We start from the raw sequence: 57,423 nt of genomic DNA on the forward strand, positions 1-57,423 counted from the left end.
AGAAGATGGCCGTGGTGGCCCGTGTGATGTCCACGGGCGCAGCAGCCTCATCCAGCAGCGGCGTGATGCTGGCCGAGATCTTGTCCACCAGCGCCACCTCGACAAAGATCAGCGGCTCGTTGGGCAGGCGCGGGTGGAAGAAGCCATAGCAGCGGCGGTCGCTGTCCAGCCGGTTCTTCAGGTCGGCCCAGCTGCGGATGTCGTGCACGGCCTCGTACTTGATGAGCTTTTCGAGCAGCGAGGCGGGCGAGTCCCACGACAGCCGGCGCAGCTCCAGAAAGGCCACGTCGAACCAGGTCGAAAACAGGTGCTCCAGCTCGGCATCGAGCGGCAGCAGGCGCTTGTCGGCCTTGAGCAGCGGCAGGATTTCTGCGCGCATGTCCACCAGAAAACGCATGCCCTCGGGGAACGCCGAAAACCGCTGCAGCAGCCGCGTGCGGGGCGATACCAGCGCACGGCGCAGGCTGATCTCAGCCTGCCCTTCTTCGGCCGTGCCCGCCGCCGCTTCGTAACGCTGGCGGGCCGACTTGAAGCGCGTGGCATCCGGTGCGAACTGCTCGCACATCAGCAGCCACATGTCGCGCCTTTCCTCGGGCTCGGCCTTCGCATACCAGTCGGCCACGGCCTGGGCGCGGCGGCCGCCTTCGATCTCGCTCACCTGGGGCGCCACCACCTCCTGCAGGTCGGCCAGCAGACGGCGCAATGCGCGGGGCGACAACGCCTCCTGGCCGCGCCGCAGGGTGGCCTGCAGACGCTCGTTGGTAGAACGCGGCACCGCGACCTTGGCGACCACATCGGTCACGGTTTTGTCGAGTGAGGCCTTGGCAGACTTGTCGGCGGTCTTGTCCCCCGCCTTGTCGGCGGCAGGCGCGGCAGTGCGCAGGCGTGACACGCTGCGGGTGATCCATTCGGGAGTGCTGTTGATCATGGGGTCAACCTCGATTGCTGGTTGCGGGCTACATCGCGCAGCGCATCGCGCTGGCGCAACAGATGGGTGCGCATTGCCTCCTCGGCCGCGTCGCAGTCGCGCGCCTTGAGCGCGGCAAACACGGCCAGATGCTCTGCCAGGCTTTGCTGCATGCGCCCGGGGGCATGCAGCGTCTTGTGGCGTGCCAGCCGCAGGATCTTGCGCAGGTCGCCAATCACCTGGGCCAGCCAGCGGTTGTCCGCCAGCGTGATGAAGGCCTCGTGGATGGCGTAGTTGGCTTCGTAGTAGTCGGTCATGCGCCCATCGGCCGCGCACTGTTGCAGGCGCTCGTGCAGCAGCTCCAGCGCGGCAATGTCGGCCGCCACGGCCTTGCGCGTGGCCTCGTGTGCGGCACGCCCCTCCAGCAAAGCGATGACGGGAAAGATGTTGTCCAGATCGCTCTCGGTGACCTCGGCCACAAAACAACCCCGGCGCGGCTCATGGCGCAGCAGCCCTTCGGCCACCAGCACCTTGAGCGCTTCGCGCAGCGGGGTGCGCGAGATCTCCAGCCGCTCGCACAAGGCAGCCTCGTCCAGAAAGCTGCCGGGCGGCAAGGCGCCCGCAAAAATCTGCTCCCGCAGCCGGGAGGCGACTTCGTCGTGCAGTGAATTCGGGACAGGACGCATGTACAACAAGGCTCCAGGGCACCAACCCGCGAGGCATCGGCTGTCAGCGGCAGAAACACGGTGCAGGCCGAATGCCTGCAACACATCACTAACAGCTGACAACAGAGGCGATTGCCTCGCCATGTGTGTAATTTCTCATAATTACGCAAAATGACAAGGTGTAAACCCTGATTTGCAGACTTTGGTTACACAAAAGACGGCGACTGCGGTGGTTGCGCAACGCTGCGTGCCAAATAGCAGCAAGGGTGGCGAACTTTGCTGCTGGTCCCAAGGCACCGTCATTGGGTGATCAGCCCCGGGCCAGATGAGCGGCCGAGGGCGCAACACCCGCTGCGCCCTCCGCACGGTCGCCCTGCCCTCGCGCCCCTCCCCCGCTTCACTCCACGCCCGCAAAACCTTCCACCAAGTGGTCGATCCACACCCGCAGCTTGGCCGGCAGAAACCGGTGGGACGGGTACAGCACCCAGGCCGTGCCCGCGTACGAGGTCTTGTGCTCCCAGTCGGGCAACACGGTCACCAGGTCACCCCGCGCCAACGCAGCGCGCGCAGTAAAGCCCGGCAGGCTGGCAATACCCAGGTGGCTCAGCGCGGCCTCCAGCCGCACCTCACTGTGGTTGGCCACATAGCGCCCGCGCACAGCCACCGTGGCGGATTCGCCTGCGCGCTCGAAGCGCCAGTGCCGGTCGCGCTCGTCCTCGCCCAGGGTGATGCAGGCGTGGTGCTCCAGGTCGCGCGGGTGCTGGGGGTGGCCCCGCTCAGCCAGGTAATGCGGGCTGGCGCAGGTCAGGTGGCGCAGGGTCGCCAGCGGCCGCCCGGCCAGGCCCGGGGGTGGCGTGTCGGTCACGCGCAGGGCCAGGTCGATGGGTTCCTCGAACAGGTCCACCGTGCGGTCGGTGATGAGCAGTTGCACATCGACCTCGGGGTATTTCTGCAAAAACGGCAGCACCAGGGGGTGAACGAGTTGGCGCCCCACCGCCTTGGCCATGCTCATGCGCACCATCCCCGATGGCGCGGCAGAGTGGGTGTCGCTCAGCGCCCACACCTCGCGCGCGGCAGACACCATGTCCTGGCAGCGGCTGTAGACCGCCGTGCCCGCATCGGTCAGCCGCAGCTTGCGGGTGGTGCGCTCCAGCAGGCGCACGCGCAGCGCCCCTTCCAGGCGAGCCACCTGGCGGCTGACCGCCGACGGGGTGATGCCCAGCTGCCGCGCGGCGGCCGAGAAGCTGCCCGCATCCACCACACGCGCAAACACCGCCATGTCGGGGAGGCTGTCCAGGGGTTGATTGATGTGCATGGGGAACAAGTGCAGTTCTTTGACGGCGATTATCAATGCATGGACGCAAATTGATAATTTCCCCAGCCCATCGTCGCCACGCGCGGCGCCCCCCTGCCTCCCCCCCAATCTGCGTCCCATGTCACACACCCTGCCCCTGTCCGCCCCTTCCCCGCTGGCCCCGCGCCTTTCTGACCTGGCCTTGTTGCTGGTCGCCGTGGTGTGGGGCACCAGCTATGGCGTGGCCAAGGGGGCCCTGGTGTTCTACCCGGTGCTGGGTTTTTTGGCCGTGCGCTTCCTCCTGACCTTTGTGGTGCTGCTCCCGGCCCTGCTGCGCGCCACTGCGCCCGAGCGGCGCGATGCGTTGGTGGCCGGCCTGCCGCTGGGTGGGCTGATGCTGAGCATCTTTCTGTGCGAGACCTTTGGCCTGGCGCTCACGCAGGCCAGCAATGCAGCGTTTTTGATCAGCCTGTGCGTGGTGTTCACACCGTTTGCCGAGTGGTGGCTGCTGCGCCAGCGGCCCGAGCGTACGATGTTTGGTTTTGCCGCCGTCTCGCTGCTCGGCGCAGCCCTGCTCAGCGGGGGGTACACCGGCCAATGGGGTTGGGGCGACGCCCTGATGCTGGCGGCCGCCGTGCTGCGTGCCATCACCGTGTGCCAGACCACGCGGCTCACCCGTCGCCGCAACGCACCCGTGCTGGCCCTCACGGCGGTGCAGTCGGGCGTGATCGGGGTGGGCTGCCTGCTGCTGGCGCTGGCTTTGCCGGGCAAGCTGCCCCCGCTGCCGTCGCTCACCCAAGCCAGCGCTTTCTGGTGGGCCTGCGTCTACCTGGTGGCGGGCTGCACGGTGTTTGCCTTTGTGGCCCAGAACTGGGCACTGCGCCACAGCTCGCCCACGCGGGTGGGATTGCTGACCAGCAGCGAGCCCGCCTTTGGCGCACTGTTTGCGGTGTTCTGGCTGGGCGAGCAGCTCAGCGTCACGGGCTGGGTGGGCGGTGCGCTCATCGTGGGGGCCGCCCTGTGGACGATGGCGCGGCGGGGTGATGCGCGGCATTGACCGCCTGCTTACCCGCCACTCGATCCAATCACTACCAATTTGATAGCTGCTCGGGCATGAAACACCGGCGCTATCGCCCGTTTTACCTTGAAACCAACGCCCCCACCGGCTGCCGCTGCGCCCAGAGCCACATCGCTGCGCCACCCACAATCATGGGCACACACAGCCACTGTCCCATGCTCATGCCCAGCGACAGGATGCCCAGGAAGGCGTCGGGCTCGCGGAAGTATTCGGCAATGAAGCGGAACACGCCGTAGCCGAACAGGAAGGCGGCCGCCACCTGGCCAGGGCGACGCTCCTTGCGGGCATACAGCCACAGCAGGATGAACAGCAGCAATCCTTCCATCAGGAACTGGTAGACCTGCGACGGATGGCGCGGCTGCATGGAGCCGCTGTGCGCAAACACCATGCCCCAGGGCAGGTCGGGGCTGGCAAAGCGGCCCCACAGTTCGCCGTTGATGAAGTTGCCCACACGCCCTGCCGCCAACCCCGTGGGCACGCAGGGCGCCACAAAGTCGGCCACCTGCAGCCAGGGGCGCTGACGCGAATGGGCAAACCACAGCATCGAAACCACCACCCCCAGCAGCCCGCCATGGAAGGCCATGCCGCCCTGCCACACGGCAAAAATCTCCAGCGGGTGGCTCAGGTAGTAGCCCGGCTTGTAGAACAGGCAGTAGCCCAGCCGCCCGCCAATGACCACGCCAGCTACCCCCAGAAAGAGGATGTCTTCCACATCCTTGCGCGTCCAGGCACCAGGCCCCGTGATGGAGGCAAAGGGCGGGTGCCGCAGGCGCCGGATGCCCAGCAACATGAACAGGCCAAAGGCCGCAAGATAGGTCAGGCCATACCAGTGCACAGCCAGTGGGCCGATCTGCAGGGCGACGGGGTCGATGTGGGGATAGGTCAACATGGTGGCGGGTATTGTGCCCGCGCTGGCGATGACCCCGCACGCAGGGTCGCCTGCCCCGGGCAGGACCACCGGGCGACCGCAGCCGCGCCAGGGCGATCCGCTGGAGCTATACGCCACGTTTCTGAGAAAAAAGCCGAGCAAGCGCTAGTCCGTCATGCGCCGACAGCTATCAAAAGTGGAGCAAAAACAAAAAAGCCGCGCCCTCCAGGCGCGGCTTCGGTACGGCGGCAGGGCTATTGGCCCTGCAAAGCAGCTCGTCAGTCGTCCAGCAGCGACAAATCGCGCACGGCGCCCTTGTCGGCAGACATCACCAGCTTGGCATAGGCCTTGAGCGCGGCCGACACCTTGCGTGGGCGTGGCTGCGCAGGCTTCCAGCCCTTGGCGTTCTGCGCTTCGCGGCGGCGGGCCAGCTCTTCATCGCTCACCAGCACGTTGATCGTGCGGTTGGGGATGTCGATGCGGATGCGGTCACCGTTCTGCACCAGTCCGATGGCACCGCCCGCAGCGGCTTCCGGCGAGCAGTGGCCAATCGACAGGCCCGACGTGCCGCCCGAGAAGCGGCCGTCCGTCAGCAGCGCGCAGGCCTTGCCCAGGCCCTTGGACTTGATGTAGCTGGTGGGGTAGAGCATTTCCTGCATGCCGGGGCCGCCCTTGGGGCCCTCATAGCGCACGATGACCACGTCACCGGCCTTGACCTTGTCGGCCAGGATGTTGGCCACGGCTTCGTCCTGCGACTCGGTCACGTGGGCCGTGCCCTCGAACACCAGAATGCTTTCGTCCACACCGGCCGACTTGACCACACAGCCGTCCACCGCGATGTTGCCGGTCAGCACGGCCAGGCCGCCCTCTTTGCTGAAAGCGTGGTCGTACGAGCGGATGCAGCCCTCGGCGCGGTCCAGGTCCAGGCTGGGCCAGCGCGTGTTCTGGCTGAACGCCACCTGGGTGGGGATGCCTGCGGGGCCCGCCATGTAGAAGGTGCGCACGGCGTCGTCCTGCGTGCGCACGATGTCCCACTGGTCCAGCGCCTCCTTCAGCGTGGCGGTGTGCACGGTGGGCACATCGGTGTGCAGCTTGCCCGCACGGTCCAGCTCGCCCAGGATGGCCATGATGCCGCCGGCGCGGTGCACGTCTTCGATGTGGTACTTGTTGGTGTTGGGCGCCACCTTGCACAGCTGCGGCACCACGCGCGAGAGGCGGTCGATGTCGGCCATGGTGAAGGGGATCTCGGCCTCTTTGGCAATCGCCAGCAGGTGCAGGATGGTGTTGGTGGAGCCGCCCATGGCGATGTCCAGCGTCATGGCGTTTTCAAACGCCTTGAAGCCCACCGAGCGGGGCAGCACACGTTCGTCGTCCTGCTCGTAGTACTGCTTGGCCAGGTCCACGATACGGCGACCTGCGCGCTTGAAGAGCTGTTCGCGATCGGCGTGGGTGGCCACCACCGTGCCATTGCCGGGCAGCGACAGGCCCAGCGCCTCAGTCAGGCAGTTCATGGAGTTGGCGGTGAACATGCCCGAGCACGAACCGCAGGTGGGGCAGGCCGAGCGCTCGACCTCGGCCACATCGGCGTCGGAGTAGTTGGTGTCGGCGGCAATCACCATCGCGTCCACCAGGTCGAGCTTCTTGAACTCCATGACCTTGGTGACCGGGTTGGCCAAGCGGGTCTTGCCCGCTTCCATGGGGCCACCCGAGACGAAGATCACCGGGATGTTCAGGCGCATGGCGGCCATCAGCATGCCGGGGGTGATCTTGTCGCAGTTGGAGATGCAGACCATGGCGTCGGCGCAGTGCGCGTTGACCATGTACTCGACCGAGTCGGCAATGATGTCGCGGCTGGGCAGCGAATACAGCATGCCGTCGTGGCCCATGGCAATGCCGTCGTCCACGGCAATGGTGTTGAACTCCTTGGCCACGCCGCCCGCGGCTTCGATCTCGCGGGCCACCAGCTGGCCCAGGTCCTTCAGGTGCACGTGGCCGGGCACGAACTGGGTGAACGAATTGACCACCGCGATGATCGGCTTGCTGAAGTCATCGTCTTTCATGCCGGTGGCGCGCCACAGGGAGCGCGCGCCTGCCATGTTGCGACCGGCGGTGGAGGTTTTGGAACGGTAGATGGGCATCGTGCTGGCTTCTGAAAAATCGCTGGAAGGGAAGCGGGCCGGACTCATAAAGGCCCCTCGCGCGCCCGTGCAGACAACCTCTTGAGCCGTGCCGGGGGCAAACCCATCAATTATCGCCCAGCCCTTTAGGCCCGTACGGGGTGGCGTCGCTGGGGATTGCGGGGGCAGACCGCACGGCGCGCGACGGCGCTGGCAGAATGATCCATTCCGCTCCAGCCCCCAACCCCGAGACCAGGACGCCCCACGATGACCGACTCCAGCAAGCCCTCCGCCCCCATCAACCGCCGAAGCGCCAACATCACCCAGGGCAAGTCGCGCGCACCCAACCGCTCCATGTACTACGCCATGGGCTACGAGGAAGGCGACTTCGTCAAACCCATGGTGGGCGTGGCCAACGGCCACAGCACCATCACGCCCTGCAACAGCGGCCTGCAGAAGCTGGCAGACGCGGCCATCGCGGGCATCGAGGAAGCCGGCGGCAACGCCCAGGTATTCGGCACCCCCACCATCAGCGACGGCATGGCCATGGGCACCGAAGGCATGAAGTACAGCCTGGTGAGCCGCGAAGTCATCAGCGACTGCATCGAAACCTGCGTGGGCGGCCAGTGGATGGACGGCGTGCTGGTGGTGGGCGGCTGCGACAAGAACATGCCCGGCGGCCTGATGGGCATGCTGCGCGCCAACGTGCCCGCCATCTATGTCTATGGCGGCACCATCCTGCCCGGCCACTACCAGGGCAAGGACCTGAACATCGTGAGCGTGTTCGAGGCCGTGGGCGAGAACGCAGCGGGCAAGCTGAGCGACTTTGACCTGAAAGAAATCGAGAAACGCGCCATCCCGGGCACGGGCTCGTGCGGCGGCATGTACACCGCCAACACCATGAGCAGCGCGTTCGAGGCCCTGGGCATCAGCCTGCCCTATTCGTCCACCATGGCTAACCCGCACGACGAGAAGATGAACTCGGCCAAGGAGTCGGCCAAGGTGCTGATCGAGGCCATCAAGAAGGACATCAAGCCGCGCGACATCGTGACCCGTAAATCCATCGAGAACGCCGTGGCTGTGATCATGGCCACGGGCGGCTCGACCAACGCGGTGCTGCACTTCCTGGCGATTGCCCATGCGGCAGGCGTGGAGTGGAGCATCGACGACTTCGAGCGCGTGCGCGTGAAGACGCCTGTGTTGTGCGACCTCAAGCCCAGCGGCAAGTACCTGGCGGTGGATCTGCACCGCGCAGGGGGCATCCCTCAGGTCATGAAGATCTTGCTCAATGCGGGCCTGCTGCATGGCGACTGCCTCACCATCGAAGGCAAGACGATTGCCGAGGTGCTCAAGGACGTGCCGGACGAGCCCCGCGCCGACCAGGACGTGATTCGTCCTATCGACAAGCCTATCTACGCGCAAGGCCACCTGGCCATCCTCAAAGGCAACCTGAGCCCCGAAGGCGCAGTGGCCAAGATCACGGGCTTGAAGAACCCCGTCATCACAGGCCCGGCCCGCGTGTTTGACGACGAACAATCGGCACTGGAAGCCATCCTGGCGGGCAAGATCAAGGCCGGTGACGTGATGGTGCTGCGGTACCTGGGCCCCAAGGGCGGCCCCGGCATGCCAGAAATGCTGGCACCCACCGGTGCGCTGATCGGCGCCGGCTTGGGTGAGAGCGTGGGCCTGATTACCGATGGCCGCTTCTCCGGCGGCACCTGGGGCATGGTGGTCGGCCACGTGGCGCCCGAGGCCGCAGCCGGAGGCACGATTGCTTTCGTCAACGAGGGCGACAGCATCACCATCGACGCACGCCAGCTGCTGCTGGAGCTGAACGTGCCCGAGGCAGAAATCGCCAAGCGCCGCGCCGCCTGGACCGCCCCTTCCCCACGCTATACCCGTGGTGTGCAGGCCAAGTTTGCGTTCAACGCATCCAGCGCCAGCAAGGGAGCGGTGCTGGACGCCTATTGAAGAGGCTGCGGTGGGTCTTGCAGCAGGGAGAGGGGAGCGAGCCCAGATCCCCCTGCTGCGCTCCAGGCAACAAAAAACGCCCGTAAGCAAGGCTCAGGGCGTTTTTTGTCGGTGGGCGGGCCAACAACACCAGCGCTGCATCCAGCGCGCCAGCTGTTCAGCGCGGCTTGCGCGGCTGAATGCCCAGTGCTTCCTTGTGTTTGTTGATGCGGTCTTTCTTGCGCTGATCCATCTTTTCCATGGCCTTGCGCTTGGTGTAGCCGGTGGAATCAGCCCAGGCCCACCACAGCGCTGTGGCCGCGAAGGGCGCCAGCACCCACCACCACGACCACGTGGCCACGGGGCCGATCTCGAAATATTTCAATGCCAGCATGAGAAGGGACAGACCCAGCAGATACATCGCTCTCTCCAAAGAATTCCGCGAAAAGCGGGATTGACCAGGGACAACTGCGTGTCAACCCAAGTCACTACAATCGCATTAAAAGCACTGTAACTCAACCACAGGAATTCCCACCATGAAGCGTTCCCTGATCACACTCGCCTTGACGCTGTCGGTTGCGGCACCCGCGATGGCCGACTTGGCCTTGGCCACCTCCAAGAACTGCATGGCTTGCCACGCAGTGGACAAGAAACTGGTGGGGCCTGCCTACAAGGACGTAGCAGCCAAATACGCTGGCCAGAAGGACGCCGTGGACAAGCTGGCCGCCAAGATCGTCAAGGGTGGCTCTGGCGTGTGGGGTCCAGTACCCATGCCCGCCAATGCGCAAGTGAATGACGCCGAAGCGAAGAAGCTGGCGGCCTGGGTACTGACGCAAAAGTAATTTGCCGCCCTTGTGGTGGCCGCGGGTTCTACCGCCCCGGCCCCAGCAAAAAGCCGCGCACGATCAGTGACGCGGCTTTTTTAATGCCTGCAGACGACGCCCGTTTGACCCCTGAGTTCGCAGACCGTACCTGCGCCTTCCAGGACATCACCCACAGGATAGGCCCTACACGATGGGGGTCACCAGCGAATTGCGGGAGCGCAGCTGCTGCTCCAGCTGGCCCACATAGGCCGCGGTGGTGTTGTCAGACTCCTCGGCCCGGGCAGCCAGGCGGGCCTCCAGGTGGTCCAGCCGCGCCAGAACCGCTGCATGGGCCTGACTGTGCTGGATTTCAAGGAATGTACGCAGCTCCGTGAAGCGGGACGCCTCGGCCTTGTCAGCCAGATCGCGCTGTGCCTGCATCTCTTTGGTGTGGCGGCGGGTTTCGAGCAGTACTGAGCCCTGCAGCGACAACACGTAGGCCACGAAGAAGATGCCCAACAAGGCGGTAAGCGCCAGCATGAGCAACCCGAGCGGCGCTTCAAATGACACCACCCCCAGCGATACCAGGGAAGGGGCGGCCAGCGCAGGCCAGTTCAATGCAGCCAGTGCGGCAATCACCAGCACCGTCAACAGCAAAACGATGGAACGCAAGTGCATGGGAAATCTCCGGTCAGCAGCGCCCGGCCAGGGTGGCCGGTCACGCCATGCTGCCGTTGTAACGCATGCACGGGCAATTGCTGCCGGCGCAGGACTGATTTGAGATCACGTCCTACAAAGCGCGCTGCAGGCCCACCGTGTGAGCGGGCCTGCAGCTTCGATCACGTACCGGGGTGATCAACGAGTTTTGTGGCCACATCACATCGCTACGCGATATGAGTGTCCCCGAATCCGGCAAGCACTGCGCGCTGGCGCCCTTGCACGGCGCCTTCTGGATCAGTTGGTCTGGGCCAACTGATCCAGAATTGCCGGGTTCTCCAGCGTGCTGGTGTCCTGGGTGATGGCCTCGCCCTTCGCGATGCTGCGCAGCAGGCGGCGCATGATCTTGCCGCTGCGGGTCTTGGGCAGGTTGTCGCCAAAGCGGATGTCCTTGGGCTTGGCAATGGGGCCGATTTCCTTGGCCACCCAGTTGCGCAGCTCGTTGGCGATCTGCTTGGCTTCCTCGCCGGTGGGGCGCGAGCGCTTGAGCACCACAAACGCACAAATGGCTTCACCGGTCACGTCGTCAGGGCGGCCCACCACGGCGGCCTCGGCCACCAGATCGGTCTTGGCGACCAGGGCGGATTCGATCTCCATCGTGCCCATGCGGTGACCGGACACGTTCAGCACGTCGTCAATGCGGCCGGTGATGCGGAAGTAGCCCCGGTCGGCACTGCGCACCGCGCCGTCACCGGCCAGGTAGTAGCCCTTGAGTTCTTCGGGGAAGTAGCTTTTCTTGAAACGCTCGGGGTCGTTCCAGATGGTGCGGATCATGCTGGGCCAGGGGCGCTTGATGACCAGGATGCCACCGGCGCCGTTGGGTACGTCGTTGCCCATTTCGTCCACGATGGCCGCGGTGATGCCGGGCAAAGGCAGCGTGCAGCTGCCGGGCACCAGCGGTGTGGCGCCGGGCAGCGGGGTGATGACATGGCCTCCGGTTTCGGTCTGCCAGAAGGTGTCCACGATGGGGCAGCGTTCGCCGCCCACGTTCTTGTGGTACCACATCCAGGCTTCGGGGTTGATGGGCTCGCCCACGCTGCCCAGGATGCGCAGGCTCGACAGGTCAGAGCGCGCGGGGTGCACCGCCTCGTCCGCCTCGGCAGCCTTGATGAGCGAGCGGATGGCGGTGGGGGCGGTGTAGAAGATCGTGCACTTGTGGCGCTCGATCATCTGCCAGAAGCGGCCCGCGTTCGGGAAGGTGGGGATGCCTTCAAAAATGATCTGTGTGGCGCCTGCCGCCAGCGGGCCGTAGGCGACGTAGGTATGGCCCGTGATCCAGCCGATGTCGGCCGTGCACCAGAACACATCATCGGCGCGCAGGTCGAACGTCCAGTCCATGGTCATCTTGGCCCACAGCAGGTAGCCGCCGGTGCTGTGCTGCACTCCCTTGGGCTTGCCGGTGGAGCCGCTGGTGTAGAGGATGAACAAAGGGTGCTCCGCGCCCACGGCCACGGGCGCGCATTCGGTGCTTTGCCCCGCCAGTGCCTCGGCAAAGGTCTTGTCGCGCCCGGCCACCATGTTGCAGGCCGTGGCCGTGCGCTGGTAGACAAACACATTGCGGAGGGTGTCGCAGCCGCCCATGGCCAGGGCTTCGTCAATGATGGCCTTGAGCGGCAGCTCTTTGCCGCCCCGCATCTGGTAATTGGCGGTGATCACGGCCACGGCACCCGCGTCAATGATGCGCTCGTGCACCGCCTTGGCGCTGAAGCCGCCAAACACCACGCTGTGCGTGGCGCCAATGCGGGCACAGGCCTGCATAGCCACCACACCTTCGATGGTCATCGGCATATAGATCAGCACCCGGTCGCCCTTGCTCACGCCATGGGCCTTCAGGGCGTTGGCAAACTGGCTCACACGGGCCAGCAACTCTTTGTAGGTGATCTTGGTGACCGTGCCATCGTCGGCCTCAAAGAGGATGGCGGTCTTGTTCTCGGTGGGCGTGCCGATGTGGCGGTCCAGGCAGTTGGCCGAGGCATTGAGTTCGCCATCGGCGAACCACTGGAAGAACGGCGCGTTGGACTCGTCCAGCGTGCGGGTGAAAGGCTTGGTCCACTGCAGATTGCCGCGTGCCTGGCGCGCCCAGAAGCCCTCGAAGTCCTTTTCGGCCTCGGCACACAGTGCGTCATACCCAGCCATGCCGGACACGCGCGCGGCTTTGACGATGGCGTCCGAGGGTGGGAACACGCGGTTCTCAACCAGCACGGACTCGATGGCGGATGTGGGCGCACTCATGGTGTTGTCTCCTGAATCTAATGGGAATTGGAATTGGGCGGTACTGTCGGGCGCGGCACTTACAGGCCACTGACTGGCGCGAAGCTTACAGAGTACGCCATTGCGGCGCGCCTGTCGCCAAGGGCCGGGCCACCGGCTTCGCAGACCCACCTGCCACCGCAGGGACATGCTGCCCCCCTAAAATCGCGCCTCCTGCAACCCTTTGCGAGTGCCATGTCCTCTCCCCAACACAAGCCCCCAGCGCCGCTGCGCCCCCTGCCTTCCATGATCTTCGCCAGCCGGTGGCTGCAACTGCCCCTGTATCTGGGCCTGATCCTGGCGCAGGCGGTGTATGTGTTCCATTTCTGGGTGGAACTGGTGCACCTGATCGAAGCCGCGTTTGGGAACACGGCGGCCCTGCAGAGCCTGGTGTCCAGCATTGGCTACAAGAGTGATTTCCAGGTCACCGCGCTCAACGAGACCATCATCATGCTGGTGGTGCTGGCGCTGATCGACGTGGTCATGATCTCCAACCTGCTGATCATGGTGATCGTCGGCGGCTACGAGACCTTTGTCTCGCGCCTGCACCTGGAAGACCACCCCGACCAGCCCGAGTGGCTGAGCCATGTGAACGCCTCGGTGCTCAAGGTCAAGCTGGCCACCGCCATCATCGGCATCAGCTCCATCCACCTGCTCAAGACCTTCATCAACGCCGCCAACTACGACCTCAAGGTGCTGATGTGGCAAACCATCATCCATGTGGTGTTCCTGCTCAGCGCCCTGGCCATTGCACTGACCGACCGGCTGATGTCGCACTCGTCGGACCGCCACTGAGTACGGCGACGGTCCCCAGGCTCTCCGGCAACGCCGGGGGAGCCCTCGGGACCAGAATATCAGTCAAAAGTGCCGGTAGCGCCGGTCGCATATGCGCTGGCAGCTATCAAATTTGAAGTAAGCACCCTTCGGTATTCAGCGCCCTAGGCGCTCCCAGATTTCTCCTCAATCGGTAGGCACAGTGCGGTGCAGACCCAACCGAAGGAGAAATCCATGCCCCCTCTGTCCTCTCTCTCCCCGACCGCAGCCGCGGCGCAAGCACCCGCTGCGGCAGCCTCCCCGTCCACACACACCGCCACCAGCCGCCGCCTGGCATTGAGCGCGCTCGGCTCGCTGGGCGTCGCCTCCCTGTGGGGCTGCGGCGGCGGCAGTGACAGCACCAGCACCGACTCTGGCAGCAGCACGGACTCCGGGTCAGGCACCGGCAGCGGTACCGGATCGGGCACTGGCACCGGAACAGGCACCGGCACAACCACCACCTGCTCCGTCGTCCCCGAGGAAACCGCAGGGCCCTACCCTGCCGACGGCTCCACGGCCAGCAACAACACCTACAACGTGCTCGCGCTCAGCGGCATCGTGCGCTCGGACATCCGCACTTCAGTGGGATCGTCCACCCAGGTCAGCGGCGTGCCGCTGTCCATCACCATCACGCTGACGAACACCAGCGCCAGCTGCGCGGCGTTGTCGGGCTACGCCATCTACCTGTGGCACTGCACGCAAGACGGCAACTACTCGGTCTACACCTCCAACAACATCGCCGACAACTACCTGCGCGGCGTGCAGGCCACGGACGCCAACGGCACCGTGACCTTCACCACCATCGTTCCGGGCTGCTATGCGGGCCGCATGCCGCACATGCACCTGGAGATCTACCCCACGCTGGCATCGGCCACCAAGGCCGCGAACAAGATCAAGACCACGCAACTGGCGTTCCCCACCGCACTGCTCAGCAGCATCTACAGCAGCAATTCGGGCTACAGCGCCAGCGTGCGCAACCTGGCCTCCATGTCGTTTGCCACGGATAACGTCTTCAGCGATGGCACCACGCTGGAGATGACCACCATGCAGGCCAACACCGGTGGCGGCTACTCGGCCAGCATCACGATTTCGATCGCGGTCTGAGCCCCTCGTTGCTTCCATTCACCCTGTTGTTTCGATCTCCAGAAAGACGCCCGATGTTCAAGATCCACACCCTTTTTGCCGCACTGGCCCTGGCATCCATCGCCGCAGCGTTCCCCAGCCACGCCCAGCCATCCCGCGGCACGCCGCCCGCCCCGCCACCCGAGGCCTACGCCGCCTGCAAGGGCAAGACCGAAGGCGCCTCCGTCACGCTGACCATGCCCGACGGCAAGAGCCTCGCAGGCACTTGCCGCACAATGGACGGCACCCTGGTGGCCATGCCCGCTGGCGGGCCTGGTGGCCCCGGCGCAGGTGGCCCGCCCCCCGCCCGCTGACCCACCATGCCGCCCCTGCGCTCCCTCGTCCCCGTGCCCCATCTGACGCTGCACCGCAAAGCCTTCATCGCCCTGGCCGCCCTGCTGCTGGCGTTGTTGCTGATCTTTGTGGGGTTCTCGCGCCTGGGCCTGCAGCGGGGCCTGGGGCCGTATGTGGCCGAGATCGAGCTGGCCCGCATGGACTGGCTGGCCGAGCGCCTGCAGGCCCACCACACACAGGCAGGCGGCTGGGACAGCCTGCGCGGGCAGTCGTCCCTGTGGGGACGGCTGACCCACCCGGGCGGCGGTCCACGCGGGCCGGGTGGCGCCCGCCCCCCCAGCGGCTCGCCGCCCGACCTCCCGTCGGAGCCTCCTGGCACGGCCCCCCCCCCTCCTTCCAATGCCAGTGACAGTGGCCGTGGCGCTGACCTTGGCAACAGCCCGCCCCCACCCGGCGACCTGCGGCCCCTGGACCGGGGCCCAGCGCCACCCCAGCGCCACCCGGATGACATCTACCCCCGCCTGGGCCTGCTCGATGCACAAGATCAGCTGGTCGCAGGCACACCGCCCCAGCCGGGGGGCGCACGCCTGGCGTTGCGTGGCGCCGGCGGCCAGACCATCGGGCACCTGGTGCTGGCGCCCCCGCAGGGCGTGCGCAGCGAGGCCGACCAGGCCTTTCTGGCCCAGCACCTGGGCTTTGTGGCGTGGACGGGCCTGGTCGGCCTGGCGCTGGCGCTGGTCCTGTCGGGCTGGCTGGCACGGCGCTGGCTGGCGCCGGTCGAGGCCCTGGCCACCGGCGCACGCGGCGTTGCGCAGGGTCACCTGCACACCCGCGTGCCCGTGCACGGCAATGACGAACTGGCCCAGCTGGCCCGCACCTTCAACACCATGGCCGAACAACTGGGCAGCATCGAAGCCAGCCGCCGCCAATGGCTGGGCGACGTGGCCCACGAGCTGCGCACCCCCCTGGCCGCCATGCGCGCCGAGATCGAGGCTGTGCAGGATGGCATCCGCTCCTTTGACGACAAGACCGCGCTGCGCCTGCACCGGCAGGTGATGCGCCTGATCCAGCTGGTGGGCGACCTGCGCGCCAGCCTGGATGCAGTCGGCACCAGCGCACCCTCGGCCCAGGTGCCCGTGCACCCGCTGTCGCTGCTGAACGAAGCGCTGACCTCCATGCGCCCCCGCCTGGCGCAGGCGGGCATCGATGTGGACACCAGCGGCCTGGACGCCCTGGCCGCACCAAGCGCCGCCCAGCCAGCCCCCCTGGTGCGCGGCGACGCGCAGCAGCTGCACCAGGTGTTTTTGAACCTGCTGGAAAACAGCCTGCGCTACACCGACGCGGGCGGCCTGCTGCGCATTGCGGCGCGCCTGCTGCCACCGGCCGATGGAGCCTCCCAGCTGCAGGTGCAGCTGGACGACAGCGCGCCCGGCGTGCCCGCGCACGAGCTGCCCCGTATCTTTGAGCGCCTGTACCGCGCTGAAACCTCGCGCAACCGCGACCACGGCGGATCAGGTCTGGGCCTGGCGATCTGCCGCGCCATCGCGCTTGCCCACGGCGGCACGCTGACGGCCGAGGCATCGCCCCTGGGCGGGCTGCGCATCACACTGAACTTGCCCCTTCTGGACAACCCGGCACCATGAGCCCACGCATCCTTGTCGTCGAAGACGAACCCGACATCGCCGCCATCGTGGTGGATTACCTGCGCCACGCGGGCTATGCGGTGGAGCACCAGGCCGAGGGCCGCGCGGCGCTGGCGAGCATGCTCACCACGCCGCCCGACCTCACGCTGCTGGACATCATGCTGCCCGGCATGGACGGTCTGGAGATATTGCGCCAGGCGCGGCGCCACACGCAGCACCCCATCATCATGCTCACGGCCAGGGTGGAAGAGGTGGACCGCCTCATCGGGCTGGAGCTGGGCGCCGACGACTACATCTGCAAGCCGTTTTCACCGCGCGAGGTGGTGGCCCGCGTCAAGGCCGTGCTGCGCCGCACCGCTGCAGCGCAGGAGGTTTCCTCCGCCAGCACACCACTTGCCGCATTGATGCTGGACGAGTCGCACTGGCAGGCCACGCTGCATGGCACGCCGCTGGGCCTCACGCGGCGCGAGTTCAAATTGCTGCACGTGCTGGCGCGCCAGAAGGGGCGCATCTTCTCGCGGGCCCAGCTGCTGGACCAGGCCTACGACGACACGCTGGACGTGAACGAGCGCGCCATCGACAGCCACATCAAGAACCTGCGCAAGAAGCTCAAAGCCGCCAGCACGGACGGCAGCGACTGGATCCGCTCGGTGTATGGCGTAGGCTTTGCGCTGGACCCGAACCACGAGGGCCCGCCAGCGGCCTGACAGGCAGGCTGCCAGCGACACCCCCCTGGGGCCGATAACTATCAATTTGATAGCTACCAAGGCATGCAGCACTAGCGCTACCGGTGCATTTGGCTCAAAAGCACCACGATACCCCCACCAAACAGCCCTGCAGACTCAGCGCCCCACCATCTGCGCAGGCACCACCCACTGGTCAAACTGCTCGCCCGTCACATGCCCCGAGGCCACGGCGGCGGCGCGCAGGCTGGTGCCCTCCTTGTGCGCCTTCTTGGCAATGAAGGCGGCCTTGTCGTAGCCGATGTGGGGATTCAGTGCCGTCACCAGCATCAGCGACTGCTCCACCAGGTCGTTGATACGCGCCTGGTTGGGCTCGATGCCCACGGCGCAGTGCTCGTTGAAGCTGGCCATGCCATCGGCCAGCAAGCGCACGCTCTGCAAGAAGTTGTGGATCACCATCGGGCGGAACACGTTCAGCTCGAAGTTGCCCGAGGCCCCGCCGATGTTGATGGCCACGTCGTTGCCCAGCACCTGCGCGCACAGCATGGTCAGCGCCTCGCACTGCGTGGGGTTGACCTTGCCCGGCATGATGGACGAGCCCGGCTCGTTCTCGGGGATGGTGATCTCGCCCAGCCCACTGCGCGGGCCGCTGGCCAGCCAGCGCACGTCGTTGGCAATCTTCATCAGGCTGGCCGCCAGAGTCTTGAGCGCGCCATGGGCATGCACCAGCGCATCGCAACTGGCCAGGGCCTCGAACTTGTTGGGGGCGGTGACCAACGGCAGGCCGGTCAGGTCGGCCAGCTCCTTGGCCACGGCCTGCGCATAACCGGCGGGCGCATTGAGCCCCGTGCCCACCGCCGTGCCACCCAAGGCCAGCTCGCCCAAATGGGGCAGCGCGGCACGCACATGCTGCTCGCCATGCTGCAGTTGCGCCACCCAGCCCGAGATCTCCTGGCCCAGCGTGAGGGGCGTGGCGTCCTGCAGGTGGGTGCGCCCAATCTTCACGATGCTGTCGAACGCCTTCGCCTTGGCCGCCAGCGTTGTGCGCAGGCCGTGCAGCGCGGGCAGCAGGCGGTGCATCAGCGCGTCCACCGCCGCCAGATGCATGGCGGTGGGGAACACGTCGTTGCTCGACTGGCTCTTGTTCACCTCGTCGTTGGGATGCACCAGGCGCGCTTCGCCGCGCGGGCCACCCAGCAGCTCGCTCGCGCGGTTGGCCAGCACCTCGTTCATGTTCATGTTGGTCTGCGTGCCCGATCCGGTCTGCCACACCACCAGCGGAAACTCCTGCAGGTGACCACCTTCGATCACCTCGTCTGCCGCCGCAACGATGGCCGTGGTCTTGGCCGCGTCGAGCAGGCCCAGCGCGTTGTTCACGTAGGCGCTGGCCCGCTTGACCTGGGCCAGCGCCCGGATCAGCTCCGGCGCCATGCGCTCGCCCGAAATGGCGAAGTGGTGCAGCGAGCGCTGTGTCTGCGCCCCCCACAGGCGCTGGGCAGGCACATCGATGGGGCCGAAGGTGTCTTTTTCGGTACGGTATGCGGTCGCGTCGGGGGTAGAGGTCTTCACGGTGGGGCCTTGCGCGCTCGGTGAGCGGATGGGAATGAATGAAACACCAGCCCGCAGCATACCCACCGAAGGCCATGGCGCGCTACCACCCCCCATCGCCCCTGACAGGCCCGCGCAAGCCCGCCGGGAGATAATTCGGGGTTCGCGTTTTCCCTAAAACCCCCACCGCCATGACCACGACGACCATTCGCCAAGAAGACCTGATCGAATCCATTGCCGGCGCACTGCAGTACATCAGCTACTACCACCCCACCGACTACATCGCCCACCTGGCCCGCGCCTACGAGCGCGAGAAGAGTCCGGCGGCCAAGGATGCGATCGCCCAGATCCTGACCAACAGCAAGATGAGCGCCACCGGCCAGCGCCCCATCTGCCAGGACACCGGCATCGTCAACGTGTTCCTGAAAGTGGGCATGGACGTGCGCTGGGAAGGCTTCACGGGCAGCCTGGACGACGCCATCAACGAAGGCGTGCGCCGTGGCTACAACCACCCCGACAACACGCTGCGCGCCTCGGTCGTGGCCGATCCGCAGTTCGCCCGCAAGAACACCAAGGACAACACCCCTGCCGTGATCTTCACCGAGATCGTGCCCGGCAACACCGTGGACATCACCGTGGCGGCCAAGGGCGGCGGCTCGGAGAACAAGTCCAAGATGTACATGCTCAACCCCGGCGACAACGTGGTGGACTGGGTGCTCAAGACCGTGCCCACCATGGGCGCCGGCTGGTGCCCGCCCGGCATGCTGGGCATCGGCATTGGCGGTACGGCCGAAAAGGCCGTGCTCATGGCCAAGGAAAGCCTGATGGACGACCTGGACATGTACGAACTGCAGGCCAAGGCCGAAGCCGCCAAGACCGGCGGCCCCGCGCTCGACAAGGTTGAAGAGCTGCGCCTGGAGCTGTTTGAAAAGGTCAACGCGCTGGGCATTGGCGCGCAAGGCCTGGGTGGCCTGACCACGGTGCTGGACGTCAAGATCAAGATGTACCCCACACACGCGGCCAGTAAGCCGATTGCGATGATCCCCAACTGCGCCGCCACACGCCACGCGCACTTCGTCATGGACGGCTCGGGCCCCGTGTACCTCACGCCCCCCAGCCTGGACCTGTGGCCCAACGTGAACTGGGCGCCCGACTACAACAAGAGCAAGAAGGTCAACCTCGACACCCTGACCAAGGAAGAAGTGGCCAGCTGGAAGCCCGGCGACACGCTGCTGCTCAACGGCAAGATGCTGACCGGCCGCGATGCTGCGCACAAGCGCATCCAGGACATGCTGGCCAAGGGCGAGAAGCTGCCTGTGGACTTCACCAACCGCGTCATCTACTACGTGGGCCCTGTGGACCCCGTCAAGGGCGAAGCCGTGGGCCCTGCAGGCCCCACCACCGCCACGCGCATGGACGGCTTCACCGAGATGATGCTGGCCCAGACCGGCCTGATCGCCATGGTGGGCAAGGCCGAGCGCGGCCCGGTCGCCATCGAGGCCATCAAGAAGCACCAGAGCGCCTACCTGATGGCCGTGGGCGGCGCCGCCTACCTGGTCTCCAAGGCCATCAAGACCGCCAAGGTCGTGGGCTTTGAAGACCTGGGCATGGAAGCCATCTACGAATTCGACGTGGTGGACATGCCCGTGACCGTGGCCGTGGACGCCGGTGGCACCAGCGCCCACATCACGGGCCCGGCCGAGTGGCAAAAGCGCATCGCCTCGGGCGAGTTCAAGGGCATCGGCGTCGCCGCAGCCTGATGCGCGTGGGTGTGGCTGGGCCCGCGAGGTGGCCGCCACACCACAAGGTGCAATGACAAGGAACCGCCTTCGGGCGGTTTTTTTGTGGCCACCCCGACGCACATCCCTGCATCCGCTTCGGCAAAAATACGGGCTCGACCCGACTCCTCTTCTTCGGCGTTTGCCGCCCCCACCATGCTTTTGAACCACGGGTTCGCGCAGACCCTTCGACAGCCCCTCTACTCCCTGCTGCTGGCCACGCTGATCGGCGCCCTGCCCCTGTCCGCCAGCGCCAACCCGCCCATGGTTCCGCAGCGCGACGCACAGACCGCCTTTGGCGGTGCACTGCCCGCCCGCGACGCCGCGCTGCTGGACGCCAGCCTCGCATCCCACATCGAACGCCAACAGCTGCTGAACAGCCAGCACCTGGCAGGCAGCCAACTGCGCACGCTGGACTTTTTCAACAAGACCTTCACCGTGCTCCGTGGCGGCAAGCGCACGGTGTTCGATGCGGAGCTGCTGGGCACGTGGTGGCCCGAAAGCCGGCGCTGGGCATGGGAGGCCGTTGAACGCGTGCCCGACCTGAAAGACCCGAAGCGCAAATCGTTCGCCACGGGCAGCGCGCTCACACGCCTGTATGGGCGCGAGCACGGCATCGACATCCTGCAGACCGATACCGCGCAATTGGCGAGCGAAGAGGCTGCCTGGTATCTGTGCGCGTTTGCCGCACAACTCAACCAGGCCACCGGCGTGCTGGTGAGCATCGGCAGCGAGCTGGTCGCCGGGGGCCAAGAGGGTCAAAAGGCCGTGGTCAAACGCTACTACCTGCTGTCGCACCCGAAGGTCGCGGAAGCAACGCCCAGTGGCAACGGCAAGGCCAAAGCATCCGCGCGCTGATCGATCCGCCCCCCGTGCTCCATGGCGCCGCCCGTCATCGCCCAGCCCCGGGCTTGATCGCACAGCCAGAGTTTTTACACACTCCGCAACAGAACGCAGCGCACACAGCCTGGAGCTGCGGTTTTCCTACAATCCAGCCTTTTGTCCAACCATGGGCTCCCTGATGCAGTCGGCCTCTTCTCCTATCGGTGTATTTGACAGCGGCGTCGGGGGGCTGAGCGTGCTGCGCGCCCTGTTGGCCGCCATGCCCCACGAGCGCTTCGTGTACCTGGCCGACAGCGGCCACGCCCCCTACGGCGAGCGTGGCGACGCCTATGTGGCCGCCCGCACCCATGCCATCACCCAGTACCTGTGCGAGCAGCACCACATCAAGGCCCTGGTGGTGGCGTGTAACACGGCCACTGCGGCTGCCATTCATGAGGTGCGAAGCAGCCACCCGGAGTTGCCCCTCGTGGGGCTGGAGCCGGCCGTCAAGCCCGCTCTTGCAGTGACAAAAACAGGGCATGTGGGTGTCATCGGCACGCGGGGCACATTGACCAGCGCCAAGTTCGGCAAGCTCATGGCCTCACTGGCCGATCAAGCCCACTTTGTAGTGCAGCCCTGCGATGGTCTGGCGCACGCCATCGAGCGCAGCGTGGCCCTGCCACCTGCCGCCCCCGGCAGTCCTGTCGGTGCCACGGAGACTGGCGCACTGTGCGAACGTTATCTTCAGGCGATGGGCAGTTTTGGTACAGGCCCTGGGCAGATGGACACCCTGGTGCTGGGCTGCACCCACTACATCTTTGTGGCCCACGAGTTGCGCGCACTGGTGGGGCCTGACGTCCAGTTCATTGAGACTGGAGAGCCCGTGGCGCGCCAGACGCGGCGGCTGCTGGAGACCGCAGGTCTGCTCGCTGTGCCCGAGCCATCCAAACCATGCAATCAACCGCCGCCCCTCCAAAGCAACCCATCGGTGCAATTGCTCACCACGGGGCCGGTGTCCATGCTGGAGGCAGCAGCCCAGCGGTGGCTGGACCTGCCCCCCAGCCAGTGCCGGAGCGTTTCAGTTCCCTGATTCAGCCTCTATCTGCTTCTGGTGCATGATCCATATGTACCAGTCGCTATCATTTATGAAGCAACTGGGTGTGACGGCTCTGAGTCTTCAGGACGCGTCGCTGCCCCAGAGCCGGGTACCTGCCTGCTCCACATGGGTGAGGTACAGGCGCAGGTCGAACTCGTACTGGTGGTACTGCGGCTCCATGTGGGTGCAGAGCTGGTAGAAGGCTTTGTCGTGGTCCTTCTCGCGCAGGTGGGCCAGCTCGTGGACAACGATCATGCGCAGGAACTCTTCGGGCGCCTGCTTGAACATCGCGGCAATGCGAATCTCATGCTTGGCCGCCAGCCGGTTGCCCTGCACACGCGACACCGCCGTGTGCAAGCCCAGCGCGTGGCGCACCACGTGGATCTTGTTGTCGAACAGCACCTTGTTGACCGTGCCCGCATTGCGCAGGTAGCGTGCCTTGAGCTCCTGCGCATAGTCGTAGAGCGCCCTGTCGCTGCGCACGGCGTGCGCCTGCGGATACTTGCGCTGCAGAACCGCCCCGAGCTTTCCCTGTGCCAGCAGATCGCGCGCCTGGTCTTGCAACGAAGCGGGGTAAGAACGCAGATACGGAAGATCAGTGCTCATGGGCAACAAGGCAGCGACGCGCAGGGCATGGAGTGGCGCGACCACACAGAGGCATCGAAGCGTTCGGAGAATTGACCCAATGCCTGGGAGATATCGGAGGGCGATGCGCGGAATGGCGCGCACCACCACTCAGCGCAGCACGCCCACGCAAGTCAGTGCAAGTGACGCGGACGACGGCCACCGCCACCGCCGTGACCACCACCTGGGCCGCCGGGGCCACGCGGGGGCTTGCCGATCTCCAGGGAGTTCACCAGGGCATCAAAGCGCTGGCTGAACAGCTTGTCGATCTCTGCGACCACGCCCCCTAACTCGGCGCCATCAAAGTGGCGCTCCATCATGTTCACCACGTCTTGCACCAGCAGATCACGCTGCACCTGCATGATGGCAGCGGGCGTGGGGCCGACGAAAAGCATCACGAAGTCATCGCGCGACTCGGCGCCCTGCTCTTCTTCGTCTTCATCAAAGTCGGTGTCGTAGAAGGTGACCTCGATGGCCGCGCCTTGCTCCGCCAGCTCATTGAGGCTCATGCACATCTCGTCGAGCGACTGGCGGAAATCCTCGTCACCCCGTACCGTCCAGCACATCTGCAGCAAGTGCTCCTGCGCGTCGTACTTGATGCCAGGTTCTTCCTCATAAGCACTGGCCGCGCCATCGGCCAGCGAACGGGCTCCAGCGTACTTCCACAGGGGTTTGAGCGCCTCCTGGAGCTGGTCAAAACTGACATCAGCACGCAAGAGAACCTGTCCGTGGACGTGGATTTCGAAGGGAGCGTTGTAACTTGACATGATTGAATCGTAGTGGTGCCCCGAGCCGGGGTCGAACCGGCACGCCCCTTTTCAGGAAAGCGGCGGATTTTAAGTCCGCAGTGTCTACCAATTTCACCATCGGGGCGCCGGCTGCTGAGCGCATACCTGCGTTGCAGCGTAACCCGGGCAGCGCGTGCGCGCAATGCCCTGTCGCATCTCTGGTCGGGACCGCTGTTTGACAACAGCACGCTCCGAACCACCAAGAAAAAAGGGAAGCCTAAGCTTCCCTTTTCAAATATGGAGCGGGAAAAGAGTCTCGAACTCTCGACCTCAACCTTGGCAAGGTTGCGCTCTACCAACTGAGCTATTCCCGCATTTTCTGATTTCTCCAACGTTTCCGTTAGTGCTTATCAGCAAGCCTCAAATTATATAACTATTTTTGGCCGTATTCGATTGCAAGCCAAAAAATTTCCATCCAACTACCATCCATCGACACGATCCCTGCGAGCGTCTCGACCCAGAGGCTTTGATCGCTTCACTGCTGCAGACCATATCTGGAGGCGCGGTCCGGAGTCGAACCGGACTAACCGGATTTGCAATCCGGGGCATAACCGCTTTGCTACCGCGCCAGGAACTCTCATTCCTCTGACAAAAAAGGGAAGCAATTGCTTCCCTTTTTGTGGAAATTGGAGCGGGAAAAGAGTCTCGAACTCTCGACCTCAACCTTGGCAAGGTTGCGCTCTACCAACTGAGCTATTCCCGCATTTACCGAAGCCTTACATTGTACAACGTTTGCTGCGATGGAATGAATTGTAGCGCATTTTTTGGGAGTTCCCAAAAAAATTGCGTCAATGTTTCAATCCATCGGCCGTGGCGGATGACACCGCTGCCTTGTCCGTCGACACAGGCACCGCAGCAGCCACCGCAACCTCTTCATCCGTCAGCGGCACGGGCTTGCTCTCCAGCGCCACTTCCAGCACCTTGTCGATCCACCGCACGGGCACGATCTCCAAGCCGCTCTTCACATTGTCCGGGATCTCGGCGAGGTCCTTCACGTTCTCTTCAGGGATCAGCACGGTCTTGATGCCACCGCGCAATGCGGCCAGCAGCTTTTCCTTAAGGCCACCAATGGCCGTCACCTCGCCACGCAGCGTGATCTCGCCCGTCATGGCCACATCGCCGCGCACAGGGATACCCGTGAGCGCAGAAACAAACGCGGTAGTCATCGCAGCCCCCGCGCTGGGGCCGTCCTTGGGGGTGGCACCGTCTGGCACGTGAATGTGGATGTCGCGCTTTTCGAACGTTTCATCCTTGATACCCAGCATGCGCGCGCGGCTGCGTACCACCGTACGGGCAGCCTCCACGGATTCCTTCATCACATCACCCAGCGAACCCGTGCGCGTAATCACACCCTTACCCGGCATGATGGCCGCCTCTATGGTCAACAGATCTCCACCCACCTCGGTCCAGGCCAGGCCTACTACCTGTCCCACCTGGTTTTGCAACTCCGCACGGCCATAGGTGTACTTGCGCACGCCCAAAAAGTCCGGCAGGTTGTCAGCAGTGACCACCACCTGCGGCTCCAGTTTCTTGAGCTGCAGGCCCTTGACCACCTTGCGGCAAATTTTGGACAGCTCGCGCTCAAGCGAACGCACACCCGCTTCACGGGTGTAGTAGCGCACCATGTCGCGCACTGCAGGCTCGGTGATGAGCAGTTCTTCGTCCTTCACACCATTGTTCTTGAGCTGCTTGGGCAGCAAGTACTTCATGGCGATGCTGGTTTTCTCGTCTTCGGTGTAGCCCGACAGGCGAATCACCTCCATGCGGTCGAGCAATGCAGGCGGGATGTTCATCGAATTCGATGTGGCGACGAACATCACATCGCTCAGGTCGAAGTCCACCTCGACGTAGTGGTCGCCAAAGGTGTGGTTCTGCTCAGGGTCCAGCACCTCCAACAGAGCGCTCGACGGATCGCCCCGGAAGTCAGTACCCAGCTTGTCGATCTCGTCCAGCAGGAACAGCGGATTGCGCGTGCCCACCTTCGAGAGGCTCTGCAGCACCTTGCCCGGCAGCGCACCGATGTAGGTGCGGCGATGCCCGCGGATCTCGGCCTCGTCGCGCATGCCGCCCAGGGCCATGCGCACGTACTTGCGGCCGGTGGCCTTGGCGATCGATTGCCCCAGCGAGGTCTTGCCCACGCCAGGAGGGCCCACCAGGCACAGGATGGGTGCTTTCACCTTGTCCACGCGCTGCTGTACCGCGAGGTATTCAAGGATGCGGTCCTTGACCTTATCGAGGCCGTAATGGTCTTCGTTGAGGACGCCCTCGGCATTCACGAGGTCGTGCTTGATCTTGGTCTTCTTGCTCCAAGGCAGCGCGGTGAGCACGTCGATGTAGTTGCGCACCACCGTCGCCTCGGCCGACATGGGCGACATCAGCTTGAGCTTCTTGAGTTCGGCGTCAGCCTTCTTGCGTGCCTCGGCCGGCATCTTGGCGAGCTTGATCTTTTTCTCGATCTCCTCGATGTCGGCGCCTTCGTCGCCCTCACCCAGTTCCTTCTGGATGGCCTTGACTTGCTCGTTCAGATAGAAGTCGCGCTGGTTCTTCTCCATCTGGCGCTTCACACGGCCACGGATCTTTTTGTCGACGTTCAGGATGTCCACTTCGCGGTCGAGCTGCTCGAACAGGTTTTCGAGGCGCGCCTTTACATCCGAAAGATCCAGCACCACCTGCTTGTTCTCGAGCTTGAGAGGCAGGTGTGCAGCAATGGTGTCTGCCAGTCGACCTGGGTCGTCAATGCTGGAGATGGAAGTCAGGATCTCGGGCGGGATCTTCTTGTTGAGTTTGACGTACTGGTCAAACTGCTGCATCACTGCGCGACGCAGGGCCTCGATTTCGCTGGGCTTATTGGCGTCGGGAGTCGCCTCCACCGGTGTCACGGTGGCCATGAAATGCGTCTCGGCATCTTCAATGGAAGCCACCAGAGCACGCTGCTGGCCTTCCACCAGCACCTTCACGGTGCCGTCGGGCAGCTTGAGCATCTGCAAGATGGTGGAGACACAGCCCACATCGAACATGTCAGCCACCGAGGGCTCATCCTTGGCGGCAGCTTTTTGGGCCACCAGCATGATGCGGCGATCAGCCTCCATGGCCATCTCAAGGGCCTTGATGCTCTTGGGGCGGCCCACGAATAGCGGGATCACCATGTGAGGGAACACCACCACATCGCGCAAAGGCAACAGCGGCAGGTCAATAGGGGTGGCTGGCAGGGGGGTATGTCCGGACATGGAAATCCTCAAAGTGCTCTGTGGAAGTGGGTCCACATGTGGGGATTTTCAACCCTTGCACGCAGCCGTACTGGCGCAAGGGTTGATGGTTCAAAGGGCGACAACATGGCGCCCGCTCCGGTCTTCTCAGGCCTTCTTGGCCGCTTCGCGGTACACGAGCAGCGGCGGCTTGTTTTCTTCGATGGTGGATTCGTCCACCACCACCTTTTCGACGTTGCTGGTGTTGGGCAGATCGAACATCGTGCCGATCAGCGATTGCTCCAGAATGGAACGCAGACCTCGCGCACCCGTCTTGCGGGCCAGCGCCTTGCGGGCAATGGCTTTCAGGGCAGCGGGGCGAATTTCCAAGTCCACGCCTTCCATGGCCAGGAGCTTGCTGTACTGCTTGACCAGCGCGTTCTTCGGCTCGGTCAGGATCTGCACCAACGCATCTTCACTCAGTTCAGCCAAGGCAGTCACCACTGGCATACGGCCCACCAGTTCAGGAATCAGCCCGAACTTGATCAGGTCTTCGGGCTCGATCTCTGTGAACACTTCGGTCAGCGAGCGCTGCTTCTTGCTTTTGACCGATGCGCCAAAGCCGATGCCAGAGGCCTCGGTCCGGTTCTCGATGACCTTTTCCAGCCCTGCAAACGCGCCACCGCAGATGAACAGGATGTTGGTTGTGTCGATCTGCAGGAAGTCCTGATTCGGGTGCTTGCGCCCGCCCTGCGGCGGCACGCTGGCCATGGTGCCCTCGATGAGCTTGAGCAGCGCCTGCTGCACGCCCTCGCCCGACACATCGCGCGTGATGCTGGGGTTGTCGGATTTGCGCGAAATCTTGTCGATTTCATCGATATAGACAATACCGCGCTGGGCGCGCTCGACTTCGTAGTTGCAACTTTGCAGCAGCTTCTGGACGATGTTTTCCACATCCTCGCCCACATAGCCGGCTTCGGTCAGCGTGGTGGCGTCGGCCATCACAAAGGGTACATCCAGCATGCGTGCCAGGGTCTGCGCCAGCAACGTCTTGCCCGAGCCAGTAGGGCCGATCAGCAGGATGTTGCTCTTGGACAGCTCCACATCGTCCTTGTGGGCCTTGTCCTTGTGGCGCAGGCGCTTGTAGTGGTTGTACACCGCCACGGCCAGCGTGCGCTTGGCAACATCCTGGCCAATCACATAGTTGTCCAGATTGGCCTTGATCTCGACCGGCGTGGGCAGGTCACTGCGGCCTTCGCGGGCCAAGTCCCCAGCAGGCAGTTCGTCGCGGATGATCTCGTTGCACAGGTCAATGCACTCGTCGCAGATAAAGACCGACGGACCGGCGATCAGCTTCTTCACTTCATGCTGGCTTTTGCCGCAAAAAGAGCAGTAAAGGGTTTTTTCGCTGGAAGAGCCTTTTTTCTCGGCCATGGGGGCAATGCCTTGCTTGTTTCGGAAAGTTGTCGGGATGATAACCAAATAAAAAACGGCGTCTTCCCCTCGGGAAAACGCCGCTTCGTCGCCCTCGGGCGATCAGGCGCGTTGGCTGATCACTTGATCGACCAAACCATAGTCCTTGGCCTCGTCGGCCGAGAGGAAATAGTCACGCTCAGTGTCGCGCTGGATCTTCTCCAGCGGCTGTCCGGTGCGCTCAGCAAGGATCTTGTTGAGCTGCTCGCGGGTCTTGAGGATCTCGCGGGCGTGGATCTCGATCTCGGTGGCTTGGCCCTGCATGCCGCCCAATGGCTGATGGATCATGACCTTGGAGTTGGGCAGCGCAAAACGCTTGCCCTTGGCGCCCGCCGCCAGCAGGAACGCACCCATGCTGGCCGCCATGCCCGTGCAAAGGGTCGAGACATCGGGCTTGATGAAGTTCATGGTGTCAAAAATCGCCATACCGGCGCTCACCGAACCACCGGGCGAGTTGATGTAGAACGAGATGTCCTTGTCCGGGTTTTCACTTTCCAGGAACAGCAGCTGTGCCACCACCAGGTTGGCGGTCTGGTCATTGACCGGGCCCACCAGAAAAATCACGCGCTCCTTGAGCAGGCGCGAGTAGATGTCATAGGACCGTTCGCCACGGCCCGACTGCTCGATGACCATGGGGACCATGCCCAGGCCTTGTGTTTCCAATGCGCTCATGTATTTCTCCAGTCAAGCAGGTACTGTACCCAGAAATGAATTGGGGCTTGTGCACGAAAGCACAAGCCCCTGGTGTGTCTTGACAACCAGAACCGGGCAGTTGCACGAGGCAGACCACCAGGCCCGAGGGCCTATCAGCCCTGCTGCGCCATCAGGTCGTCGAAGGAAATGGCCTTTTCGACCACCTTGGCCTTGGACAGCACGAATTCGGTCACGTTGTTTTCGATGACAACGGCTTCGACTTCAGCCAGGCGCTGGCGGTCGCCGAAGTACCAACGCACCACGTCTTCGGGCTTCTCGTAGCTGGCGGCCAGCTCGTCGATGTGGGCCTTGAGCTGCTCGGGCTTGGCCTGCAGCTCATTGGCGCGCACCAGCTCGGCCAGCACCAGGCCCAGGCGCACACGGCGCTCTGCCTGGGGACGGAACACGTCTTCAGGGATCTCGGCCTTGTCGGCGTCCTTGATGCCGCGTTGCTTGAGTTCAGCGCGGGCACCTTCCATCAGGCGGGCGATTTCAGCCTGGATGCTGGAATTGGGCAGGTCCAACTCGGCCTTGGACACCAGGGCGTCCATCACGGCAGCCTTGTTGCGGGCCAGCAAGCGGAACTTGACTTCGCGCTCCAGGTTCTTCTTGATGTCGGCGCGCAGGCCATCCACGGAACCGTCGGCAATGCCCAGCGACTTGGCCAGAGCATCATTCACTTCGGGCAGGTGGGCCGCTTCAATCTTCTTGATGGTCACCAGGAAGTCGGCGGTCTTGCCAGCGACGTCCTTGCCGTGGTATTCGGCAGGGAACGCCAAGGGGAAAGTCTTGCTTTCGCCGGACTTCATGCCACGCACCGCGTCTTCGAACTCCTTGAGCATCTGGCCTTCGCCGACCAGGAACTGGAAGTCTTCGGCCTTGCCGCCGTCAAAGGGTTCGCCGTCGATCTTGCCTTCGAAGTCCACGGTCACGCGGTCACCGTCTTGCGCAGCGGCGTCAATGGCGCGCTGGGCGAAGCTGCGGCGCTGCTTGCGCAGGATGTCGATGGTCTTGTCGATGGCGCTGTCGGTCACTTCGGACGACAGTTTTTCAACTTCGGCGTCCGACAGGTCAGCGATCTTGACTTCGGGGAACACTTCGAAGATGGCGTCAAAAGTCACCTGGCCTTCGGGAGCGCCTTCCTTTTCAGTGATGCGGGGCTGGCCAGCAACACGCAGGTTGGCTTCATTCGCAGCCACAGCAAAGGCCTCACCCACCTTGTCGTTCAGCACTTCGTACTGCACCGAGTAGCCATAACGCTGGGCCACCACGTTCATGGGCACCTTGCCGGGACGGAAACCGTCCATCTTGACCGTACGGGCCAGGCGCTTGAGGCGCGTGTCCACTTCGGACTGGATCAGGGTGACGGGCACGCTCAGCGTGATCTTGCGCTCGAGCTTCTCAAGGGTTTCAACAGTAACGGCCATGGCTATTCCTCTTATGAATGTGGATCGTGCTGGCTGCAGCGCAGCAGCGCCGTGTTCCGCAAAGTCTCACATGGGTGGTGCGCGGGGGGGGACTCGAACCCCCACACCATTGCTGGCGTCAGGACCTAAACCTGGTGCGTCTACCAATTTCGCCACCCGCGCGGTTCTACAAACAAACAGGCGGCAACCTCAGCTGCCGCCTGTGTGAAATCGGTCAACCTTCTATTTTACCTGATGCGGACGCCCTGTCGGTCAAGCAGCACCAGGAACCTCTGGCGCAGGTCGTTTGACACGGAACCAGGCCGCATACATTGCAGGCAGTGCCAGCAGCGTCAGCACCGTGGCCACCACCAGCCCGCCCATGATGGCAACGGCCATCGGCCCCCAGAACACGCTGCGCGACAGCGGGATCATGGCCAGCACGGCGGCAGCGGCGGTGAGCACGATGGGGCGCAAACGGCGCACGGCCGATTCCACAATGGCATCCCAGGCGGGCACGCCCCGGGCGCGGTCCTGCTCGATCTGATCGATCAGGATCACCGAATTGCGCTGGATCATGCCCATGAGCGCGATCACCCCCAGCAGCGCCACAAAACCAAAGGGACGATTGAGCAGCAACAGCGCTGCCGCCACACCCGCCAGCCCGAGCGGCCCGGTCAGGAACACCAGCATGGCACGGCTGAAGCTGTGCAGTTGCAGCATGAGCAGCGTGAAGGTGATGAACAGCATGATGGGAAGACCCGCCGCGATGGACGCCGAGCCCTTGGAGCTTTCCTCCACGGCGCCCGCCACCTCGATGCGGTAGCCCGTCTGGCCCGCCGACCGCCACTTGGCCTCAATCTCCTTGAGGGATGGCAGCAGCGCCGCCGTCACCGTGGCGCCCTGCAGGCCCTCGGTCACGTCGCCCTGCACGGTGATGGCGTAGTCGCGATTTTCGCGCCACATCACGCCGGGCTCCCAGGTGAACACAGGCTTGGCGATCTGCGTGAGCGGGATCGACTTGCCCGAGGCCGTTGGCAGATAGGCGTTGGCAATGTCAGTGATGGCGTTGCGCTCATCCAGCGGCTGGCGCAGCAGGATGTCGATGAGCTTGTCGCCCTCGCGGTACTGGCCGACCTGCGTGCCCGACAGAATGGTCTTGGACGCCTGTGCGATGGACTGGCTGGTCACGCCCAGGGCGCGTGCCTTGGCCTGGTCGACTTCCAGGCGCAGCACCTTCACGGACTCGTTCCAGTTGTCGTTCACCCCGCGCATGTTGGGGTTCTGGCGCAGCTGGGCCTTGACCTCGTCCGCACGCTCGCGCAGTACCAGCGGATCAGGTCCCACCACGCGGAACTGAACGGGATAAGGCACGGGCGGCCCGTTGGGCAGCAGCTTGACGCGCCCGCGCACTTCCGGGAACTCCTGCGCCAGCAGCGCAGGCAGCTTCACACGCAGCGATTCGCGCACCTTCAGGTCTTGGGGCACCACGATGAACTGCGACACATTGCTCTGCGGGAACACCTGATCGAGCGGCAGATAAAAACGCGGCACACCAGAGCCTACCCAGGTGCTCACCGTGTTCACGCCTGGCTCGGACAACAGACGCTGCTCCACACGCTTGGTGACGGCCTCGTTGCCCGCAAAAGAAGTGCCTTCGGGGAACCAGATGTCCACCAGAATCTCAGGCCGGCTGGAATCCGGGAAGAACTGCTGCTGCACCTTGCCCATGCCGACAATGCCCAGGGCAAAGGTCAGCACCGTGGCGCCAATGGTCAGCCAGCGGTGCTGCACGCACCAGTCCACCAGACGGCGGAAGCTGCGGTAGAACGGGCTGTCAAAAACCTCGTGCGGGTCGTCCGTGATGCCCTTGTTGGCCTGAGCGGCCAAGACGTGAGGCGGCACCTTGAGCAGCAGCGTGCCGAGATAAGGAACGAAGTAGACCGACACGAACCAGCTGAGCACCAGCGCAATCACCGTCACGGCAAAGATGGCAAAGGTGTATTCACCCGTGGTGGACTTGGCCAGGCCGATGGGCAAAAAGCCCGCCGCCGTGATCAGCGTGCCCGTGAGCATGGGCATGGCCGTGATCTCGTAGGCAAAGGTGGCGGCGCGCACCTTGTCATAGCCCTCTTCGAGCTTGAGCACCATCATCTCCACCGCAATGATGGCGTCGTCCACCAGCAGGCCCAGCGCGATGATGAGCGAGCCCAGCGAAATCTTGTGTAGCCCGATGCCCCAGTACCACATGGCCAGGAACGTGACGGCCAACACCAGCGGGATCGTGATGCCCACCACCAGCCCCGGGCGGGGGTCGATGTACCAGCGCTTCCACAGCGGGTTGTTACCGGGCCGCTTGTGGACGCCCAGGCTGATGAAGCTCACCGCCAGCACGATGACCACGGCCTCGATCAGCACCTTGACAAACTCGTTCACCGAGGTGGACACCGCCTTGGGCTGGTCTTGCACGTTGACCAGTTTCACGCCCGCCGGCAACGTGCCAGCGATGCGGTCGGTGGTGGTGTGCAGGGCCTTGCCCAGCGCAATGATGTCGCCGCCCTTGGACATGGAGACGCCCAGCGCAATCACCTCGCGCCCCTGGTGGCGCACCTTCACGCCCGGTGGGTCCACATAGCCGCGCTGCACTTCGGCAATATCGCCCAGACGCAGTTGCGCGCCCGAGGGGCCGCGGATCGGCATCGCACGCAGGTCCTCGATGGCGTTGAACTGGCCTTGCACGCGCACCTGCACCTGGTCTTGCGGGGTCTGGATGGTGCCCGCGCTTTCCACTGCGTTCTGCTGGCCCAGCTGGGCCAGCACCTGGTTCATGTCCAGGCCCAGTTGCGACAGGCGCTTTTGCGAGATCTCGATGAAGAGCTTTTCGTCCTGCACGCCAAACAGCTCGACCTTCGCCACATCGGGCACGCGCAGCAGCTGCTGGCGCGCGTCATCGGCAAACTGCTTGAGCTCTGCGTAGCTGAATCCCTCGGACTCCAGAGCGTAGATCACGCCATACACATCACCAAAGTCGTCATTGAAGAACGGGCCCTGAATGCCCTGGGGCAAGGTGTAGCGCATGTCGCCCACCTTCTTGCGCACGCTGTACCAGACGTTGGCCACGTCGCCGGGCTTGGAGGAGTCCTTGATCTGGAAAATGATCTGCGACTCGCCGGGCTTGGAATAGCTGCGGATCTTGTCGGCGTACGGCACTTCCTGCAGCGTGCGCTCGATCTTGTCGGTGACCTGCTCGGCCACCTGCTGGGCCGTGGCACCGGGCCAGTAGGTGCGCACCACCATGGCACGGAAGGTGAACGGAGGGTCTTCGTCCTGCCCCAGCTGGAAGTAGGCGGCAAAGCCCAGCAGCATCAACACCACCATGAGGTAGCGGGTGAGCGCAGGATGGTCGAGCGCCCATTTGGAGAGGTTGAACCCCTCTTTGGGTTGGATTTGCGTCATGGCGGGCCTCAGTTGGCGGCAGAGGCCGTGGCGGTGGCGGGTGCAGCAGCGGCCGCAGGAGCCGATGGCACCGCCGGCATTGCTACAGATTCAGGAGCTGTCTGCGCTTTATTCACTGGCGCCTGGGCCACTTTTGGCTGGTATACCGTCACTTTTTGGCCGGGAGACAGCACGTGCACGCCGGTGGCCACCACCTGCATGCCGGGGGTCAGGCCCCCTGCCACCACGGCATCGTTGCCGTCGGCCGTGGCGATCTGCACCACCTGCGACTTGACGGTGCTGGTCGCGGGGTCGTACACCCACACGGCGGTGGACTGGCCCTCCTGCCGCAGCGCGCTCGTGGGCAGCTTGATGGCGGCAATGCCGGCATGACTCAGTGCCTTGGGCGTGGCGTACACGGTGGCGCCCAGTGCAGGGGCGTCCGCAGCGTCAATGGCCACCTTGACCTGGAAGGTACGGGTCGCAGCGTCGGCGCTGGCAGCCACTTCGCGCACGCGGCCCGTCAGGGTCGCGCCGCCAGACCAGCCGCGCACAGCCACCTCGGAGCCCGTCGTCATCTGCGCCACCTTGTCCTCGGGCACAGCAAACACCACGTCGCGCGGGCCGTCTTGCGCAATGCGCACCACCGGCGCACCGGCCGACACCACTTGGCCCGGCTCGGCATCGATGCCCGTCACGACGCCGGACACGTCGGCCACCAGCGTGGTGTAGGCCGCCTGGTTGCCCTGCGACGACAGCTGCGCGCGCGCCTGGTCCAGCGTAGCCTGGGCGGCCTTGAGCGTGGCCTCGCGGCGTTCCAGCTCGGCACCGCTGATGAAGTTCTGGTCTTTGAGCGCCTGGTAGCGCTTGAGGTCCGCCGCCGCCAGATCACGCTGCGTAGTGGCCGATGCCAGTTGCGCACGCGCGGCGTCAGCCGCCAGTTGGTAGTCCTTGGGGTCCAGTTGCGCCAGCACCTGCCCGGCCTTCACGCGCTGGCCCAGCTCGGCCTGGCGCTGAACGATCTTGCCCGCCACGCGAAAGCCCAGGCGCGACTCCACCCGCGCGCGCACCTCGCCCGAATACTCCAGGCTGGACTGCAGCGCGCCCACGCCCACCGTCATCAGCTTGACGGAGCGCACGGGCTCCTCAGGCGGTGCGGGACGCGAACAGGCGGCCAGCACGGTAGCGGTGGCCAGCACCAGCAAAAGCCTGGAATGCCGTGAAGAGGGCCGCAGGGCGGAGGATGTGCGCATGGGAAATCCGGTGAAAAAAGAAGGGGCCACAAGGATCAGCAAGCAAGACGCAGGCCGGAGCGCCCGCGCAGCGACAGTACACCAGACACCCGCCAACCAGCCACCCGCAGCCATGCAGGGCGCTTGTGAACAGATGCAGGGGCCAGCCGCCTTGTCCCCCCACTGGATTGGTTTTTATGATTACTGACTGACCGGTTAGTAATCTATGAGAAGCCCTTGAGCTTGTCAAGCGACAATCCGGGTGTGAACGACCGTCCCAGCCCCTCTCCCCACCCCGGCGCAGCCTCCGCGCCACAGCCCACTGCGACTGATGCGGTGGCGCCTCCTGTCACCCATTACGAAAACTTCCCCGTAGCATCCCTGCTGTGCCCGCCCCACCTGCGCCAGCCGATAGCCGCCATCTACGGCTTTGCGCGCACGGCGGACGACATTGCCGATGAAGGCGATGCCCTGCCCGCCGCCCGGCTGGCAGACCTGGCGGCCTACCTGGCCGATCTGCGCGCGATTGCCCAGGGCCAGGCGCCCTCGCCCCGCTGGGCCAGCGTGTTTTTGCCGCTGCAAGGCGTATTGCGCAGCCACCAGCTGCCCGTGCCGCTGCTGGAAGACCTGCTGAGTGCCTTTGCCCAGGACGTCGAAAAAACCCGTGACGGCGAGGGCTACGCCGACCGCGACGAGCTGCTGGACTACTGCCGCCGCTCAGCCAACCCCGTGGGCCGGCTGCTGCTGCACCTGTATGGCGTGCACGACGCCGAGGCGCTGCGCCAGAGCGACGCCATCTGCACGGCGCTGCAGCTCATCAACTTCTGGCAGGACCTGTCCGTGGACATTCCCCGGGGCCGCCACTACCTGCCGCGCTCCGACTGCGTAGCGTATGGCGCCTGCCAGTCCGAGCTGCTGGCGCTGCAAAGCACCCGCGAGAACGCCCGCCTGATTGCCGACTGCGCCCACTGGGCGCGCACCACGATGCAAAGCGGCGCCCCCTTGGTGCACCGCCTGCCGGGCCGCGCCGGCTGGGAGCTGCGGCTGGTGGTGCAAGGCGGCCTGCGCATCCTCGACAAGGTCGAGGCCCTCAAAGGGGGCGGCCTGCACACCCGGCCCAAGCTCCGTGGCTGGGACTGGTGCGTGATGCTGGGCCGCGCGCTGGTGATGTAAGAAAGATTCATGGGCCACAAGGCGGGCTCACACATTGGCGTGCCAGCGCACCACGCAGTGCCCAAACGGCCTGTAGCGCATGATTCATGTGCACCAACAGCTACTTAATTGATAGCAATTTATTGGGATGCCTCTCGCCCTTGACCCGGCAGGGGCAGGGATTGCGAGCATGCCCCGGCCACCGCACCCGGTTAGCCTCGCGGCCACCGTGGCAGGGCGGCGGCCAACACCCCCACCCTGCCGGCCCGTGCCCGCGCGCCACAAGCGCTGGGGCACCTTTAACACTGGCTCTCAGAGCCCAGGGTCACCCCCCACTATGTCCGTCAGCGTTTTCGACCTCTTCAAGATCGGCATCGGGCCGTCCAGCTCCCACACCGTGGGGCCCATGATTGCCGCCCGGCAGTTTGCCTGCCATGTGCGCGACACCGTCGGCCTAGCGGCGGTGCACCAGGTGAGCGTGGAGCTGTTCGGCTCCCTCTCGGCCACCGGCGTGGGCCACGGCACCGACCGCGCCGTGCTGCTCGGTCTGGCCGGGCACGAGCCAGACCACATCGACCCCGACCAGATCGCCCCCGCCATCGCACAGATCCGCCAGAGCGGCACGCTGGCGTTGCTGGGCGAGCATGCCGTGCCGTTTGTCGAAAAGGACCACCTGCTGTTTCGCCGCAAAAGCCTGCCGCTGCACCCCAACGGCATGGCGTTCCATGCACTGGATGCGCAGGGCAACGACATCGCCATGCGTGAGTACTACTCGGTGGGCGGCGGCTTTGTGGTCGACGCGGCGGGTCAGCGCGTGCTCAACACGCCCGCCAGCGCTGGCGCCGATACCGCAGGCCATGGCCAGGGCCTGCCGTACCCGTTCCGCACCGGGGCCGAGCTGCTGGCGCAGTGCCGCACTACGGGCCAGAGCATGGCCCAGCTCATGGCCGCCAACGAACAGCACTGGCGCAGCCGGGCCGAGGTGCGGCGCCAGTTGCTGGCCATCTGGCAGACCATGGCGGGCGCCGTGCAGCGCGGCTGCGCCAGCACCGGTACGCTGCCCGGCCCCATGCATGTGCGCCGGCGTGCGGCCGAGCTGCACAAGAACCTGAGCCGCTCGCCCGAGGCCGCCCTGCGCGACCCGCTCTCCATGCTGGACTGGGTGAACCTGTACGCCATGGCCGTGAACGAAGAAAACGCCGCTGGCGGCCGCGTGGTGACGGCGCCCACCAACGGTGCGGCAGGCGTGATTCCGGCCGTGCTGCACTACTACGTCAACTTTCTGCAGGGCCCCATCCCGGCCAACGACGACGGCATTGCCACCTTTTTGCTCACCGCAGGTGCCATCGGCATCATCTACAAGGAAAACGCATCGCTCTCCGGCGCCGAGGTGGGCTGCCAGGGCGAAGTGGGCGTGGCCTGCTCCATGGCCGCTGGCGCGCTGGCCGCCGTGATGGGCGGCACGCCCGAGCAGGTGGAGAACGCGGCCGAGATCGGCATGGAGCACAACCTGGGCATGACCTGCGACCCCGTGGGCGGTCTGGTGCAGATCCCCTGCATCGAGCGCAACGCCATGGGCGCGATCAAGGCCATCAACGCCGCCCGCATGGCGCTGCGCGGCGACGGGCAGCACGTGGTCTCGCTCGACAAGGTCATCAAGACCATGATGCAGACCGGCGCGGACATGAAGGTGAAATACAAGGAGACATCGCGCGGCGGGCTGGCGGTGAATGTGGTCGAATGCTGACCCCCGCCGCCCTGATGCCTTGCAATGTCAACGCCTGAACGCTATTCATTAGATAGCATTTAGACCATATTGCACTAGCGCCTCCGCCCCAAAAGGCTTGAAACCCTGCCCCCCCGCCTGCCGGGGTGCGCCATGGGACAATCTCGCCCCATGACACCGCAGCAGTACGTACAGCAAAAAGCCGTGGCCTCGGGCAGCAGCTTCTATTACGCCTTTCTCTTTCTGCCTGCCCCGCGCCGCGCGGCCATCACGGCGTTCTATGCGTTTTGCCGCGAAGTGGACGATGTGGTCGATGAAGTGAGCGACCCGGGCGTGGCCCGCACCAAGCTGGCCTGGTGGCAGGCCGAAGTGACCAAGGCCTACGCGGGCCAGCCCACGCACCCCGTGATGCTGGCGCTGATGCCGCTGGCGGCCGACTACGGCATCGAACAACGCCACCTGCAGGCCGTGATCGACGGCTGCCAGATGGACCTGGAGCAGACGCGCTACCTCGACTTTGCAGGCCTCAAGGGCTACTGCCACCTGGTGGCGGGCGTCGTGGGCGAAGTCGCGGCGCGCATCTTCGGCCAGACCGACCCGCGCACCACCGAATACGCCCACCGGCTGGGCTTGGCGTTCCAGCTCACCAACATCATTCGCGACGTGGGCGAAGACGCCATGCTGGGCCGCATTTACCTACCGGTCAGCGAGCTGCAGCAGTTCGACGTGAAGGCGCATGAGATCTTGAAGCGCCAGTACTCCGACCGGTTCACAGCACTCATGCGCTTTCAGGCCGAGCGCGCGCACCGGCTGTACGACGAGGCCTTTGCCCTGCTGCCCGACGCGGACCGCCGCACCCAAAAGCCCGGCCTGATGATGGCCAGCATCTACCGCACCCTGCTGCGCGAGATCGAGCACGAAAACTTCCAGGTGCTGCACCAGCGCATCCGCCTCACGCCGCTGCGCAAGTTCTGGCTGGCCTGGAAGATGCAAGCCCTGGGCAGGATGTAGCCCGGCGTGGCACCGCAGAAAGTCGCCGTCATCGGGGCTGGCTGGGCCGGCATGGCTGCAGCCATCGCTCACCGGCAGGCCGGCCGCCAGGTCACCGTGTTCGAGGCCGCGCGCACGGTGGGCGGCCGCGCCCGCGCCGTGCCGGGCGTGCTGCCCGATGGCACAGCGGCCACGCTGGACAACGGCCAGCACATCCTGATTGGTGCCTACACCGAGAGCCTGCGCCTGATGCGCCTGGTGGGCATGGACCCTGCCACCGCGCTGCTGCGCCTGCCGCTGACCTTGCAGTTCCCCGATGGCCAGGGCCTGCAACTGCCCGACCTGCCCCCGCCGCTGGATGCGCTGCTGGGCATCGCGCGCGCCAAAGGCTGGGGCTGGCAAGACAAGATCGCTCTGCTGCGCACGGCCACGGCCTGGCAGCTGCGCGGCTTTCGCTGCGCGCCCCACACCTCGGTGGCAGACCTGTGCGCCCCGCTCACGCCCCGGCTGATGGCCGAGTTCATCGACCCGCTGTGCGTGTCGGCACTCAACACCCCCGCACGCGAGGCCAGCGGCCAGGTGTTTTTGCGGGTGCTGCAGGACAGCCTGTTCAGCGGACGCGGCGGTTCCAACCTGTTGCTGCCACGCACCGACCTGGGCGCGCTGTTCCCCGAGGCTGCGGTGCGCTGGCTGGTGCAGCAAGGCGGCCAGGTGGTCACCGGCCAACGCATCCAGCGGCTCGTGCCCCTGCCCAGCGGGCGCTGGCAATTGGTGGGGGCTGTGGGCGCCGTCGGTACAGCGCAGGGCGCCGAAGCAGCCGACTCCTTTGACCATATCACCCTGGCCTGCCCCTCGTGGGAGGCCGCGCGCCTGGTCGAGGGCCTTGCCAGCACGGCGGGCCTGGCCGCTGCCGCCCGCTGGAGCGCCACCGCCAGTGCCTTGCGGTTTGAGGCCATCACCACCGTTTACGCCCATGCCAGCGGCGCACAACTCCCCCTGCCCATGCTGGCGCTGCGCAACACGGCAGCGCACCCGGCGCAGTTCGTGTTCGACCGGGGCCAACTCGACGGCCGGCAGGGGTTGCTGGCCTTTGTGGTGAGCGCCAGCGATGGCGACCGGGCGCTCATCGAGCAACAGGTGATGCAGCAGGCTGCCGCGCAGCTGGGCCTGCCGGGCCTGCGCCCTGTGCAGACCGTGGTCGAAAAGCGCGCCACGTTTGCATGCACCCCCGGCCTGCAGCGGCCCGCCATGCAGGTGCTGCCGGGGCTGACAGCCTGCGGCGACTATGTGGAGGGCCCCTACCCGGCGACGCTCGAAGGCGCGGTGCTCTGCGGCACCGCCGTGGCGGCCTGCGCAGCAGCGGGCTGACACAACACCACCCGGGCCAGCAGGCCACCCCCGGGTAACTACCAAGCCCGCTGACAGCATTCCGAAAGCACGACCCAGGCACCATGGCGCCACTCGCATACCGCATGCGCCTTGTTCGCCTTTGGGCGCGCTGGCCTTTCGGCCTTTTGTTTTGACGGAGACCCCCCCATGCTTTCACACGAACACCCCGCCCTCTGGTCCCCCACCCGCCGCCATCTGCTGGGAGCCAGCGGCGCGCTGGCCCTGGGCGGCCTGCTGCCCGCTGGTGCCTCGGCCCAGGCGGCCTGGCCGTCCAAGTCGGTGCGGTTTGTGGTGCCGTTCGCGCCGGGCGGCAGCTCGGAGATCGTGGCCCGCTCCACCGCTGCCGAGCTGGGCAAGACGCTCGGCCAGAGCGTGTATGTGGACAACAAGCCGGGCGCCGCAGGCAACATCGCCATGGGTGAAGTCGCACGCTCTGACGACCAGCACACGCTGATCCTGGGCCACATCGGCACACTGGCCGTCAACCCCTTCATCTTCGACAAGCTGCCCTACGACGCCAACAAGGACTTCAAGCCCGTGAGCCTGCTGGCCAAGGTGCCCAGCCTGTACGTGGTGCACCCCGACGTGCCCGCCAAGAACCTCAAGGAGTTCATCGCCTACGCCAAGAAAAACCCGGCCAAGCTCAGCTATGGCTCGGCGGGCAACGGCAGCGCAGGCCACCTGGCGTTTGAATACCTCAAGATGACCGCCGATATCTTCATGCTGCACGTGCCCTACCGTGGCACCGGCCCCATGATGACCGACCTGCTCTCGGGCCGCCTTGATGCCGCCGCCGTGGGCGCTGCCGCCCTGCTGCCTTTCATCAAGGCCGGCAAGGTGCGCTGCATTGCCACCGGCTCGGCCAAGCGCCTGCCCCAGCTGCCCGACGTGGCCACGGTGGCCGAACAGGGTTTTCCGGGCTTTGAGATGACGCAGTGGTACGGCATGCTGGCGCCCGCCAACCTGGCCCCGGCCAACCTCGACAAGCTGGCGGCCGAGACCGCCAAGGCCGTCAAGGCCCCCGGCTCGCTGGAGCGCCTGAATGCGGATGCTGCCGAGGCCATTGGCGGCACACCAGCGCAGTTCGCGCAGTTCATCGCGTCCGAACAAGAGCGCTGGAAGAAGGTGCTGCTGCGCGCGAAGGTGAAGCCAGACTAACCCCCTGAGCCGCTTCGCGTCTTCCCCCTTTCTCTCGCCCCGCTGCGCGGGTCGGGATGGGGGACGCAGCCAGTGCGGCGGGGCGGCCCTTGCACGGCTGCCTGGCCTGGGCAGTGCGTGCTCGCAAGCTGACTGCTGGCGCTTGCGCGCCCTCGCCGCTCCGCGTTGAATGGTTCAATGCTGAAGGCAAGCCCTGCGTCATCCGCACAAACGGTAGCATCCCTCCATGCGCATCCTTCTGGCCGAAGACGACCACAACCTGGGCACCTGGCTGAGCCGTGCACTGGAGCATGCGGGCATCCAGGTCGAATGGGTGAACGACGGCCGCCTGGCTGACCGCGCGCTGCAGCAGCACGACAACTACGACGCACTGGTGCTGGACCTGGGTCTGCCCGGGCTGGACGGGCAGGCGGTGCTGCAACGCTTGCGCGACCGCGACCAGCGCCTGCCCGCGTTGATCCTGACGGCACGTGATTCGCTGGACGAGCGCGTGCGCTCGCTCAACGCGGGGGCGGACGATTTTCTGGCCAAGCCCTTTGAGCTGGCCGAGCTGGAGGCTCGCCTGCACGCCCTGGTGCGCCGCGCGCGTGGCAACGAGCACCAGCGCCAGGCCTGCGGTGCGCTGGTGTACGACAGCGCCCGCAAGCAGTTCACCCTGCGCGGCGAGCCCCTGGCCCTGTCCCCGCGCGAACATGCCGTGCTGCGCGTGCTGGTGCAGCGCAGCGGCGAGCCGTTTTCCAAGCAACAGATCCTGGACCGCGTGTTCACCGACGATGACGATGTGCACCCCGAAGCCGTCGAGGTGTTTGTGCACCGCCTGCGCAAGCGGCTGGATGGCAGTGGTGTGCGCATCACCACGCTGCGCGGCCTGGGCTATGCGCTGGAGGCGGACTGACCGATGGGCCTGACCGCACGCCTGCGCCGCGCCAGCCTGTGGCGGCTGCTGGCCATGCTGCTGCTGCCGCTGCTGGCCCTGGTGACGGGCGTGGAGCTGTGGATGACCCGGCACGATGCGCTGGAGGCCGCCAACGCGGCCTACGACCGCTCGCTGCTCGGCGCGCTCAAGTCCATCGACGCCAACATCTCGACCGCCTCGGGCGGCCTGTCGGCCGAGTTGCCGTACAGCATGCTGGAATTCTTTGAACTCACGGCCAGCGGCAATGTGTACTTTCGCGTGGCGTCGTCCGACGGGCTGGTGGAGTTGGGCAATGCCGACCTGCCCCTTCCTGCTGGCGCGCTGGAGCCCGGCGTACCGCGTTTTTATGACGCCACCTACTTTGGAGAGTCCGTGCGGCTGGCCGCCTACCGCCGCGCGCTGGACCGTGCAGAGCCGGCATCCACCGTGCTCGTGCAGGTGGCCGAAAGCACGCGGTCGCGCCAGGACTTCACAGCCCGCTTTGTGCGCCGCGCAGTGCAGCGCGATGCGCTGGTGCTGGCCCTGATGGTGCTGGGCACTGCGGCACTGCTGGCCGTGGCGCTGCGCCCGCTGGCGCGGCTGGCGCGCGAGGTGCAGGCCCGCAGCGGCGACGACATGACCCCGCTGGCATCCAACGACCTGCCCGCTGACATCCGCCCGCTGGTGGACGCGGTCAATCAGCAGATGGCGCGCACGCAAGATCTGGTGGCACAGCAACGGCAGTTTCTGGACGATGCCTCGCACCAGCTGCGCACCCACCTCACCACGCTGCAGATGCAGATCGACTACGCACGCCGCGAGGGCGACACCACGCAGGTGCAGCACACGCTGGCAGCCATCGGAGGCGAGATCGCCCGCGCCACGCGCAGCACCCAGCAACTGCTGGCGCTGGGCCGCAGCGACACAGCGGCGGTGGAGCTGACGCCCTTTGACCTGGCCGCGCTGCTGCGCACGGTGGCGCTGGAGCTGCTGCCCCAGGCGCGCACCAAGCAGATCGACTTTGGCATCCATACGCCCTCCGCTGGCATCGAGGCCGTGGGCGACAGTGGCCTGCTGCGCGAGGCCCTGACCAATCTGGCAGCCAATGCCATCGCCTACACCCCCGCGCAGGGCACCGTCACCGTGTCGGCCGCGGGTGACAGCCTGGGCTGGAGCATCTGCGTGGAGGACAACGGCCCCGGTCTGCCCGCCGAGGAGCGCGACGCACTGGGCCAGCGCTACCGGCGCGGCTCGCAGGCCACGGCGGGCGGCTCCGGCCTGGGGCTGGCCATTGCGCGGTCGATTGCCGAACGGCACCGGGGCAGCCTGCGGCTGCAGGCGCGCGCTGAAGGGACTGGGCTCCTGGCAATACTCTGGTGGCCCCGCGCCTGACACAGTCTGCTGAACAAGTGAACGCTCCACACCCCATGCCGCAGCCCTTGCCCACCACAGACCGCCCGCTGACAGCGCCTTGCAGCCGCCGCCAGCTGCTGCAGACGCTCGCGGCCGCCGCCAGCGCTGGCGCGGGCCTGGCTCCCTTCCCGGCGGCGGCCGACGCATCCCGTGAGCCGGCGGAATGCATTGCGCCGTCACGCCCCGGCGGCGGATTTGACCTGACCTGTGGTCTGGCCTCGCAGGCACTGCAGGCCGTGCGCCCTGGCCGCACGCCGCTGCGCACCCGCTACCTGCCCGGCGGCATCGGCGCGGTGGCATTTGACCAGGTGGCCACCGGCCGCCTGGGAGGGCCCGGCACGCTGGTGGCGTTCTCCAGCGGCTCGCTGCTCAACATGGCGCAGGGCCGCTTCGGCCCACACCCGGTGAGCGCAGTGCGCTGGATAGCGACGCTGGGAAACGACTACGGCGTGGTGGCTGTGCACCGCGACGCCCCCTACCAGCGCTTGCAGGACGTGGTCAGCGCCTTGCAAAAAGATTCGGGCCGCGTGGTGTTTGGCGCCGGAGGCACGCTGGGCAGCCAGGACTGGGTCAAGGCCGCGCTGCTGGTGCGCGCAGCGGGGCAAGACCACAAGCGCATGCGTTTTGTATCGTTTGAAGGCGGCGGCGAAGCGCTCAAGGCGCTGGGCGGCCGGCACATCGACATCTTCACCGGCGACGCGGCCGAGGCCACCCGGGCCGCTGCAGAAGGCCTGCCGGTGCGCATCCTGGCGGTGCTGGCACCCGCGCGGCTGCCCGGCACACTGGCCGCCCTGCCCACGGCACGCGAGCAGGGCATTGACCTGCAATGGACCACCGTGCGCGGCCTCTACATGGCTGCCAGCGTGCCCGATGCAGTCGCCCACGCCTGGACGACCGCCCTGCAGGAAGCCCAGGCGGCGCCCGGATATGCCGCGTTGTGCGCCCGCCATGGGCTCTACCCCTTTGCGCTGAGTGGCCCAGCCCTGGACGACTATGTGCAACGCAGCCTGGCCGACTATCGCCGCCTGGCGCAGGATCTGGGGCTGCGGTCCTGGCCGCGTTGATCTGCGTTGCGCACCACCTCCTGAGCGATTGTTCCGCTGACCGTCCCTACGCGGGCAAGGCACCCACTCCTTGTAGTCCGGGCAACCCAGCAGGCCGGTCATCGGCAGGTAGCACTGCTGTGCGGCGCTCGGCCTCGGCGTCTCCCGCTGCGGGCAAGGAAGACTGCGCCACATAGGCCGTCAGGGTGTTGCGCCACTCTTCGTTCGATGCGTCCATGGCGTGTCGCATGCGCGCCAGCAGCCAACCTGCTGCCCCGACCGTCAAGGCCAGCATAGCCAGAAGCCCATACACCAAGGACGCCGGGAAATGCCCTGCATTCAGCTGTTCCACACGGGCCAGCAATGCGAGCGTGGCCTGATGGTCTTGCTCGGCCTGCGCGCGCATGCGATCCACTTCCACCTGCAAGGCCTGCATGCGCGCGCCGGGGGATCCCGCGCCGTCCGGCGCGTTAGCCTCCGCAGCCGAAGCCGCCACCGGCATCAGTGTTGCGCCGTCGGACGGAGCCCCTTCGCCCGAGGCGGGCGGCGTGACCAGCGCCGTCAACGGCTCCATCACCAGCCGGGGCTTGGACGGTCCAGGCGCAACAGGTGCCGCTGCTGGAGCCACCGAGGCGGTGGACGATGCCGACGCCTGTGCGGGGGGCGCTGCTGCGGCCTCGGGCGCCATGCTGGGCGCGGTGCTGGGTGGCTCCTGAGGCGCCGTCTGCGCAGTGCTGGTCGCGGAAGCCACTGCCGCTGTGTCAGCGGACCGGCTGCGCGCAACGGGAGCCTCGGCAGACTTTGCGGCCAGTTTCGTGCCCTTGCGGGCTACCCGGCTGGCGGCCAACGCCTTGCGCGGCCGCGAGGTGCCCATTGCGGTTGCAGAAGACGCTTCTCCGGCAGCCACCCCGGCCGCCCGTGAGGGGGAGGCATCTGCCAACGGCACCTCCCAGGGAATCGCCACTGGCTTCAGCCCGGCCGCAACGGTGGCAGGCAGATCGGCCAGAAAGGTGTATTCGCGCGTCACCCGGCCCGTGCAATGCACGGAGACCTGGGCCGTCAGCACCGGCTCGTCGGCCAGATGGGAGGACTGCACCCGCAGCACCGGGTTGCGCTCCGGTTCGCCCGGCCGCACGCTCACCTGGACACGGCCTGCCGGCACGGCCACATCGCCAGACACCAGCCGCGCTTGCGGGCACAAGGCGTCCACCGACATGCCGGGGTCCAGCTGGACTTCAAAGCCCAGGTCGATGGGCTGTCCCAGCCATACCTTGCCTTGCGGCGCGCCCAGGGACAGGGCTTCCGCCGCCTCGGCCAGCAGCCCCAGGACGACGACGATCAGGGAGTTACGAAGCATCACAACCACCTCCAGCCATTGCAATTAGTTTCTACATGAAACAAAACACAACGGAAAGAAATGAATGCGCAGGTTTCAGTGCCAGACCCCGGACAGATCGCGGTTGGGTGCGCCTGGCGTTGAGCAACGGGCCGTGTGGCCCGCTACCGTTCCAGCCACCACTGGATCACCACCTTGGCCAGGAACCCCAGAAAACCCACGCCCAGGCCCAGGAAGAGCACGAAGGTGCCAAAGCGTCCGGCCTTCGATTCCCACGCGAGCTGCCCGATGATGAACAGCATGTAGGCGATGAACGCCCCCACCCCGTAGGTGAGGAAGAAGCCCGAGATCTGCGCCTCGGTAAATCCAAAAATCACGATGTCCCTCCAGGCCGGCGCACAGGGGCCGCCGGTACACCAGGGGCCACCAGGTCACGCTCGGGCAGGCTGGATGCATCTACCAGGTCGCGGTATGCGTGCCAACTGGCGTGGCCCAGCATGGGCATCACAGCGATCAGGCCCAGCAGCAGGGAACCCAGGCCCAGCAAGGTAAAGCCCAGGATGATCGCTGCCCAGAACGCCATCGGAAGCGGGTTGGTGATGACCGCCTGCCAGCCGGTGAGCACCGCCTGCAGCAGCGTGGCGCGGCGGTCCAGCAGCAGGGGCATGGCCACCACGCTGGACGCAAAAATGGGCGCGGCCATCAGGCTGCCCAGCGCCAGCCAGACTTCAAACAACCAGCCGTCACGCGCCATGACCACATGGCGCAGAAAGTCGAGCGGTGTCTCGATGGGCACGGGCGCCAGCAGCGTGATGAGCGCCGCAGATGTCACGACCCAGCCCGAGGCGGCCAGCGCCAGCAGGGCCCCGAACTGCAGCATGCACCAGTAGTCGCTGCCCCATTTGTTCACATGGCTGTTCTGCCAGTTGAGCCAGGTCTTGAGCACCACGCCCAGGTTGGCGGCTTCGCCACGCTCCAGCGCGCGGCTCAGCGCATACAGGCTGGTGGCCAGCACCGGCGCCACCACCAGAAAGCCCGACAGAGCCCCCGCCAGCAGCCAGAAGCGGTGGTGTGCCACTGCAAAGATGGCGGCCCCAAACAGTGTGAGTGCCAGGCCATGCGCAAAACTGATCCAGCCCGCCCGCGCCATGTCGCGCCAGGCCAGCACCAGCCAGGTCATGGGCTGCATCATGCCGATGGTGCGGATGGCGGGCAACGGGGGGGGAGTACGGGGCATGGTGGGAGGGGTCGCTGAGCGACGATGGAGTGTGACCTGATCAGGCAGCGGCTTCAACCGCCGCGCGCCCAAACCTTGACCTGAGGCAAGAAACCGAACCCAGCGAAACCGGTCAGGCCAACAGCCGGCACAGCGCGGTAAGGCTGTCCACCGTGGCATGGGGCGGTGTGTCGTCGTGCGGCCAGGGGTGGTTGGCGCTGTTGATCCACACCGCCTGCATGCCGGCATTCAGTGCGCCCTGCGCATCCAGCGTGGCGTCGTCGCCCACGTGCAGCACCTCGTGGGGCAACACATCCACGGCCGTGGCGGCCGCATGGAAGATGCGCGCATCGGGTTTGGCGATGCCAAAGTCCGACGCGCTGATGCTGTGGCGAAAGTAGTGGCCGATGCCGATGCGGTGGATATCGGCATTGCCGTTGGACACCGCCACCACCGGGTAGCGCGCTGACAAGAAAGCCAGCGTGTCGTGCGCATCGTCAAACAGCTCCACCCGCTGGCGCTCGGCAAAGAACAAATCAAACGCCGGTTCGGCCAGCGCGGGCTCATCACCGGCCTGCGTCAGCGCCAGCCGGATGGACTCGCGCCGCAACGCGCTCAGGTCGCCCTTCAGGTCAGGGCGCAGGGTCACCATCTGGTTGCGGATGGCGCGCAGCGCCTCGGTGTCCGAGAAGAGTGCCGCCGTGGCGGGCGCGTGGTGGGTCAGCCAGTCCAGCAGCACACTTTCGGCCCGCGTGATGGTGGGCCAGATGGGCCAGAGCGTGTCGTCCAGATCGATGGAGATCGCACGGATGCGGGAGGTGTCCAGAGAGGGATTTGGCACAGGGCGCACCTGAAGGATGAAGGCGAAAAAAGAGGCCCCGGCGATGCACCGGGGCGAGGGCCGCAAAGCATACCGCAGGCCTTTGCGGAATGCAGTGCGCTCAACCCGGGTCTGGCGCGCCCGCAGGCCCCAACGAAGATCCGCGCACCACCAGCAGCCCGGGGAGCAGGCTCTCGCGTGCAGGACCCTGCAGGCCATTGATGCGCTCCAGCAGGCACTGCGCTGCGCGTTGCCCGATGGCATCGGTGGGCTGGGCCACGGCGCTCAGGCCGGGCCGGATCAGCGACGCCCACTCAGGGTCGTCAAAGCCCACAAAACCCAGCTGCTGCCCAAACGTCCACCCCATGCGCGAGACGGCCGCTGCCACCCGCAGCGTGACCACCGAATTGCCCGCCACCACCGCGCAGCGCTCGCCGGGCCGGGCCTGCCGCAGCAGATCGGTGAGCGCCTGGTCCAGCACCTCATCGCCCTGCTCGGCCGCCAGCTCCAGCACCGCGCCGCGCACCGCCGAGCCCTTGGAGGACACCAGCGCACGGAAGGCCTCCGTGCGCTCGATGCGGGAACTCACGCCCAACAAGGGCTGGGTGATGTAAAGCAGGCGCTGCCAGCCTTGCTGCTGCAGGTGGGCACAGGCTTCGCGCATGGCGCCCTGGTTGTCCAGCGAGACGAAGTCTGCCGCCAGCCCGGCGTGGCGCCGGTCCACCAGCACGGCGGGCTTGCCGTGCAAGGTGTTCACATCCGCCTGCCCCTCGCCCTGCCCCAGCGTGTTGAGGATGAAGCCATCCACCTGGTAGCTGGCCAGCGCGTCGATGGCCGCGCGCTCGCGCTCGCGGTCATTGCCCAGGTTGAACAGCATGACCAGGTAGCCCGCGTCCTGGCAGGCTTTCTCGGCCCCCCGCAGCACAGCCACCGAATAGGGGTTGGTGATGTCGGCCACCACCAGGCCAATGAGCCGCGAGCGGCCGTGGCTCAGCGCCTGGGCCATGGGGCTGGGCACATAGGCCAGCTTGGCGATGGCCGCCTCGACCCGCGCGGCAATGTCGGGGCTGAGCAGGCGTTCGCGGTGGTTGAAGTAGCGCGACACCGTGGCCTTGGACACACCGGCCTCGGCCGCCACATCGGCGATGGTGGGACGGGCGCGCAGCGTGGCGGAGGGTGCGGGTGTCGGCGGGCTCATGCGGGTACGGCGTTGTACACGGCGGCGGGCCGCTCGCCCGCCAGGGCCTGCAGCAGGTTGGTGGTGGCCAACGCGGCCATGGCATGGCGCGTGTCGTGCGTGGCCGAGCCAATGTGCGGCAGCGGGGTCACGCGCGGGTGGGTGCGCAGGGGGGACGCCAGCGGCAGCGGCTCGGTGGCAAACACATCGAGCCCCGCCGCGCGCAGGGCGCCATGGTCCAGCGCGTGCAGCAGGTCTTGCTCCACCACGGTGGCGCCCCGGCCGCCGTTGATGAAGATGGCGCCGGGCTTCATGGTCGCAAACATTTCGGCATTGACCATGCCCCGTGTGCTGTCCGACAAGGGCAGCATGGCCACCACAAAGTCCGACTGCGCCAGCAACGCGGGCAGCGGCGTGTGGATGGCCTTGCCCTGCAATTCAGGGGCTTGGGTGGCCAGGTCGACCGGGCGGCGGGCGTGGTACATCACCGGCATGCCGAACCCCAGTGCGGCGCGGCGCGCCACGGCCTGGCCAATGCGGCCAAATCCGAGCAGGCCCAGCGTCTTGCCGTGCACATCGCTGCCAAACAGGTCTTCTCCAATATTCTTCGTCCACCGGCCCTCGCGCACCAGTTGCGACAGCTCCACCAGCCTGCGGCTGGTGGCCATGAGGAGGGCAAACACCGAGTCTGCCACCGTTTCGTCGAGCACTCCGGGGGAGTGGCACAGCATGATGCCGCGCGCCTGCAGCACGTCCAGCGCGTAGTTGTCCACGCCCACCGAAATGCTGGACACCACCTGCAGCCAGGGCGCACGCGCCAGCACGGCAGCATCGATGGGAAAGCTGGAGCCGATGAGCCCGTGCGCCTGCGCCAGCGCCGCGTCAAACCGTGCGCGCTCGTCGGGCTTGCGCGGGTCGGCCACTGTTACGTCGTGGACGGCGGTCAAACGCGCGAGCTGGTCGGGCGGCAGCTCGCGAAACACCAGCACCTTTTTGCGCACTGGGCTTGTGCTGCCGTCTGTTGAAGGTAGCGCCAGGCTCACAGGCCCGCCTCCTGCAGCTGGGCGCGGGTGGGCAGCCCCTCGGTGTCGCCCAGCACCTGCACGGCACGCGCACCAATCCAGGCACCCCGGCGTACGGCGGCGGGCACCGGCAGGCCTTCCAGCAAGGCGCTGATCACGCCCACCGCAAAGCCATCGCCCGCGCCCACGGTGTCCACCACCTGGGCCACGGGCACGCCGGGCACGCGGCCGGTGCCGGCCACGTCGCTGTCGTAGTACGCGCCCTCGGGCCCGAGCTTGACCACCACCAGCTTGGCACCCCGCTCACGGTAGAACCGCGCCACACCCTCGGGGGTGGTTTCACCGGTCAAAAACACGCCCTCTTCCATGCCCGGCAGCACCCAGTTAGCATAGGTCGCCAGGGTGTTGATCCAGTGGCGCATGGTCTCGGGCGACGACCACAGCGTGGGACGCAGGTTGGGGTCGAACGAGATGGTGCGGCCTGCAGCGCGCATCACCTCCAGCGTGCGGATGGCGGCCTGCAGGCTGGTGTCGGAGATGGCGGCAAACACGCCTGTGGCATGCAGGTGGCGTGCGGACTGCAGCCAGGGCTCGTCCACATCGGCGGGCCCCATCTGGCTGGCGGCGGAGCCCTTGCGGTGGTATTCGACCTGCGGGTCGCGGCCATCCGTCACGCGCTCCTTGAACTGGAAGCCCGTGCGCTGGGTGGCATCGCACACCACGTGCGAGCAATCGATGCCCTCGCCCTGCATGGCGGCCAGCAGCGCGCGGCCCATGGAGTCGGTGCCCAGGCGGCTGGCCCAGCCCACCTTCAGGCCCAGGCGCGCGAGGCCAATGGCCACATTGGTCTCGGCCCCGGCCGTGCGCTTGTGAAAGCCGGTGGCGTTCTCCAGCGGGCCGGGCTCGTTGGCCACCAGCAGCAGCATGGCCTCGCCAAACAGTGCGACGTCAAAAGCCGGGGCGGTCATGCAGCCTCCCGTGCAGCGCGGATAAAGGCCACTTGCTCGCGCGTGACGGCCACCAGGTCGTCGCCCACCAGCGGGTATTCGATGGCATGCGGCACATCGGCAGGCAAAGCGCGCAACACGGCGCGCCATGGCGCCACCGAATCGGCCAGCGGCACCGCCACCCACTTGGCGGGCAGGCGCTGCACACCCTTGCAGTGCACATAGCGCACATAGGGCGCCAGGGCCTGCGCGGCCTGCAGCGGGCATTCGCCCTGCCAGTGCCAGTTGCCCATGTCAAAGGTCATGCCCAGGTCGAGCCCCGCCTGCGCCTGAGCCGCAAAGAAGGCCTGCATGGCGGCCAGCGTGCCGGCGGTGGCGGTCTGGTCGTTCTCGATCACCAGCTCCACCTGCGGGGCGGCCTGCAGCAGGGCCTGGAGGCGTTGCAGCGACGCATGCGATGTCGGCAGGGTCGCGCCAAAGCCGCCAATCGACATCTTCAGGCGCGGTGCACGCAGCACTTGGGCGGCCTGCACGCCACGCGCCAGGGCTGCTTCATCCAGCTCGCCCTGCGCGGTCCACAGGCCTTCGGGGCTGGAGTACACCGCCGCCCGGCCCGCCAGCGCTGGCAGCTCGGTGGCCGCATCGCGCAGCAGCTCGCCACGCACCTCCACGCCGTCCGCGCCCGCTTGCTGGGCCAGGTCGGTGCACCACAGCTGGCCGTGGCGCCCGGTTTCGGCCGCGCCGAAGGAGGACAGGGAAATCAATACCTTCATGTGTTTCTTTCAGGCTCCGCCCACCAGGGGCGGAGGCCATCAACCGCACGACCTGTCAGGTCTCAATGTGCGTGGTGTGAACTCAGGATCTGGCCCAGGAACTGCCGCGTCTTGTCGTGCTGCGGCTGGCCGAAGAACTGCTGCGGTGGCGCCTGCTCCAGGATCTTGCCGTCGGCCATGAAGATCACCCGGTCGGCCACGCTGCGGGCAAAGCCCATCTCGTGCGTCACGCACAGCATGGTCATGCCGTCTTCGGCCAGGCTGATCATGGTGTCCAGCACTTCCTTGACCATCTCGGGGTCGAGCGCCGAGGTGGGTTCGTCAAACAGCATCACCTTGGGCGCCATGCACAGCGCCCGCGCAATGGCCACGCGCTGCTGCTGCCCACCCGACAACTGGCTGGGGTGCTTATGCGCCTGCTCGGGGATGCGCACGCGGGTCAGGTACTTCATGGCCACTTCTTCGGCCTGCGCCTTGCTCATGCCGCGCGATCGCATGGGGGCCAGCGTGCAGTTTTCCAGAATGGTCAGGTGCGGGAACAGGTTGAATTGCTGGAACACCATGCCCACTTCGGCGCGCACGGCATCCACGTTCTTGCCGCCAGCGGTCAGGTCGATGCCATCGACCTCGATGCGGCCCTTTTGCACCGTCTCCAGCCGGTTGATGCAGCGAATCAGCGTGGACTTGCCCGAGCCCGATGGCCCGCAGATCACGATGCGCTCCCCTTGCCGCACCGACAGGTTGATGTCGGTGAGCACCTGGAAGCTGTCGTACCACTTGTTGACCCCCTCCATGCGGATGATCGGCGGTGTGCCGGGGGCGGTCGTGACTGCGTCGCTCATCAATGGCTCCTTATCGTTCAGGCAGGCTTACTGCAGCTTGGGCAGATCAGCGCCCAGCCACTTCTGGTACAGCTTGTTCAGCTCGCCATTGGCAGTGTTGCGTGCCACAAAGTCGTTCACGGCCTTGGTCAGCTCGTCCTGGCCGGGGCGCAGGGCGATGCCCATGGCCTGCTGCAGCAGGTTGAACTTGTTCTCGAAGGTGTTGGCGGGCACGCGCTTGGCGATCTGCGCCGCCACCGTGACCGAGCAGCCAATGGCATCCACCTGGCCCGAGATCAGCGCCTGCATGGCCGATGCATCGTCGTCAAAGCGGCGGATTTCGGTGCCCTCGGGCGCCGCCTTGGTCACGGCCACGTCTTGCGTGCTGGCGCGGGCCACGCCCACGCGCACGGTCTTGAGGTCCGCAGCGCTCTTGATGTTGGCGCCGGTCTTGCCGTACAACACGATGGTCGCGGCCGCATAGGGCTGCGAGAACTGCACCTGCTTGGCCCGCTCGGGCGTGATGGCCAGCGAGGCCACCAGCAGGTCGACCTTGTTGGTCAGCAAGAACGGGATGCGGTTGGGGCCAGTGACGGGCACGATGTTGGCCTTCACGCCCAGGTCCTTGGCCAGCAGCTTGGCCACGTCGGCGTCGTAGCCGTCGGGCTGGTTTTGCGCGTTGGTGGTGCCGTAGGGCGGAAAGTCCACCAGCATGCCGATGGTGATCTCACCCTTCTTCTTGATGTCCGCCACGGACTGGGCCGAGGCCAGCGGCGCAAAGGCCGTGAGCGCGGCACCCAGGCCCAAGGCAGCCAAAGCGGCGGTGGCGGTGCGGCGTTGCAAAGAAAAAGTCATCGCATGTCTCCTGGTGGTTGGTGTGAACGAGAACAGAAAGAAAAGAGGATGGCGGCGCGTGGGTCAGCGCGCCAGAGCACGTGCGCGCTTGCGCTCCATGCGTGCGGCCAGCAGCGACAGCGGCCAGCAGATCACGAAGTACAGCGCGGCCACGGTGGTGAACACATGCAGCGGCTGAAAGGTGGCGTTGTTGATGATCTGCCCGGCCCGCGTGATCTCGGTGAAGCCGATGATGGCCGCCAGCGATGTGCCCTTGATGATCTGCACCACGTAGCCCACCGTGGGCGGCAGTGCGATCTTGAAGGCCTGGGGCAGCACCACAAACCGCATGCGGGCCACGTACTTGAGGTTCAGGGCCTGCGCAGCCTCCCACTGTCCACGTGGCACCGCTTCGATGCAGCCGCGCCAGATCTCGGCCAGAAACGCCGCGCTGTTCAGCACCAGCGCCACGCCCGCGGCCACCCAGGGGTTGATGTCAAACCCCAGCACGGGCGCACCAAAGAAGATGAGGAACAGCTGCAGCAGCAGCGGCGTGCCCTGGAACACCTGGATGAACACGCGCGATGCATTGCGTGCCGCAGCGTTCTCTGAGGTGCGCGACAGCGCCACCACCAGCCCCAGCAGCGCACCGCCGACGAAGGCAATGGCCGACAGCGCCAGCGTCCACTGCGCGGCCTGCACGATAAAAAGAAACTCGGAGAGTCCGAAAGTACGCATGGCAGGTATTCCTCAGCGACGGTCTGGGTAATTCAGCATGCGCTGATAGATCAGCTTGAACAGCGCCGAGAAACTCAGCGCCAGCGCCAGGTAGATGGCCGTCACCACGATGTAGATCTCAAAGCTGCGGAAGGTCTGCGACTGCAGGTTGGCCGCCACCGAGGTCAGGTCGTCCGCCGAGATCACCGACACCACGGCCGAGCTGAGCATCAGCAAGATGAACTGGCTCGTGAGCGCCGGGTAGATGGCCTTGAGCGCGGGCTTGAGGATCACAAACCGAAAGATCTCCCACGGCTTGAGGTTGAGCGCCTTGCCCGCCTCGATCTGCCCCTTGGGAATGGACTCGATGCCCGCCCGCACGATCTCGGCCGCATACGCCCCCAGGTTGACCACCATGGCTGTCAGCGCCGCCGTGTAGGGCGACCAGCGCAGGCCGATGGATGGCAGCGCAAAGAAGAAGAAAAACAGCTGCACCAGAAACGGCGTGTTGCGGATGACCTCGATGTACGCATTGATCAAAAACCGCAGCCAGCCCGGCCCGCCGGTCTTGCCCCAGGCGCAAAAGATGGCCACCACCAGCCCCAGCAAGGTGGCGGTGAGCGACAGCTGCACGGTGATCCAGGTGCCCTTGAGCAGCAAGGGCCACGCGGCAAACACGGCATCGAACTGGAACTGGTAATTCACGGTGGACAGTCGTTATTCCAAAGTGGCGCCAGTTTATGAAACCGGTTTCATAACCACATCAGGGAATACCCGATGCGCCCAAAAACAGGGCTACAAACGCATGAAGACGACATGCCCGGCGCTGATCTCGCAGGCAGCTGTGTGCCGGGCGGCAAATAGGCTCCCAGCCCGCACTGGCCCGGCGCGTGGGTGAAAATGCCGCATGCCTTCCTTCCACCCCGAACCCCCTTTCACTCACGGCCAAGCCGACCGCACCGCTGTGCTGCTGTGCAACCTGGGCACGCCCGACGAACCCACGGCCCCGGCCGTGCGCCGCTATCTGGCGCAGTTCCTGGGTGACCACCGCGTGGTGGAGATTCCCAAACTGCTGTGGATGCCCATCCTGCACGGCATCATCCTGCGCACGCGCCCGGCCAAGTCGGCCGCCAAATACGCCAGCATCTGGACGCCCGAGGGCTCGCCCCTGGCGCACTGGACGGCCAAGCAAGCCACGCTGCTGCGCGGCTGGCTGGGCGAGGCGGGCCACGCGGTGCTGGTGCGCCACGCCATGCGCTACGGCAACCCCTCCATCGCCAGCCAGCTCGATGCGCTGAAGGCCGAGGGCGCCACGCGCATCCTCATCCTGCCGCTGTACCCGCAGTACTCCGCCACCACCACAGCCAGCGTGTTTGACGCCGTCTACACCTGGGCCGCCGCCACCCGCAACGTGCCCGAGCTGCGGTTCGTCAACCACTACCACGACGCCCCCGGCTACATCGACGCCCTGGCCCGCACCATCGAAACGCACTGGAAGCACCACGGCCAGCCCGACCAGCTGGTGATGAGCTTTCATGGCGTGCCCGAGCGCACCCTGCACCTGGGCGACCCCTACCACTGCGAGGCCCGCAAAACCGGCCGCCTGCTGGCCGAGCGCCTGGGCCTGCGCGAGGAGCGCTACCGCATCACCTTCCAGTCGCGTTTTGGCAAGGCCAAGTGGCTGGAGCCCTACACCCAGCCCACCATCGAGGCGCTGGGCAAGGCGGGCACGCGGCGGGTGGACGTTGTGTGCCCCGGCTTCACCAGCGACTGCCTGGAGACGCTGGAAGAAATCAACATGGAAGTGCGCGAGGCGTTTTTGCACGCGGGCGGCCAGGAGTTTCACTACATCCCCTGCCTGAACGACAACCACCACTGGATCACCGCCCTGAGCCGCGTGGCCCAGCAGCACCTGGCGGGCTGGCCCACCGAGGCCCCCACCGCCGCCGGACTGGCCGACGCACGCAGCCACGCGCTGGCCGGTGGTGCGCCCAAAGGCGTGTGCCCTGTGGCGCACAAATGACGACATAGCGCAGTGATGGCGCCACGGGGTAGCCGCGCTGGCGGCCTCGTTGGCGCAGGGCCAGAATGCATGTGCGCACTGGCCCACCACTACACTATTGATAGCAACCAGGGCATATTGCACTAGCGCATGAGCCCGTTTTGACTCATATTTTGGTGAAAGGGTGCCTCCTGGCCGCCCCTGACGGCCCCGCACCACCACCTCCGCACATCCGCACCCATGCCCGCATTTGCCCTTGCCCCCCACCAGTTGCGTCTGACCATTGACCCCGCCACGCTGGGCTTTGCCAGCACCGCCGAGCTGCAAGACCTGCCCCTGCCCTGGATCGGGCAGGAGCGTGCCCAGGCCGCCGCGCAATTTGGCCTGGCGATGCAGCAGCCGGACTACCACCTGTTTGTGCTGGGCGAAGTGGGCAGCGGGCGGGCGTCACTGCTGCGCCAGGCCATGCAGGCCGAGGCCGCGAAACGCGCGGTGCCGCCCGACCTGTGCTACCTGCACCACTTTGACCAGCCCGACCGCCCCCGCGCTCTGCGCCTGCCCGCAGGCGAGGGCCGCCTGCTGCGCCAGGGCCTGGCCGACATGGCACGCAGCCTGCAGGCCGACATCCCCAAACGCCTGACCAGCCCCGACTTCAAGGCCGAGGCCGAGCGCATCGAGAAGACCTGGCAAGCCCAAGAGAACGAAGCC

The 57,423-nt window shown here is 65.9% G+C and carries 50 protein-coding genes and 5 tRNA genes (2 of these 55 only partly in view); 21 read left to right on the forward strand and 34 right to left on the reverse strand.

Annotated elements, in window-relative coordinates; translation table 11 throughout:
- The 3 genes from ASC83_RS15765 to ASC83_RS15775 form a co-directional block, all read right to left on the reverse strand.
- Positions 1-928, reverse strand: partial view of a malonyl-CoA decarboxylase gene (locus tag ASC83_RS15765; RefSeq protein ID WP_082522477.1) — the 5' portion only. It extends 572 nt beyond the left edge of the window; 928 of the gene's 1,500 nt are visible here — the first part of the coding sequence; it begins with the start codon at positions 926-928; its stop codon lies off the left edge, out of view.
- Entirely contained in the window at positions 925-1,593 is a 669-nt protein-coding gene (locus tag ASC83_RS15770; RefSeq protein ID WP_056064427.1) for a GntR family transcriptional regulator, read from the reverse strand. Before ASC83_RS15770 ends, ASC83_RS15765 begins: the two co-directional genes overlap by 4 nt.
- Before the next feature lie 376 nt (positions 1,594-1,969).
- On the reverse strand, positions 1,970-2,887 hold the full coding sequence (locus ASC83_RS15775) for a LysR family transcriptional regulator (RefSeq protein ID WP_056064430.1): 918 nt from the start codon (positions 2,885-2,887) through the stop codon (positions 1,970-1,972).
- Between the two features lie 118 nt (positions 2,888-3,005).
- Between ASC83_RS15775 and ASC83_RS15780 the strand changes: the two genes are divergently transcribed.
- Entirely contained in the window at positions 3,006-3,923 is a 918-nt protein-coding gene (locus tag ASC83_RS15780; RefSeq protein ID WP_056064433.1) for a DMT family transporter, read from the forward strand.
- A gap of 82 nt (positions 3,924-4,005) precedes the next feature.
- Here ASC83_RS15780 and lgt read toward each other — a convergent pair whose 3' ends face one another.
- Positions 4,006-4,833, reverse strand: coding sequence for a prolipoprotein diacylglyceryl transferase (gene lgt, locus ASC83_RS15785; RefSeq protein ID WP_056064434.1), 828 nt, complete (start codon positions 4,831-4,833; stop codon positions 4,006-4,008).
- A gap of 257 nt (positions 4,834-5,090) precedes the next feature.
- The gene (gene ilvD, locus ASC83_RS15790) at positions 5,091-6,950 is read right to left on the reverse strand and encodes a dihydroxy-acid dehydratase (protein ID WP_056064437.1); all 1,860 of its coding nucleotides are present in this window, start codon (positions 6,948-6,950) and stop codon (positions 5,091-5,093) included.
- A 246-nt stretch (positions 6,951-7,196) separates the two neighbouring features.
- Between ilvD (ASC83_RS15790) and ilvD (ASC83_RS15795) the strand changes: the two genes are divergently transcribed.
- Positions 7,197-8,900, forward strand: coding sequence for a dihydroxy-acid dehydratase (ilvD, locus tag ASC83_RS15795; protein ID WP_056064441.1), 1,704 nt, complete (start codon positions 7,197-7,199; stop codon positions 8,898-8,900).
- Between the two features lie 157 nt (positions 8,901-9,057).
- On the opposite strand, the gene ASC83_RS15800 is transcribed toward ilvD (ASC83_RS15795), so the two are convergent.
- Positions 9,058-9,300, reverse strand: coding sequence for a TIGR04438 family Trp-rich protein (locus ASC83_RS15800; RefSeq protein WP_056064444.1), 243 nt, complete (start codon positions 9,298-9,300; stop codon positions 9,058-9,060).
- A gap of 115 nt (positions 9,301-9,415) precedes the next feature.
- Here ASC83_RS15800 and ASC83_RS15805 point away from each other — a divergent pair, with 115 nt between their 5' ends.
- Positions 9,416-9,721 carry a c-type cytochrome gene (locus ASC83_RS15805; protein WP_056064447.1) on the forward strand — a complete coding sequence of 102 codons (306 nt, stop codon included), beginning with the start codon at positions 9,416-9,418 and terminating at the stop codon, positions 9,719-9,721.
- Between the two features lie 165 nt (positions 9,722-9,886).
- On the opposite strand, the gene ASC83_RS15810 is transcribed toward ASC83_RS15805, so the two are convergent.
- Together ASC83_RS15810 and acs are read right to left on the reverse strand one after the other, a co-directional pair.
- Positions 9,887-10,360 carry a hypothetical protein gene (locus ASC83_RS15810; RefSeq protein ID WP_056064449.1) on the reverse strand — a complete coding sequence of 158 codons (474 nt, stop codon included), beginning with the start codon at positions 10,358-10,360 and terminating at the stop codon, positions 9,887-9,889.
- Positions 10,361-10,636: 276 nt separating this feature from the next.
- Positions 10,637-12,631, reverse strand: coding sequence for an acetate--CoA ligase (gene acs / locus ASC83_RS15815; protein WP_056064452.1), 1,995 nt, complete (start codon positions 12,629-12,631; stop codon positions 10,637-10,639).
- Between the two features lie 213 nt (positions 12,632-12,844).
- On the opposite strand from acs, the gene ASC83_RS15820 reads away from it, so the two are divergent.
- The 5 genes from ASC83_RS15820 to ASC83_RS15840 all read left to right on the forward strand — a co-directional run bounded on the left by ASC83_RS15820 (position 12,845) and on the right by ASC83_RS15840 (position 17,228).
- Positions 12,845-13,444 (forward strand): TIGR00645 family protein, encoded by a 600-nt coding sequence (locus ASC83_RS15820; protein ID WP_056064456.1) that lies wholly within the window; start codon positions 12,845-12,847, stop codon positions 13,442-13,444.
- A 213-nt stretch (positions 13,445-13,657) separates the two neighbouring features.
- Complete coding sequence (locus ASC83_RS15825) at positions 13,658-14,566, forward strand: intradiol ring-cleavage dioxygenase (RefSeq protein WP_056064459.1); 909 nt, start codon at positions 13,658-13,660, stop codon at positions 14,564-14,566.
- Between the two features lie 53 nt (positions 14,567-14,619).
- Positions 14,620-14,898 carry a hypothetical protein gene (locus ASC83_RS15830; protein WP_056064462.1) on the forward strand — a complete coding sequence of 93 codons (279 nt, stop codon included), beginning with the start codon at positions 14,620-14,622 and terminating at the stop codon, positions 14,896-14,898.
- Between the two features lie 6 nt (positions 14,899-14,904).
- The gene (locus ASC83_RS15835; RefSeq protein ID WP_056064464.1) at positions 14,905-16,521 is read left to right on the forward strand and encodes an ATP-binding protein; all 1,617 of its coding nucleotides are present in this window, start codon (positions 14,905-14,907) and stop codon (positions 16,519-16,521) included.
- On the forward strand, positions 16,518-17,228 hold the full coding sequence (locus tag ASC83_RS15840) for a response regulator (RefSeq protein WP_056064467.1): 711 nt from the start codon (positions 16,518-16,520) through the stop codon (positions 17,226-17,228). The genes ASC83_RS15835 and ASC83_RS15840 overlap by 4 nt, the downstream gene beginning before the upstream one ends.
- 135 nt (positions 17,229-17,363) lie before the next feature.
- Here the strand turns inward: ASC83_RS15840 and fumC are convergent, their stop codons facing one another.
- Positions 17,364-18,773: a class II fumarate hydratase gene (fumC, locus tag ASC83_RS15845; protein ID WP_056065141.1), complete on the reverse strand. Its 1,410-nt coding sequence runs from the start codon at positions 18,771-18,773 to the stop codon at positions 17,364-17,366.
- Positions 18,774-18,943: 170 nt separating this feature from the next.
- Here fumC and ASC83_RS15850 point away from each other — a divergent pair, with 170 nt between their 5' ends.
- From ASC83_RS15850 to murI, 3 genes are all read left to right on the forward strand, one after another.
- The gene (locus ASC83_RS15850; protein WP_056064470.1) at positions 18,944-20,512 is read left to right on the forward strand and encodes a fumarate hydratase; all 1,569 of its coding nucleotides are present in this window, start codon (positions 18,944-18,946) and stop codon (positions 20,510-20,512) included.
- Positions 20,513-20,686: 174 nt separating this feature from the next.
- Positions 20,687-21,388 (forward strand): DUF6882 domain-containing protein, encoded by a 702-nt coding sequence (locus tag ASC83_RS15855; protein WP_056064473.1) that lies wholly within the window; start codon positions 20,687-20,689, stop codon positions 21,386-21,388.
- A 163-nt stretch (positions 21,389-21,551) separates the two neighbouring features.
- Positions 21,552-22,442: a glutamate racemase gene (gene murI, locus ASC83_RS15860; RefSeq protein ID WP_056065143.1), complete on the forward strand. Its 891-nt coding sequence runs from the start codon at positions 21,552-21,554 to the stop codon at positions 22,440-22,442.
- Positions 22,443-22,529: 87 nt separating this feature from the next.
- On the opposite strand, the gene ASC83_RS15865 is transcribed toward murI, so the two are convergent.
- From ASC83_RS15865 to ASC83_RS15925, 13 genes are all read right to left on the reverse strand, one after another.
- Positions 22,530-23,054, reverse strand: a complete 525-nt coding sequence (locus ASC83_RS15865; RefSeq protein WP_056064476.1) for a M48 family metallopeptidase — start codon at positions 23,052-23,054, stop codon at positions 22,530-22,532.
- Positions 23,055-23,206: 152 nt separating this feature from the next.
- A complete protein-coding gene (locus ASC83_RS15870) occupies positions 23,207-23,839 on the reverse strand; it encodes a DUF6806 family protein (RefSeq protein WP_056064478.1) in 633 nt (210 codons plus the stop codon).
- A gap of 13 nt (positions 23,840-23,852) precedes the next feature.
- Positions 23,853-23,945: transfer RNA gene (locus tag ASC83_RS15875), tRNA-Leu, on the reverse strand.
- A gap of 153 nt (positions 23,946-24,098) precedes the next feature.
- A tRNA-Gly gene (locus ASC83_RS15880) sits at positions 24,099-24,174 on the reverse strand.
- 181 nt (positions 24,175-24,355) lie between these two features.
- Positions 24,356-24,429 (reverse strand) — tRNA-Cys (locus ASC83_RS15885).
- A gap of 58 nt (positions 24,430-24,487) precedes the next feature.
- Positions 24,488-24,563, reverse strand: a tRNA-Gly gene (locus ASC83_RS15890).
- Positions 24,564-24,648: 85 nt separating this feature from the next.
- Entirely contained in the window at positions 24,649-27,087 is a 2,439-nt protein-coding gene (gene lon, locus ASC83_RS15895) for an endopeptidase La (RefSeq protein WP_056064482.1), read from the reverse strand.
- 126 nt (positions 27,088-27,213) lie between these two features.
- Complete coding sequence (gene clpX / locus ASC83_RS15900; protein WP_056064485.1) at positions 27,214-28,479, reverse strand: ATP-dependent Clp protease ATP-binding subunit ClpX; 1,266 nt, start codon at positions 28,477-28,479, stop codon at positions 27,214-27,216.
- A 102-nt stretch (positions 28,480-28,581) separates the two neighbouring features.
- Positions 28,582-29,190: an ATP-dependent Clp endopeptidase proteolytic subunit ClpP gene (gene clpP / locus ASC83_RS15905; RefSeq protein ID WP_015014885.1), complete on the reverse strand. Its 609-nt coding sequence runs from the start codon at positions 29,188-29,190 to the stop codon at positions 28,582-28,584.
- A gap of 134 nt (positions 29,191-29,324) precedes the next feature.
- Entirely contained in the window at positions 29,325-30,638 is a 1,314-nt protein-coding gene (gene tig, locus ASC83_RS15910) for a trigger factor (RefSeq protein WP_056064489.1), read from the reverse strand.
- A gap of 75 nt (positions 30,639-30,713) precedes the next feature.
- Positions 30,714-30,800, reverse strand: a tRNA-Leu gene (locus ASC83_RS15915).
- A 90-nt stretch (positions 30,801-30,890) separates the two neighbouring features.
- On the reverse strand, positions 30,891-34,073 hold the full coding sequence (locus ASC83_RS15920) for an efflux RND transporter permease subunit (RefSeq protein WP_056064492.1): 3,183 nt from the start codon (positions 34,071-34,073) through the stop codon (positions 30,891-30,893).
- Positions 34,074-34,081: 8 nt separating this feature from the next.
- Positions 34,082-35,305: an efflux RND transporter periplasmic adaptor subunit gene (locus tag ASC83_RS15925; protein WP_056065146.1), complete on the reverse strand. Its 1,224-nt coding sequence runs from the start codon at positions 35,303-35,305 to the stop codon at positions 34,082-34,084.
- Between the two features lie 243 nt (positions 35,306-35,548).
- Here ASC83_RS15925 and hpnC point away from each other — a divergent pair, with 243 nt between their 5' ends.
- From hpnC to ASC83_RS15965, 8 genes are all read left to right on the forward strand, one after another.
- Positions 35,549-36,457, forward strand: a complete 909-nt coding sequence (hpnC, locus tag ASC83_RS15930; protein ID WP_369816981.1) for a squalene synthase HpnC — start codon at positions 35,549-35,551, stop codon at positions 36,455-36,457.
- A 316-nt stretch (positions 36,458-36,773) separates the two neighbouring features.
- On the forward strand, positions 36,774-38,183 hold the full coding sequence (locus tag ASC83_RS15935; RefSeq protein ID WP_056064499.1) for an L-serine ammonia-lyase: 1,410 nt from the start codon (positions 36,774-36,776) through the stop codon (positions 38,181-38,183).
- A 150-nt stretch (positions 38,184-38,333) separates the two neighbouring features.
- Positions 38,334-39,173 carry a presqualene diphosphate synthase HpnD gene (gene hpnD / locus ASC83_RS15940; RefSeq protein WP_056065148.1) on the forward strand — a complete coding sequence of 280 codons (840 nt, stop codon included), beginning with the start codon at positions 38,334-38,336 and terminating at the stop codon, positions 39,171-39,173.
- A 6-nt stretch (positions 39,174-39,179) separates the two neighbouring features.
- Entirely contained in the window at positions 39,180-40,520 is a 1,341-nt protein-coding gene (gene hpnE / locus ASC83_RS15945) for a hydroxysqualene dehydroxylase HpnE (RefSeq protein ID WP_082522478.1), read from the forward strand.
- A 168-nt stretch (positions 40,521-40,688) separates the two neighbouring features.
- On the forward strand, positions 40,689-41,699 hold the full coding sequence (locus tag ASC83_RS15950) for a tripartite tricarboxylate transporter substrate binding protein (protein WP_056064501.1): 1,011 nt from the start codon (positions 40,689-40,691) through the stop codon (positions 41,697-41,699).
- Between the two features lie 226 nt (positions 41,700-41,925).
- The gene (locus tag ASC83_RS15955; protein ID WP_015014896.1) at positions 41,926-42,594 is read left to right on the forward strand and encodes a response regulator; all 669 of its coding nucleotides are present in this window, start codon (positions 41,926-41,928) and stop codon (positions 42,592-42,594) included.
- A gap of 3 nt (positions 42,595-42,597) precedes the next feature.
- Positions 42,598-43,986, forward strand: a complete 1,389-nt coding sequence (locus ASC83_RS15960) for a sensor histidine kinase (protein ID WP_056064503.1) — start codon at positions 42,598-42,600, stop codon at positions 43,984-43,986.
- Positions 43,987-44,021: 35 nt separating this feature from the next.
- Positions 44,022-45,071: a tripartite tricarboxylate transporter substrate-binding protein gene (locus ASC83_RS15965; protein WP_056065152.1), complete on the forward strand. Its 1,050-nt coding sequence runs from the start codon at positions 44,022-44,024 to the stop codon at positions 45,069-45,071.
- Between the two features lie 46 nt (positions 45,072-45,117).
- On the opposite strand, the gene ASC83_RS15970 is transcribed toward ASC83_RS15965, so the two are convergent.
- From ASC83_RS15970 to ASC83_RS16025, 12 genes are all read right to left on the reverse strand, one after another.
- Positions 45,118-46,407, reverse strand: coding sequence for a FimV family protein (locus tag ASC83_RS15970; protein ID WP_156379518.1), 1,290 nt, complete (start codon positions 46,405-46,407; stop codon positions 45,118-45,120).
- Positions 46,408-46,550: 143 nt separating this feature from the next.
- Positions 46,551-46,763, reverse strand: a complete 213-nt coding sequence (locus ASC83_RS15975) for a DUF2788 domain-containing protein (protein WP_056064510.1) — start codon at positions 46,761-46,763, stop codon at positions 46,551-46,553.
- On the reverse strand, positions 46,760-47,623 hold the full coding sequence (locus tag ASC83_RS15980; protein ID WP_056064512.1) for a DUF2189 domain-containing protein: 864 nt from the start codon (positions 47,621-47,623) through the stop codon (positions 46,760-46,762). The genes ASC83_RS15975 and ASC83_RS15980 overlap by 4 nt, the downstream gene beginning before the upstream one ends.
- Before the next feature lie 112 nt (positions 47,624-47,735).
- Positions 47,736-48,443 (reverse strand): HAD-IA family hydrolase, encoded by a 708-nt coding sequence (locus tag ASC83_RS15985; protein ID WP_156379519.1) that lies wholly within the window; start codon positions 48,441-48,443, stop codon positions 47,736-47,738.
- A gap of 100 nt (positions 48,444-48,543) precedes the next feature.
- Entirely contained in the window at positions 48,544-49,620 is a 1,077-nt protein-coding gene (locus ASC83_RS15990) for a LacI family DNA-binding transcriptional regulator (protein WP_056064515.1), read from the reverse strand.
- Positions 49,617-50,600: a D-glycerate dehydrogenase gene (locus ASC83_RS15995; RefSeq protein ID WP_056064518.1), complete on the reverse strand. Its 984-nt coding sequence runs from the start codon at positions 50,598-50,600 to the stop codon at positions 49,617-49,619. The genes ASC83_RS15990 and ASC83_RS15995 overlap by 4 nt, the downstream gene beginning before the upstream one ends.
- Positions 50,601-50,638: 38 nt before the next feature.
- Positions 50,639-51,589 carry a sugar kinase gene (locus ASC83_RS16000; protein WP_056064521.1) on the reverse strand — a complete coding sequence of 317 codons (951 nt, stop codon included), beginning with the start codon at positions 51,587-51,589 and terminating at the stop codon, positions 50,639-50,641.
- Complete coding sequence (locus ASC83_RS16005) at positions 51,586-52,341, reverse strand: sugar phosphate isomerase/epimerase (protein ID WP_056064524.1); 756 nt, start codon at positions 52,339-52,341, stop codon at positions 51,586-51,588. Before ASC83_RS16005 ends, ASC83_RS16000 begins: the two co-directional genes overlap by 4 nt.
- Positions 52,342-52,403: 62 nt before the next feature.
- Positions 52,404-53,183 carry an amino acid ABC transporter ATP-binding protein gene (locus ASC83_RS16010; protein WP_056064526.1) on the reverse strand — a complete coding sequence of 260 codons (780 nt, stop codon included), beginning with the start codon at positions 53,181-53,183 and terminating at the stop codon, positions 52,404-52,406.
- Positions 53,184-53,210: 27 nt separating this feature from the next.
- Positions 53,211-54,017 carry a transporter substrate-binding domain-containing protein gene (locus ASC83_RS16015; RefSeq protein ID WP_056064529.1) on the reverse strand — a complete coding sequence of 269 codons (807 nt, stop codon included), beginning with the start codon at positions 54,015-54,017 and terminating at the stop codon, positions 53,211-53,213.
- A gap of 63 nt (positions 54,018-54,080) precedes the next feature.
- Positions 54,081-54,734, reverse strand: coding sequence for an amino acid ABC transporter permease (locus tag ASC83_RS16020; RefSeq protein WP_056064532.1), 654 nt, complete (start codon positions 54,732-54,734; stop codon positions 54,081-54,083).
- Positions 54,735-54,746: 12 nt separating this feature from the next.
- Positions 54,747-55,418: an amino acid ABC transporter permease gene (locus ASC83_RS16025; RefSeq protein ID WP_056064535.1), complete on the reverse strand. Its 672-nt coding sequence runs from the start codon at positions 55,416-55,418 to the stop codon at positions 54,747-54,749.
- Positions 55,419-55,620: 202 nt separating this feature from the next.
- Here ASC83_RS16025 and hemH point away from each other — a divergent pair, with 202 nt between their 5' ends.
- Both hemH and ASC83_RS16035 read left to right on the forward strand, forming a co-directional pair.
- Positions 55,621-56,736 carry a ferrochelatase gene (gene hemH / locus ASC83_RS16030; protein ID WP_056064538.1) on the forward strand — a complete coding sequence of 372 codons (1,116 nt, stop codon included), beginning with the start codon at positions 55,621-55,623 and terminating at the stop codon, positions 56,734-56,736.
- A gap of 219 nt (positions 56,737-56,955) precedes the next feature.
- Positions 56,956-57,423, forward strand: partial view of a Lon protease family protein gene (locus ASC83_RS16035; RefSeq protein WP_056064541.1) — the start only. Its footprint extends 2,025 nt past the window's final position; 468 of the gene's 2,493 nt are visible here — the first part of the coding sequence; the start codon lies at positions 56,956-56,958; the stop codon falls past the right edge of the window.

The sequence above is a fragment of the Acidovorax sp. Root402 genome (assembly GCF_001425125.1).
In the GTDB taxonomy this organism is placed as follows: Bacteria; Pseudomonadota; Gammaproteobacteria; order Burkholderiales; family Burkholderiaceae_C; genus Acidovorax; species Acidovorax delafieldii.

Bases quoted from the DNA above. Each gene is read 5' to 3' on its own strand.
- ASC83_RS15855 (WP_056064473.1), top strand. From the start codon at position 20,687: ATGCTTTTGAACCACGGGTTCGCGCAGACCCTTCGACAGCCCCTCTAC.
- acs (WP_056064452.1), bottom strand. From the start codon at position 12,631: ATGAGTGCGCCCACATCCGCCATCGAGTCCGTGCTGGTTGAGAACCGC.
- ASC83_RS15955 (WP_015014896.1), top strand. From the start codon at position 41,926: ATGCGCATCCTTCTGGCCGAAGACGACCACAACCTGGGCACCTGGCTG.
- ilvD (WP_056064441.1), top strand. From the start codon at position 7,197: ATGACCGACTCCAGCAAGCCCTCCGCCCCCATCAACCGCCGAAGCGCC.
- ASC83_RS16005 (WP_056064524.1), bottom strand. From the start codon at position 52,341: ATGAAGGTATTGATTTCCCTGTCCTCCTTCGGCGCGGCCGAAACCGGG.
- ASC83_RS15800 (WP_056064444.1), bottom strand. From the start codon at position 9,300: ATGTATCTGCTGGGTCTGTCCCTTCTCATGCTGGCATTGAAATATTTC.
- clpP (WP_015014885.1), bottom strand. From the start codon at position 29,190: ATGAGCGCATTGGAAACACAAGGCCTGGGCATGGTCCCCATGGTCATC.
- ASC83_RS16020 (WP_056064532.1), bottom strand. From the start codon at position 54,734: ATGCGTACTTTCGGACTCTCCGAGTTTCTTTTTATCGTGCAGGCCGCG.
- ASC83_RS15805 (WP_056064447.1), top strand. From the start codon at position 9,416: ATGAAGCGTTCCCTGATCACACTCGCCTTGACGCTGTCGGTTGCGGCA.
- ASC83_RS15770 (WP_056064427.1), bottom strand. From the start codon at position 1,593: ATGCGTCCTGTCCCGAATTCACTGCACGACGAAGTCGCCTCCCGGCTG.
- ASC83_RS15820 (WP_056064456.1), top strand. From the start codon at position 12,845: ATGTCCTCTCCCCAACACAAGCCCCCAGCGCCGCTGCGCCCCCTGCCT.
- murI (WP_056065143.1), top strand. From the start codon at position 21,552: ATGCAGTCGGCCTCTTCTCCTATCGGTGTATTTGACAGCGGCGTCGGG.
- ASC83_RS15950 (WP_056064501.1), top strand. From the start codon at position 40,689: ATGCTTTCACACGAACACCCCGCCCTCTGGTCCCCCACCCGCCGCCAT.
- tig (WP_056064489.1), bottom strand. From the start codon at position 30,638: ATGGCCGTTACTGTTGAAACCCTTGAGAAGCTCGAGCGCAAGATCACG.
- ASC83_RS15775 (WP_056064430.1), bottom strand. From the start codon at position 2,887: ATGCACATCAATCAACCCCTGGACAGCCTCCCCGACATGGCGGTGTTT.
- ASC83_RS15830 (WP_056064462.1), top strand. From the start codon at position 14,620: ATGTTCAAGATCCACACCCTTTTTGCCGCACTGGCCCTGGCATCCATC.
- ASC83_RS15825 (WP_056064459.1), top strand. From the start codon at position 13,658: ATGCCCCCTCTGTCCTCTCTCTCCCCGACCGCAGCCGCGGCGCAAGCA.
- ASC83_RS15835 (WP_056064464.1), top strand. From the start codon at position 14,905: ATGCCGCCCCTGCGCTCCCTCGTCCCCGTGCCCCATCTGACGCTGCAC.
- ASC83_RS16010 (WP_056064526.1), bottom strand. From the start codon at position 53,183: ATGAGCGACGCAGTCACGACCGCCCCCGGCACACCGCCGATCATCCGC.
- ASC83_RS15965 (WP_056065152.1), top strand. From the start codon at position 44,022: ATGCCGCAGCCCTTGCCCACCACAGACCGCCCGCTGACAGCGCCTTGC.
- hemH (WP_056064538.1), top strand. From the start codon at position 55,621: ATGCCTTCCTTCCACCCCGAACCCCCTTTCACTCACGGCCAAGCCGAC.
- ASC83_RS15840 (WP_056064467.1), top strand. From the start codon at position 16,518: ATGAGCCCACGCATCCTTGTCGTCGAAGACGAACCCGACATCGCCGCC.
- ASC83_RS16000 (WP_056064521.1), bottom strand. From the start codon at position 51,589: ATGACCGCCCCGGCTTTTGACGTCGCACTGTTTGGCGAGGCCATGCTG.
- ASC83_RS15810 (WP_056064449.1), bottom strand. From the start codon at position 10,360: ATGCACTTGCGTTCCATCGTTTTGCTGTTGACGGTGCTGGTGATTGCC.
- ASC83_RS15865 (WP_056064476.1), bottom strand. From the start codon at position 23,054: ATGAGCACTGATCTTCCGTATCTGCGTTCTTACCCCGCTTCGTTGCAA.
- ASC83_RS15935 (WP_056064499.1), top strand. From the start codon at position 36,774: ATGTCCGTCAGCGTTTTCGACCTCTTCAAGATCGGCATCGGGCCGTCC.
- clpX (WP_056064485.1), bottom strand. From the start codon at position 28,479: ATGGCCGAGAAAAAAGGCTCTTCCAGCGAAAAAACCCTTTACTGCTCT.
- ASC83_RS15960 (WP_056064503.1), top strand. From the start codon at position 42,598: ATGGGCCTGACCGCACGCCTGCGCCGCGCCAGCCTGTGGCGGCTGCTG.
- ASC83_RS15970 (WP_156379518.1), bottom strand. From the start codon at position 46,407: ATGCTTCGTAACTCCCTGATCGTCGTCGTCCTGGGGCTGCTGGCCGAG.
- ASC83_RS15850 (WP_056064470.1), top strand. From the start codon at position 18,944: ATGACCACGACGACCATTCGCCAAGAAGACCTGATCGAATCCATTGCC.
- ASC83_RS15980 (WP_056064512.1), bottom strand. From the start codon at position 47,623: ATGCCCCGTACTCCCCCCCCGTTGCCCGCCATCCGCACCATCGGCATG.
- hpnD (WP_056065148.1), top strand. From the start codon at position 38,334: ATGACACCGCAGCAGTACGTACAGCAAAAAGCCGTGGCCTCGGGCAGC.
- lgt (WP_056064434.1), bottom strand. From the start codon at position 4,833: ATGTTGACCTATCCCCACATCGACCCCGTCGCCCTGCAGATCGGCCCA.
- ASC83_RS15990 (WP_056064515.1), bottom strand. From the start codon at position 49,620: ATGAGCCCGCCGACACCCGCACCCTCCGCCACGCTGCGCGCCCGTCCC.
- ASC83_RS16015 (WP_056064529.1), bottom strand. From the start codon at position 54,017: ATGACTTTTTCTTTGCAACGCCGCACCGCCACCGCCGCTTTGGCTGCC.
- lon (WP_056064482.1), bottom strand. From the start codon at position 27,087: ATGTCCGGACATACCCCCCTGCCAGCCACCCCTATTGACCTGCCGCTG.
- ASC83_RS15780 (WP_056064433.1), top strand. From the start codon at position 3,006: ATGTCACACACCCTGCCCCTGTCCGCCCCTTCCCCGCTGGCCCCGCGC.
- ASC83_RS15870 (WP_056064478.1), bottom strand. From the start codon at position 23,839: ATGTCAAGTTACAACGCTCCCTTCGAAATCCACGTCCACGGACAGGTT.
- ASC83_RS15925 (WP_056065146.1), bottom strand. From the start codon at position 35,305: ATGCGCACATCCTCCGCCCTGCGGCCCTCTTCACGGCATTCCAGGCTT.
- ilvD (WP_056064437.1), bottom strand. From the start codon at position 6,950: ATGCCCATCTACCGTTCCAAAACCTCCACCGCCGGTCGCAACATGGCA.
- ASC83_RS15920 (WP_056064492.1), bottom strand. From the start codon at position 34,073: ATGACGCAAATCCAACCCAAAGAGGGGTTCAACCTCTCCAAATGGGCG.